This window comes from Paraburkholderia lebeckiae (assembly GCF_014201005.1).
GTDB classification, from domain to species: domain Bacteria; phylum Pseudomonadota; class Gammaproteobacteria; order Burkholderiales; family Burkholderiaceae; genus Paraburkholderia; species Paraburkholderia tuberum.
This window is the reverse complement of sequence record NZ_JACHDK010000033.1, coordinates 1-48,888: the sequence shown is the minus strand read 5'-3', so window position 1 is coordinate 48,888 and position 48,888 is coordinate 1. Positions and strand designations below refer to the sequence as shown.

General features: G+C 62.8%; 43 protein-coding genes and 2 pseudogenes. 6 read left to right on the top strand and 39 right to left on the bottom strand.

What is annotated here, in order from left to right; genetic code table 11:
- From HDG39_RS32215 to HDG39_RS32200, 4 genes and pseudogenes are all read left to right on the top strand, one after another.
- A partial coding sequence (locus tag HDG39_RS32215) for a polysaccharide biosynthesis tyrosine autokinase (RefSeq protein ID WP_184011995.1) occupies nt 1–2,004 on the top strand: 2,004 nt, incomplete at its 5' end.
- A 68-nt stretch (nt 2,005–2,072) separates the two neighbouring features.
- Nucleotides 2,073–3,311 (top strand): lipopolysaccharide biosynthesis protein, encoded by a 1,239-nt coding sequence (locus HDG39_RS32210; protein WP_184011993.1) that lies wholly within the window; start codon nt 2,073–2,075, stop codon nt 3,309–3,311.
- An 82-nt stretch (nt 3,312–3,393) separates the two neighbouring features.
- Nucleotides 3,394–4,542: a hypothetical protein gene (locus HDG39_RS32205; protein WP_184011991.1), complete on the top strand. Its 1,149-nt coding sequence runs from the start codon at nt 3,394–3,396 to the stop codon at nt 4,540–4,542.
- A gap of 8 nt (nt 4,543–4,550) precedes the next feature.
- Nucleotides 4,551–4,709, top strand: a pseudogene (locus HDG39_RS32200) (UTP--glucose-1-phosphate uridylyltransferase); the annotation flags it as partial.
- 238 nt (nt 4,710–4,947) lie between these two features.
- Here the strand turns inward: HDG39_RS32200 and HDG39_RS32195 are convergent.
- The 6 genes from HDG39_RS32195 to HDG39_RS32170 all read right to left on the bottom strand — a co-directional run bounded on the left by HDG39_RS32195 (nt 4,948) and on the right by HDG39_RS32170 (nt 9,674).
- A complete protein-coding gene (locus HDG39_RS32195; RefSeq protein ID WP_184011989.1) occupies nt 4,948–5,778 on the bottom strand; it encodes an ATP-binding cassette domain-containing protein in 831 nt (276 codons plus the stop codon).
- Entirely contained in the window at nt 5,778–6,782 is a 1,005-nt protein-coding gene (locus HDG39_RS32190) for an ABC transporter permease (RefSeq protein ID WP_184011987.1), read from the bottom strand. The genes HDG39_RS32195 and HDG39_RS32190 overlap by 1 nt, the downstream gene beginning before the upstream one ends.
- Entirely contained in the window at nt 6,782–7,891 is a 1,110-nt protein-coding gene (locus tag HDG39_RS32185; RefSeq protein WP_018422191.1) for a sugar ABC transporter substrate-binding protein, read from the bottom strand. Before HDG39_RS32185 ends, HDG39_RS32190 begins: the two co-directional genes overlap by 1 nt.
- Before the next feature lie 291 nt (nt 7,892–8,182).
- Nucleotides 8,183–8,809: a uracil-DNA glycosylase family protein gene (locus tag HDG39_RS32180; protein ID WP_184011985.1), complete on the bottom strand. Its 627-nt coding sequence runs from the start codon at nt 8,807–8,809 to the stop codon at nt 8,183–8,185.
- 44 nt (nt 8,810–8,853) lie between these two features.
- Nucleotides 8,854–9,402 carry a DUF488 domain-containing protein gene (locus HDG39_RS32175; RefSeq protein WP_184011983.1) on the bottom strand — a complete coding sequence of 183 codons (549 nt, stop codon included), beginning with the start codon at nt 9,400–9,402 and terminating at the stop codon, nt 8,854–8,856.
- A 35-nt stretch (nt 9,403–9,437) separates the two neighbouring features.
- Nucleotides 9,438–9,674: a hypothetical protein gene (locus HDG39_RS32170; protein ID WP_184011981.1), complete on the bottom strand. Its 237-nt coding sequence runs from the start codon at nt 9,672–9,674 to the stop codon at nt 9,438–9,440.
- A 423-nt stretch (nt 9,675–10,097) separates the two neighbouring features.
- On the opposite strand from HDG39_RS32170, the gene HDG39_RS32165 reads away from it, so the two are divergent.
- Nucleotides 10,098–11,006, top strand: coding sequence for an alpha/beta fold hydrolase (locus HDG39_RS32165; protein WP_184011979.1), 909 nt, complete (start codon nt 10,098–10,100; stop codon nt 11,004–11,006).
- Between the two features lie 451 nt (nt 11,007–11,457).
- Here HDG39_RS32165 and HDG39_RS32160 read toward each other — a convergent pair.
- From HDG39_RS32160 to HDG39_RS32000, 33 genes and pseudogenes are all read right to left on the bottom strand, one after another.
- Nucleotides 11,458–11,718, bottom strand: a pseudogene (locus HDG39_RS32160) (ABC transporter substrate-binding protein); the annotation flags it as partial.
- Nucleotides 11,719–11,751: 33 nt separating this feature from the next.
- A complete protein-coding gene (locus tag HDG39_RS32155; RefSeq protein WP_184011977.1) occupies nt 11,752–12,579 on the bottom strand; it encodes a MetQ/NlpA family lipoprotein in 828 nt (275 codons plus the stop codon).
- A 395-nt stretch (nt 12,580–12,974) separates the two neighbouring features.
- The gene (locus tag HDG39_RS32150) at nt 12,975–13,415 is read right to left on the bottom strand and encodes a MarR family winged helix-turn-helix transcriptional regulator (protein WP_018422184.1); all 441 of its coding nucleotides are present in this window, start codon (nt 13,413–13,415) and stop codon (nt 12,975–12,977) included.
- Between the two features lie 27 nt (nt 13,416–13,442).
- A complete protein-coding gene (locus tag HDG39_RS32145; protein ID WP_184011975.1) occupies nt 13,443–15,338 on the bottom strand; it encodes an FAD-binding monooxygenase in 1,896 nt (631 codons plus the stop codon).
- Nucleotides 15,339–15,550: 212 nt separating this feature from the next.
- On the bottom strand, nt 15,551–15,757 hold the full coding sequence (locus HDG39_RS32140; RefSeq protein WP_184011973.1) for a hypothetical protein: 207 nt from the start codon (nt 15,755–15,757) through the stop codon (nt 15,551–15,553).
- 355 nt (nt 15,758–16,112) lie between these two features.
- Nucleotides 16,113–16,481, bottom strand: coding sequence for a hypothetical protein (locus tag HDG39_RS32135; RefSeq protein ID WP_184011971.1), 369 nt, complete (start codon nt 16,479–16,481; stop codon nt 16,113–16,115).
- Nucleotides 16,482–16,495: 14 nt separating this feature from the next.
- The gene (locus HDG39_RS32130; RefSeq protein WP_184011969.1) at nt 16,496–17,032 is read right to left on the bottom strand and encodes a tetratricopeptide repeat protein; all 537 of its coding nucleotides are present in this window, start codon (nt 17,030–17,032) and stop codon (nt 16,496–16,498) included.
- A gap of 49 nt (nt 17,033–17,081) precedes the next feature.
- On the bottom strand, nt 17,082–17,861 hold the full coding sequence (locus tag HDG39_RS32125; RefSeq protein ID WP_184011967.1) for a sigma-70 family RNA polymerase sigma factor: 780 nt from the start codon (nt 17,859–17,861) through the stop codon (nt 17,082–17,084).
- A complete protein-coding gene (gene fliP / locus HDG39_RS32120; protein WP_260328420.1) occupies nt 17,858–18,661 on the bottom strand; it encodes a flagellar type III secretion system pore protein FliP in 804 nt (267 codons plus the stop codon). The genes HDG39_RS32125 and fliP overlap by 4 nt, the downstream gene beginning before the upstream one ends.
- Entirely contained in the window at nt 18,658–19,029 is a 372-nt protein-coding gene (locus tag HDG39_RS32115; RefSeq protein ID WP_184011965.1) for a flagellar biosynthetic protein FliO, read from the bottom strand. Before HDG39_RS32115 ends, fliP begins: the two co-directional genes overlap by 4 nt.
- Nucleotides 19,026–19,355, bottom strand: coding sequence for a flagellar motor switch protein FliN (gene fliN / locus HDG39_RS32110; protein ID WP_260328418.1), 330 nt, complete (start codon nt 19,353–19,355; stop codon nt 19,026–19,028). Before fliN ends, HDG39_RS32115 begins: the two co-directional genes overlap by 4 nt.
- A complete protein-coding gene (locus HDG39_RS32105) occupies nt 19,352–20,044 on the bottom strand; it encodes a FliM/FliN family flagellar motor C-terminal domain-containing protein (RefSeq protein ID WP_184011963.1) in 693 nt (230 codons plus the stop codon). Before HDG39_RS32105 ends, fliN begins: the two co-directional genes overlap by 4 nt.
- Nucleotides 20,045–20,178: 134 nt before the next feature.
- A complete protein-coding gene (locus HDG39_RS32100) occupies nt 20,179–21,372 on the bottom strand; it encodes a flagellar hook protein FlgE (protein WP_184011961.1) in 1,194 nt (397 codons plus the stop codon).
- Between the two features lie 12 nt (nt 21,373–21,384).
- Nucleotides 21,385–21,807: a flagellar hook assembly protein FlgD gene (locus tag HDG39_RS32095; protein ID WP_184011959.1), complete on the bottom strand. Its 423-nt coding sequence runs from the start codon at nt 21,805–21,807 to the stop codon at nt 21,385–21,387.
- A complete protein-coding gene (locus tag HDG39_RS32090) occupies nt 21,797–22,453 on the bottom strand; it encodes a hypothetical protein (protein ID WP_184011957.1) in 657 nt (218 codons plus the stop codon). The genes HDG39_RS32095 and HDG39_RS32090 overlap by 11 nt, the downstream gene beginning before the upstream one ends.
- A 113-nt stretch (nt 22,454–22,566) precedes the next feature.
- Nucleotides 22,567–23,019: a hypothetical protein gene (locus HDG39_RS32085; protein ID WP_184011955.1), complete on the bottom strand. Its 453-nt coding sequence runs from the start codon at nt 23,017–23,019 to the stop codon at nt 22,567–22,569.
- 10 nt (nt 23,020–23,029) lie between these two features.
- Nucleotides 23,030–24,358 (bottom strand): FliI/YscN family ATPase, encoded by a 1,329-nt coding sequence (locus HDG39_RS32080; RefSeq protein WP_184011953.1) that lies wholly within the window; start codon nt 24,356–24,358, stop codon nt 23,030–23,032.
- Nucleotides 24,351–25,064, bottom strand: coding sequence for a FliH/SctL family protein (locus HDG39_RS32075; RefSeq protein ID WP_184011951.1), 714 nt, complete (start codon nt 25,062–25,064; stop codon nt 24,351–24,353). Before HDG39_RS32075 ends, HDG39_RS32080 begins: the two co-directional genes overlap by 8 nt.
- Entirely contained in the window at nt 25,061–25,627 is a 567-nt protein-coding gene (locus HDG39_RS32070; RefSeq protein WP_184011949.1) for a hypothetical protein, read from the bottom strand. Before HDG39_RS32070 ends, HDG39_RS32075 begins: the two co-directional genes overlap by 4 nt.
- Nucleotides 25,614–27,158 (bottom strand): flagellar basal-body MS-ring/collar protein FliF, encoded by a 1,545-nt coding sequence (gene fliF, locus HDG39_RS32065; RefSeq protein WP_260328417.1) that lies wholly within the window; start codon nt 27,156–27,158, stop codon nt 25,614–25,616. The genes HDG39_RS32070 and fliF overlap by 14 nt, the downstream gene beginning before the upstream one ends.
- Nucleotides 27,159–27,171: 13 nt before the next feature.
- Nucleotides 27,172–27,507, bottom strand: a complete 336-nt coding sequence (gene fliE / locus HDG39_RS32060) for a flagellar hook-basal body complex protein FliE (protein WP_184011945.1) — start codon at nt 27,505–27,507, stop codon at nt 27,172–27,174.
- Nucleotides 27,507–27,980: a flagellar basal body rod protein FlgC gene (flgC, locus tag HDG39_RS32055; RefSeq protein ID WP_184011943.1), complete on the bottom strand. Its 474-nt coding sequence runs from the start codon at nt 27,978–27,980 to the stop codon at nt 27,507–27,509. Before flgC ends, fliE begins: the two co-directional genes overlap by 1 nt.
- A gap of 4 nt (nt 27,981–27,984) precedes the next feature.
- Nucleotides 27,985–28,350, bottom strand: a complete 366-nt coding sequence (locus HDG39_RS32050; protein WP_184011941.1) for a flagellar basal body rod protein FlgB — start codon at nt 28,348–28,350, stop codon at nt 27,985–27,987.
- Nucleotides 28,351–28,364: 14 nt separating this feature from the next.
- On the bottom strand, nt 28,365–29,507 hold the full coding sequence (locus tag HDG39_RS32045) for a flagellar basal body P-ring protein FlgI (RefSeq protein ID WP_260328416.1): 1,143 nt from the start codon (nt 29,505–29,507) through the stop codon (nt 28,365–28,367).
- Nucleotides 29,507–30,094, bottom strand: a complete 588-nt coding sequence (locus HDG39_RS32040) for a flagellar basal body L-ring protein FlgH (protein WP_184011937.1) — start codon at nt 30,092–30,094, stop codon at nt 29,507–29,509. Before HDG39_RS32040 ends, HDG39_RS32045 begins: the two co-directional genes overlap by 1 nt.
- A gap of 7 nt (nt 30,095–30,101) precedes the next feature.
- Nucleotides 30,102–30,803 (bottom strand): flagella basal body P-ring formation protein FlgA, encoded by a 702-nt coding sequence (locus tag HDG39_RS35735; RefSeq protein ID WP_221305941.1) that lies wholly within the window; start codon nt 30,801–30,803, stop codon nt 30,102–30,104.
- Between the two features lie 117 nt (nt 30,804–30,920).
- Nucleotides 30,921–31,694, bottom strand: coding sequence for a flagellar hook-basal body protein (locus HDG39_RS35730; RefSeq protein WP_184011933.1), 774 nt, complete (start codon nt 31,692–31,694; stop codon nt 30,921–30,923).
- A gap of 2 nt (nt 31,695–31,696) precedes the next feature.
- Nucleotides 31,697–32,419 carry a flagellar hook-basal body protein gene (locus HDG39_RS32025; protein WP_184011930.1) on the bottom strand — a complete coding sequence of 241 codons (723 nt, stop codon included), beginning with the start codon at nt 32,417–32,419 and terminating at the stop codon, nt 31,697–31,699.
- 47 nt (nt 32,420–32,466) lie between these two features.
- Nucleotides 32,467–34,569 (bottom strand): flagellar biosynthesis protein FlhA, encoded by a 2,103-nt coding sequence (locus HDG39_RS32020; RefSeq protein ID WP_184011928.1) that lies wholly within the window; start codon nt 34,567–34,569, stop codon nt 32,467–32,469.
- On the bottom strand, nt 34,566–35,636 hold the full coding sequence (locus tag HDG39_RS32015) for an EscU/YscU/HrcU family type III secretion system export apparatus switch protein (RefSeq protein ID WP_184011926.1): 1,071 nt from the start codon (nt 35,634–35,636) through the stop codon (nt 34,566–34,568). Before HDG39_RS32015 ends, HDG39_RS32020 begins: the two co-directional genes overlap by 4 nt.
- A 2-nt stretch (nt 35,637–35,638) precedes the next feature.
- Nucleotides 35,639–36,391, bottom strand: coding sequence for a flagellar biosynthetic protein FliR (locus tag HDG39_RS32010; RefSeq protein ID WP_184011924.1), 753 nt, complete (start codon nt 36,389–36,391; stop codon nt 35,639–35,641).
- Between the two features lie 4 nt (nt 36,392–36,395).
- The gene (locus HDG39_RS32005; protein WP_260321071.1) at nt 36,396–36,638 is read right to left on the bottom strand and encodes a flagellar biosynthetic protein FliQ; all 243 of its coding nucleotides are present in this window, start codon (nt 36,636–36,638) and stop codon (nt 36,396–36,398) included.
- Between the two features lie 234 nt (nt 36,639–36,872).
- Complete coding sequence (locus tag HDG39_RS32000) at nt 36,873–38,051, bottom strand: tetratricopeptide repeat protein (RefSeq protein WP_184011920.1); 1,179 nt, start codon at nt 38,049–38,051, stop codon at nt 36,873–36,875.
- A gap of 284 nt (nt 38,052–38,335) precedes the next feature.
- Between HDG39_RS32000 and HDG39_RS31995 the strand changes: the two genes are divergently transcribed.
- Nucleotides 38,336–48,888 (top strand): hypothetical protein (locus tag HDG39_RS31995; protein WP_184011918.1); only part of this gene is annotated, 10,553 nt, incomplete at its 3' end.

Genomic DNA, 48,888 nt, shown 5'->3' with positions numbered 1-48,888 from the left:
AAAACAGAGGCGACGGCTGAAATGGAAATCCTGCAGTCGAGAATGGTGGTCGGAAAAGCCGTCGACGATCTGCACCTCGATGTCAGCGCAAAGCCGAAGCGCTTTCCATTGATCGGAGACTGGTTGGGCCGGCAAGCCAGGAGTCTTGCCGAGCCAGGTATCTTTGGATTTGGCGGATATGCATGGGGCGATGAAGCGATCAAGGTGTCCAGCTTCGACGTCCCGGAAGCATTCGAAGGCGAGAAGTTCGTTCTGACCGTTCTGGACGGCGGGCGCTACCGGCTGGAGCAGTCGGATCTCAGCGAGCCGATCGAGGGCCGCGTGGGCAAAAAGCTCGACACGAAACTGCCCGATGGCGCGATCACGCTACAGGTCGATTCGCTGAAGGCAAAGCCGGGCACGCAATTCATTCTGGAGAGACAGTCGCGCGAAAAGACGGTGGAAAGCCTGCAAAACAGGCTGGCCGTCTCGCAGAAGGGTAAAGACAGCGGCATCATCGGCGCATCGCTGACGGGCTCTGAGCGGTTGCTGACGGCCAGCACGCTCGCCGAAATCGGCAATGCGTATGTTGAGCAGAATCTGAAGCGCAAGGCGGCGGAAGCCGAGAAGTCGCTTGAGTTCCTGAGCGAGCAACTGCCGCAACTCAAGAACGACCTGGAGCGCGCCGAGGGACGCTATAACGACATGCGCAACCGCATGGGCGTGTTCAATCTGAGTGAGCAGGGCAAGGCCTATCTGGATCAAAGCGTCGCCGCGCAGCGCAGCCTGCTGGAACTGAAGCAGAAGCGCGCGGAGATGGGCGCGATCTACGCGCCGGGGCACCCCGCGATCCAGGCGATCGATCAGCAGATCGGCATGCTGAGCAGCAGGATCGGAAGCTTGTCGCAGCAGGAACAGGCGTTGCCGGACCTGGAGCAGAATGCGGTGCGCCTGACGCGTGACATGAACGTGAACAACGAGCTTTACGTCGGCATGCTGAACAACATGCAACAGCTCAGACTGGTTCGCGCCGGCAAGGTTGGAACGGTGCGGTTGATCGATAACCCGGTGGTGCCGAAAGAGCCGATCAAGCCGAACAAGCTTGTGGTGATTGTCTATGCTGCGTTGGGCGGCCTGATTCTGGGCGTGGGTGCGGCGTTCGGGCGTACGGCGCTGTACCGGGGCGTGACTGACGCGCAGGAGATCGAGGAGCAAACGGGCCTGAACGTCTATGCGAGCGTGCCGCTGTCGCAGGCGAAAGTCGCGCGACCCGGCAAGACGCCGAAGCTGCCCACGGGCGAGAAGTTCCTGCTGGCGAGCGAGTTTCCGCGCGACCCGTCGATTGAAAGCCTGCGCCGACTCAGAACCGCGCTTCATTTTGCAATGCTTGAATCGGAATCGGGCGACAACCGCGTGCTGCTGACGGGGCCGACGGAGCAGGTGGGCAAGTCGTTCCTTTCGGCGAATCTGGCGGCGGTCGTATCGGCGGCCGGCAAGCGGGTGTTGTTGATCGACGCGGACCTGCGCAAAGGTCATCTCGAGCAATACTTTGGTCTCGACTCGACCCCCGGCCTGGCTGACTATCTGACGTCGGACGTGACGTCCGACCCGGTGATCATGCGTGACGTGCGCCCGGGCCTCGACTTCGTTGCGCGCGGAACGATACCGGAGAACCCGGCCGAGCTTCTGGTGAGCGAACGCATGCAGCAATTCCTCGCGAAGACGAGCCAATACGATATCGTGCTGATCGACACGCCGCCGGTGCTCGCCGTATCCGACGCGACCGCGCTTGCGGATAGCTGCGGCACCGTGCTGCTGGTGACCCGCTTCGAGACCACTTCCATTGCGCAGGTGCTGGAGGCCACCAAGCAGCTCAAGCAGGCGAATGCCCGGGTGAAGGGTGTGATCTTCAACGCGATCGACACGGATGTCTATCGCTATAGTCTGGGCGCGCGCGCCGGCCTCTATCGCAGTGCTTCCTATCTCGACGCACTGCCGGCCAGCGGAACGACGCAGAAAGGCTAGCCTTCAGACGACAACCATCGTCGTGTAGAGCGATGAAAAATTCACCCGGACTTCGACGTAGATAAATTGTGAATATCAAACATTCGATCGTAAGTATCGCTGGAGTCGTACTGAGCCAGGCGCTCAATTTCGTTTCGATTCTATTGATCGGGAAGTTCTGCGGGCCGACGGCTCTCGGGTACTTCAGCCAGCTCATGGCCGGTGGTCTTTTTATCGGGTCGGTGATCGGCTTGCGTCTGGAGGTTGCGTGCATGGCGGCGGACAAGGCCCAAGCCGTGCGCGCAATGACGAGTTCCAGTGCGGTCGCCATAGTGATCGGCGTGGCGCTCGTGGTGGCCACGGCAGCGGCCGGGCATACGGAATACATACCTGTTATCGGTCTGGCACTTGGCGTGTTCCTGCAACAGGCGTTGTGCGGAGCACTCACCACCGAAAGAAAGTACGCGCAAATCGCGACGATCCGGTTCTTCCCGAATGCCGCGTTCGCCGTCTACTTTGTCTGCATGATGATGGTTTCGAAAGGGGAGTGCACAGGCACCACCGTATTCAACATCTATAGCTGGATTTTTCTGGCCTCGACCGTTGTGCCTGCCGCGATCTGCCTTTACTCGGCGCGCCGGATGATCCCGTTGGCCTTCATCAGGTTCTCCGCGCTTCAGATCCAGTATGCAAAATTTGGTGTGCCGACCACTACGCTGAATTCATTCGTGATCTATGCGTCCGCCATTTTGATGCCGATGATCTTCGATCATCGTGACGCCGGCATCTTTGCGCTGGCGTATCGTGTGGGTTACTTTCCTGCGTCCCTCTTGTCGCAAAGTTTGGGCGCCGTTTTCCGCCGCGATCTGATCGATTATTTCGACGGCCACAGAAAAGACAGAGCGAATCCATCGAAACAGTTTTTTACTATGCTGACGTTTATCAGCATTTCTCTGGTGGCAGCGTGCTATGCAGGCCTTAGCCTCATTATCCACGTGAAGATGGGCGACGAATGGGAACCGTCGATGTCAGTGTACCTGATCTTTATTCCCTATTTCATCACGATGGCGATCTATGGCTCGATGGCTCAGGTATTCATTGTCGCGAACCGGCAGAAGATCGACTTGATGATTCAAACAGTCAATGCCGTATCGATTTTCCTGATCTTTGCGACGGCTCATTTCCTCGGCGTCGGATTCTTCCACTCGCTTCTTCTGCTCAGCGTCTGTGGAACGATCGTGGCAAGTGTGGGCACTTACCAGGCGCTCAAGATCGGCAAGGAGCCGAACGCTTATTTGAATCGCCAACCTAGTTTTGAAGCGCCGTGATCTCTGCGCTCAAAAATCAGCGACGTTGCAAGGCTAGCTCCTCCACCGCGAGGCGAGTCGCTCACTTGTTCAGGGAAAGAGAATGCGCATTGTAAAACTCCCCGGCATCATCGGCAGGAATGCGAGTCCAGGCGTTTCGGCCGCGGTCTGGTTCATTCTGTTCATCGCGCTTTATGCGATCTCCACGTTTCACGACAGCACGTTGCCGGCGCGTTTTCTGTTCGACGAACTGGTGATCTTCGACCGGATGAAGACCGTCACGGCTTTCAGGGCGTTTGGCGACTCATTTGACAATCTCGCGTGGCTGTTCAACTTTTTCGGTCTCCAGAATTTCTCGATTTCTTTGATAGGATTTCTCGCATCGACTATCGGCATGTTTGTCGCCATCTGGCGTTCCGGTGTCACTTCGCTAAAATCGGCCGAGTTCTTTCTGGTTGCCTTCTGGCTCGCCAATCAGACCGTCTACATCGGCGTTCCGTCGAAAGAACTCATCATTTCGGTTCTGGTTTTTCTGTTGCTGTTTTACAACTCGTCGCGTGCGATATTGGCTTTGTTTGTCGTCCTGGCAGCGCTGGTAGCCATGTACTTCAGATCGTACTGGGGTATCACACTGGCCGCAACCGTGTTTCTTTATTTCGCGCCAAACGGCTTCAAAAGGCCGGTTCCGTTGATCTTTTTCGCGCTGGCCATGTTTGTGGTGGTCGCCTTCGTGTTCCAGAAGGCCTATGGCGAATCACTGGATTTCGCAAGGCAGAACGCCAATGAGTGGCGGGACCCGGAGGAAGTGGGGTCGATGATCGTACAGTTCATTCCGGGCAGCGGTATGTTCATTGGCGTGGCGAACGTCGCCATCACGCTGGCGAGCTTCGTTTTGCCGGTGCGGTTGATTACGTCGGGTTCTCCGCTGCAAATGCTCGGCGGCGTTGGCGTGTTTTTCACTTTTGCGATTGTATTTGTGCGTTATCGCTCCGCGGCGGCGTTATTTCCAGTGGGCCGGTTCGAGACACTTTGTTTTTGTTTTCTGGTTAGTTTCCTGTCAACGCAAGCTATTTTCGAGCCGGACTACGGGTCGTTTCTGCGGCATCTTTCACCGGTTTCGCCGATGATCATGTTTCTCGTCCTGCGGCTCTCGTACGATGAACACATAACGGTATCGGCGCAGAGTGCGTCGCGAGTGAACGGCGGCGACCATCCCCAGCCCACATTGTCGAAGCATCGCAGCGCCTCCTGAATCGCAATGACGGTCCGCTGATTCAGTAGGCCGTCGATGAAGCGATTGTCGCCAGCATGACAGAAATGATCTTCGTGACGGGTCGAAGCAAGCGCGCCATTGAAAATCATTTCGAGAAATCGAATGAGATCGGCGCGGAGCTCGAGGCGCGCGGCAAAAAGGCGCTTTGGGGCCCGCGACCTGGAGACGGGCGGCTACAAGATCGAAAACATCGGGGCGAACTATCTGACGCGCATCGGTGGGCACGACGTGACGCTGCGCGCGGCGATCGACAACATCACTAATCGCGCTACTGGACGTTCCAGTACTCGGACTACATCGCGCCGGGCGATCCGCGCATGGTCAGTGTGAACGCGAAGATCGATTTCTGATTTGAGTTGCGCGGTGTCGCGGGCCGTGGCGGGCTCACTGCGCGCCGCCGGCGCGCATGGCCCGGTATTCCCGCTGCACGATGTCCATCAACTCCGCCACCGAAGTCAGCGCGCTCTGTTGCTCGTAGGTCACGCGGCCTCGCTGCATCAACATGATGCGATCCGCGATATCGAGCGTCTGCGCATAGTTGTGCATGATCATGATGATCGAGAGGCCGCCTTTTTCCTTCAAGCGCATCAGAAGGTCGATGATGAGTCCCGCCTCGCGCGCGCCCATCGCGGCGAGCGGTTCGTCGAGCAACAGGATTTTCGCGTTCGAATGCACGGCGCGCGCCACGGCGATCGCCTGGCGCTGGCCGCCCGAAAGACGCTCCACGGGCAAATCCACCGAAGGCACGTGCACGCCGATATCGTCGAGGCATTGCGCCGCGCGCTCGCGCATCCGTTTGTGGTCGAGCAGCCTGAACGGCCCGCGCCGCACGATTTCGCGGTTCAGGAACATGTTGTGGTAAATGCTCAGCGAATTCGCGAGCGCGAGATCCTGATACACGCATTCGATGCCGAGCGAACGCGCATGATCGACCGAGCGCAACAGCGTCTCCTCGCCGTCGATGTGGAGCGTGCCGCTCGTTTGCTGATGAAAGCCCGTGAGGATCTTCACGAGCGTGGACTTGCCCGCGCCGTTGTCGCCGAGTATGCCGAGGATCTCGCCCCTGCCGAGCGTGAGCGAGACGCCATCGAGCGCCGTCACCGCGCCGAAGCGTTTGACGAGGCTGTCGCCGCGCAGCGCGAGCGGGGCGTTCGGCGCGCTGCGCGCAGCGGCCGTGGCATTGGCGCCCGCGGAGGAGGTTTGCGATTGGTCCATCATCGTCCACCCTTGCGGCGAATGCGCCCGACGTGGATGTTGAAGATCATCGCCGCCAGAATCGCGGCGCCAAGAATGATGTTGAACGTAAACGCGTTGATACCGATCAGTGTAAAGCCGTCGTTCAGAATGCCGAGCACCGCTGCGCCGATGAGGCCGCCCACGATGGTGCCCGAGCCGCCCGTGAGCGGCGTGCCGCCGATCACGGCGGCGGCCACGGCAAGGAACATGATCTGGTTGCCGCCGGCCTGCGGGTCGATCGAGGTAATGCGAAAGGCTTCGAGCATGCCGGTGAAGCCCGCCAGCACCGCGGCGAGGACGAAGTTGCCGAGGCGCAGTCGCTTCACATGTATGCCGGCCTCGCTCGCGCCGAGCGGATTCGCACCCGCGGCCTGCGTATGCAGGCCCCAGCGCGTATGTCGCAACAGCACGTGCATCGCGGCCGCGATCACCAGGGTCCAGATGATCTCGCTGTAGCCCCACGCGCCCATGAACGCGGCGAAGGTGGGCGATCCCGGCGTGGCGGCGGGCGTGCCGCGCGAGATCGTGAGCGTGATACCGTTGATCAGAAAGAGCGTGCCGAGCGTCGTAACGAACGAGGGCAGCCGCAGCCAAACCGACACCGCCCCGTTCACGAAGCCGACGATTCCCGCGGCCAAGAGCCCCGCGATCACGGCGAGCCACATCGGCGCGCCCGCGTCATTCGCGAACACCATCATGAATGGCGCGAACGCGAACACCATGCCCGCCGACAGATCGATGTCGCCGCCGATCATCAACATGATTTCGCCGAACGCGATGATCGCCACCGGCGCGATGAACTGCGACAGGTTGACGAGGCTCGCGTTGGTGAGCAGGAAATCGTGGTTCGCGAATTCGAAGTAGGCGGCCAGCAGCACGGCCACGAGCAGGATGCGCAGCTCGGCTGCCCATTGAGACGCGAAGGAAACGCCCGCGCGCCGGGACGCGCGGACCGCTTTGCTGGTTTCGTTCACTGTATTCATCAGGACTTGATTGCGCCGGATCTCGGAACGATTTGCTCCTTGTCGGTCTTGCCTTCAAAGCGCGTCGAGGTATTCAGGTACGGCTCGACGTTATCCTTCGTCACGAATTTCAGGCCGGTGTTGATTTCGGCCGGGCCGACGAGGCCGCCGGAGCTGAGGAACACGAACGCCTGCATCACCGTATAGAAACCCTGGACGTAGGGCTGCTGATCGATGGTGAAGTCGAGGAAACCTTCGTGGATCAGCTGGATCGTGGTCGGCAGCAGGTCGAAGCCGCCGCCGTGCACGCCTTTGGACGGCAGGTTCGACTCTTTCATCACCTGCGCGACGCCCTGCGTGCTGCCCGCATCCACCGCGAACATGCCTTTCAGGTCCTGGTGGCCCAGGTAGAACGCCTTGATCTTCGACAGCTCCTCGTTGACGGTCGCGCCCGTGGCCACGGTCTGGATGTCGATCTTCTTGCCGGACTTCTTGATGGCGTCGCTCGCACCGTCCAGACGCGGCTGGATGTTGAGCTGCCCCGGCGTGGCGATGAACAGCCCGACCATGCCGCTGTCGATCAGACTGACGATGCGCTCGCCCATCTGGTAGCCCGACAGATACAGGTCCTGGCCGATATACGCGAGGCGCGGATTCTTCTTGCCGCGCGGCGCGTCGGCGTTGTACGCGAACACCGGAATTCCGGCGTCGAGCGCGGCCAGGATGGGCTTGTCGAAAGCGCTCGGATCGACGATCGGCACCGCGATGGCGTCGGCCTTCGCGGCAATCGCCGAGTTCACGGCGCGGACCATTTCGCCCGCGTCCGAAGTGGCCGAGCCGGTCCACTGATAATCCATGTTGAGCAGTGAGCAGGCATCCTGAATGCCGTACTGCGTGGGCACGAAGAACGGGTTGGTGGTGACGTGATTGACGAACACGATCCTCCACTTCTTGTGCGACGGAAAAGCCGTCTGCGCTGCCTGCGCGGTGCCGATCAGACCGCCCGCGCCGCCTAGCGCGCCCATCAGCGAAAGCGCCGCGCCGAGTCCCGCGCCCTGCATCAGCCCCCGCCGCGCCGTGCTGAAACCGTTGCCGCTGTTTTTCTGATCGTCATCCCGTTGCTGTGCCATCTGATCCTCCGGTTCTTGTCTTCATTGGTCGATGTGGTCGACGTTGCGTCGATTGCGTGCAGATGCTGGACGGCACCGGGAGTTCGCGGGGCAGCGCGAGAGTTTGGCGTGGGACGTGCAACCCCGATTCGGAAGCGCTCGATACGAGCCGTGCGGTACCGCAAAAATGTTAGTGCAGTGCGGTAGCGACTCCTAATCCATGTATACCCGTAACCGTTCCGAAGATTGGGACGCCGGGCCAGGATGCGTGTTTACCACGAGCGGCTGATCGCGCGGATGGGTGCGCGGCGCTCAAAGCTCGCCGCCCGCCAACACCGTCGCCACGTGCTGGCGCAACGTCGGCAGCACCGCGCCCTCGAACCAGGCATTGCGCTTGAACCACGCGATATTGCGCGGCGACGGATGCGGCAGCGGCATCACATGCGGTCCAAACTGGGCCCACCTGACGAGCGTTTCGGTCGAGGTCGGGCCAAACGCGTCGCCGAGGCCAAAGCGCTGCGCGTATTGTCCGATCAGCAGCGTTAACTTCACCGAACGCATTTGCGCGAGCAATTCGCGGTGCCAACGGCCGGCGCACTCGGGCCGAGGCGGCAGGTCGCCGCTCGCGCCGCGGCCCGGAAAACAGAAGCCTACGGGCACGATGGCGAATCTGGAGGCGTCGTAGAAGGTCGTGTCGTCGACGCCCAGCCATGTCCGCAGACGCGCGCCGCTCGCGTCGCTCCACGGCACCCCCGACGCATGCACGCGCGCGCCTGGCGCTTGCCCGATGATCAGAATGCGCGCCCGCGTGGACGCGGCGAGCACGGGGCGGGGCGCGTGCGGCAGCATGGGTGCGCACACCGTGCAGGCGCGGATGTCGCGAAGCAGCGTGTCGAGCGACGTGTCGAGTTTCGGCGGACGTTTGGTGGTAACAGCCATAAAGCGGTGGAGGTGACTGGTGCGCTGTCGTGTCGTGAGTCGGCTCAGTTCTGCGCCTGAGCCGGATAGATCAGCGTGCCGTCGGCGTGGGGCTCGGCGCCCGGCGTCATCGTGGCGGCGTTCGTGTGATGCGCGTCCATGATGTGCAGCACGGTTTCACCGTGCATCAGCAGATAGTCCGTAATGATACGCCGGTGGCAGCGCCACCAGACCGCTTCCGAGCACATGATCGCGCAGCGCTGCCGATGACCGAGCGTCAGAAGTTGCGCCAGTCCCTCGCGGAACGCGTCGCTCATTGCATAGTCGGCATAGTTGCGAAAGGCCGGATGCGTCCAGTACGCATTCGGCGACGGCGCGTCATCCTTGCGCTTGCTGCGGCGTCCGCCGAGCGCGGCGAGATGCATATAGTCGATATGTTCCGGTGCGAGCGAGGCGGGCAGCGTGTCGCGATTGAACTGCGGGTTGGTCCGCGAGCGCGGGATGCTGCGCACGTCGACGAGCAAGGCGATCTGCTCGCCTTTCAGTAAGTCGACGAATTCCTGCAACGGACGTGTCGAGTGGCCGATCGTGAAAAAAGGGCGTTTCGTTTTCATGCGTGTTTCGCCGGCGCTGATAGCGGCGACGATGCCTACAGATTTACAACGTGTGGCGCAGTAACGTCAACTGTGTCCCGATTCAGGCGCGAGTCAGTGGCCGGCGTGCTGTTCGTGCGACGCGAAAGCCGGCTCGCGACACCGATGCTCCCCATCGACCTGCTGCGCATGCCGGTGTTTTCATTGTCGATGGCGATGGCGATGGCGATGGCGATGGCGATGGCGATGGCGATGGCGATCTGCTCGTTCGCGGCGCAGACGATGGCGTACATCGTCCTGCCGTTCTACTTCCGAACTGAGCCTGATGCCAGATTGCCGAGTTCGACCCCTGCGCCCGGACGACCAAACATCGCGTGGACGTCGGCTTCCAGACGGCCTAGCGACCATTGCGGAACCGGTAGGTTTCGAGCTGTCCATGTGTCTGGCAATGTCCAGGTAATAGGCCTATAACGACAGCAGGGCTGCGCACTGCATGCGCCACGACTACGCGACGTGGGCCCGTTGCCAAAAGGCGACACACTAGCCCCTTTGCTCTCTCCTGCGCGGCCCGAGCTCGCGTCCTCCGGTCATAGAGTCCGGCGGCGAACCTTTACTGACGCTTCGCAAGGGCAGGCGTTCGTACGTGCGCAACGCCGTGTCTCGGCTCGGCTGCTGCACGCGGAGAGGCGTAACCACTGAATTCAGCGAGGCGTGCAATGAATCCCACTAAGCAGATAATTTTGATGACTCTTCTTTTGGCAGCGGCACTTTCATTTACCGCATGTAAAAGTCCGTCGGTCTATCCTCCTGAAAAGGTCGCTTCGGTTAATGGAACTCACCTCGCGTACACCGAAGCTGGGCAGGGCGAGACGGTCGTTTTCGTGCACGGAGCCTGGGCTGACACCAGAGCATGGACGGGACAGCGCGACGCAGTGTCGGCACACTACCGGTTTGTCGCGTACAGCATGCGATACCACACCCCCAACGAGTGGCAAGACAACGGCAGCCTTTACAGCATGCAAACACATACAGCCGACCTGGCGGCTTTTATCAAATCGCTCAACGTTGGCCCGGTTCACGTAGTCGGTCACTCTTTCGGAGGTCAGGTGGCAGCGCAACTCGCGATGGAGCACCCGGAACTGGTGAAATCGCTGGTCCTCGAGGAAGCATCCGTCTTTACGGTTTTAGATTCTCCGGCAGGAAAGGCGGCCGCAGGGGACTTTTTCAAGCCCGCGCCATTGGCAAAAGACGCATTGAAGATGGGCGATTCGTTGAAAGCTACCCAAGTCATGATGGATTCGGTGCTTGGAGATTCAAACGGTTGGGATAAACTGCCGCCCTCGTTCGTTGCCATGCTGAGTGATAACGCTAAGACGATGGGACCGTTTATGGCCGCGACGCCACCTGCAGTGGGTTGCGTCCAGGTTGGGACCATCAAAGCACCGACGCTTATCATCGAAGGGGACCACAGCATCGCGTTCTTTCGCGAAATCGACAATGTCCTCCTTCGTTGTATTGCCGGAAGCGAGCGGGTGATCATCACCGGCGCTGACCACCTGGTGCAGTTGCGTAATCCGACGGCAATGAACGACGCGTTGCTAGCGTTCCTGGGAAAGCATTCCTGACCCGCCGCCGATCGAATCCACCGTATCTGGGCGCCCAAGGCGGGACGTAACCTGGCGGCGCAGCCGGAAGACCATGAAGCTGCGCGCACATCCATATTGGCGTTATGGTCTATGCCTGCGGTCGAATTGAGCGCCGACTCCGTCGCGCGGGGCGTTCATCGTCATGCGCATGCAGATATGGTTGCCGGCTGACATGGATTTGCGACCCGAATTGTCGCGCACCTCACGTTGATCAACTGCGCAACCTGAGCGGGCCGCTGTTCGTTCCACTGCACGCTCGCTCCGTTCGCCGGTTTGATGTCAGATATCGATCGCCCTTCCACAAGCGTCCGCCCACTCTTCTCATGCCGCTTCATGGCCGAGCAGACGCTGAAGCTGTCCGAAACACAGACCGGTATTCTGATGACGCCGTGGCCGCTCGTGACCGCGTTGATCGCACCGGTCGCGGGCCGGCTGTCCGATCGGCGGGCGCGAGGAACACGAGCTTAACGTCGCCGTATTGCAGGCCGTGCTGACGCAGTAGTTTGACGAGAAAGTAGTGGACGTTGCTGCCTTTGTTGAGCGCGATCCGTTTGCCCTTCAGGTCCGCGACCGAGCGGATCGTCGATTGCGGCGGCACCAGCACCGCTTCCGAATGCGGCCGCTTGACGGTCGCCGCTACATAGGCCAACGGGGCGCCGGCGGCCTGTGCGAAGATCGGCGGTGCTTCGCCGCCGCTTGAGTCGTGCGTTGTTCGTGCGTCAGGTTAGTGCTGGGGCGCGCCGTCCCATGCCGGCAGCGTGGCGCCGTGATAAACGGTCAGGATCGCCGAGGCGACGTTGGTCTGCTGGTAGCTGTCGACGATCGTCTTGACCCACACTGCGTTCGCGTCTTTCGCGTTGACCGCGATGAAGTTGCGGTACGGGTTGCCCGGCACTTTTTCTTGCGCGATGCGTTCCTGCGGAATCTTGATGCCCGCTTTGATCGCCCAGTCGGTATTGACGACGGCAGCGTCGAGGTCGCCAATCGCGCGGCCGACGATGCCGGCGTCGAGCTCCTTGATCTGGATGTGCTTCGGATTCTCCGCGATGTCGCGCGCGGTCGGCAGCAGGCCGACGTCGGGGCGCAGCTTGATCAGTCCATTCGCCTGCAGCAGAAGCAACGCGCGGCCTTCATTGCTCGGATCGTTCGGCACGCCGATCGCCGCGTCCTGCGGCAGCGCCGCGACCGATTTCACCTTGCGCGAGTAGAGACCGATCGGCTGCACGTAGGTATAGCCGACCGGCACGATCTGATAGTGGCGCGCCGCGATCTGCGCGTCGAGATACGGCTTGTGCTGGAACGAATTCGCATCGAGGTCGTGTTCCGCGAGCGCTTCGTTCGGCTGCGTATAGTCGGAGAAGGTCGTGATCTTGACGGTGACGCCCTGCTTGGCGGCATTGGCCGCGACCGCACGCCACACGTCTTCGTCCTCGCCAGACATGATGCCGACTCGCACCGTTTGTCCCGCCGCGAGCGCCGGTTGCGCGCTGACGATGCCGCATGTAACGAGAACCGAGAGGAGTGCAGCCTTGAGCGCTTTTGTCGTAGCCATGTTTGAAAAGAGATCGAAGTGAAGGTCCGGAGATCGTAGAAGGGCGCTCGTTAGTGCACAAATAATATCGAGCGCTATCGTTATCGCGCTTGAGCGTAAGCGGCGGAACGACGTGCATGGCGCTTCTGGGAATAAGCTAAGTGCGATCGCCGCGCTGGAATGAAGCGAGCCGCAGCGGGGTTGGCGGACGCCGGATCGTGCGAATGTCCGCTGGCGCGGTTTTCGTTTCAGGTTGCGTGCCGGAACAAAGGTGCGGGCTCGCGTGCGTCGTCCGTCATTGTTCTGGAAAGGCACCCGGTTCTAACCAGGCGGCGGCGGGGAGGGGGCTATGGGAGCCGAAATGGAGGCGCTGTCTGGCAGACCGCGACGGCAGGCGGTCTTCCGGAGCAAGCGCATCAAGCCCGCGGCGGCAACAGTGCCGAAAGCAGCCGGCGCAACTGCGCCAATTCGCTCGCCGTCAGCCTTTCAGTGAGAATGCGCTCGACCTGCTCGACGCGCGGACGCAAGGCCGAGAGCTGCTTCTTACCGGCAGTGGTGAGAAACAGCACGTAACTGCGCTTGTCGACAGGATCGTCCGCGCGCTCGATCTGGCCATTGCGCACCATGCGTGCAACGAGATCGGCAATCGTCGAACGATCCACGTCGAGTTTGTCTCCGAGTTGCCGCTGACTGACGCCAGGCGTCTCGTGCAAGACCTCGAGCGCCGCGTACTGCACGCTCGTGATCTCCGCGGAAACCTCGCTCAGCCAGACCGCTGCATGGCGCTGTTGGGCACGGCGCACCAGGCTGCCAGTAAATTTGGGGAGCGCGCCGGCGTCTTCGGGTTTGATCGGCAATTTCGGAGGTTCGGGTTTCGTTGTGGTTTAACGCACGCGAAAGATGGGCCGAAAGAAGGCGTTCAACTCCGCATACGCATTCAATGGGAGAACATGGGCCACGTATTGATCGGGACGTACCACGACGAGTGCGCCTTGTTCGCGATCGATGCCGCGCTCGTCGAAGATATCAGTCGTCGCGTCGCTCGTAAATGCCTTTTCGTAGTCGATGAGGCCGTGGCGACCCTTGCGCGGCAGCAGGAGGGCGGGGACGTCTTCGAGGCGGACTTCGCGATGCGGCTGTTGCAACACCGCGCGCAGATCGAGAACGCTGTCCACGTCGGCGTCCTTCGGCGTGAAGAGCCTCAAAACGGAATCGGGCGACTTGTCGAGATGCTCGCACAGCGCATCCAGCGCACGACGCGACGCGTCCGCGAACGCGTACAGGCGCCAGCGGCCGTCCGCTTGCGCGGCATGCCCTAGATGGAACGGTTTTGCATCAGCGAGGCGAACGACAGGCGACGAGTGAAAGCGCGTACCGATCGCAAAGCCTTTGGCGAGCGCCTGATGCGTCGCTTCACCGGTCAGGGTGGCCGGCCGGTAGCGCGTTGCGACGCCAGCCGTGTAGCGGCCAGCGCGAACGAAGTACGCCTGAAGCTCCGCGGGATCGACGCCGCCCGCCTCGGGTCGGTTGGGGTCCTTCGGCGGCGCGGCCATCATCGCCGACCACTCTTTGTCGAAATCGATCAGTTCCTGCGCAATGGGCTGGCGCTCGTCCGAATACGTGCGCAACAGATCGGCGTTGCTGCGGCCCTCCAGCACCGCGCCGAGTTTCCAGCCGAGATTGAAGCCGTCCTGCATCGACACGTTCATGCCCTGGCCCGCTTTGGCGCTATGCGTATGACAGGCATCGCCCGCAATGAATACGCGCGGTTCGCGCGAGGTGCCGTCGGCGGCCATGGCGTCGTCGAAGCGGTCGGTGAGGCGCTGCCCGACCTCATAAACCGAGAACCACGCCACTTCTTTTACGTCGAGCGTATAGGGATGGAGGATGCGCTGCGCCGTCTCGATGATGCGATCGACCGTGATCTGCTTGATGCTGTCGCGATTCTCCGGGGTGACATCGCCGAGGTCGACGTAGAAGCGGACCAGATATCCGCCTTCACGCGGAATGATCAGCAGGTTGCCCCTGCTCGCGGACTGAATCGCCGCTTTCAGCCGGATGTCCGGAAAGTCGCTGACCGCCAGCGCATCCATCACGCCCCACGCATGGTTGGCCGCGTCACCGCGCAACGTTTGTCCGATGGCGGTGCGTACGCGGCTGCGAGCGCCGTCGCAACCGACGACATAGCGCGCACGCACGGACACGGTCTCGTCGAGCCGCGCGGGATCGGTATGGCGCAGCGTGACCAGCACCGGGTATTCGTGCGTATCGTCGCGCTGAACGTCGACCACTTCGAGGCCGTAGTCCGGTTCGATCCGTCGCGCGGAGCGGCGCATCACGTCGAGCAGATATTCCTGGACGCGGGCCTGATTGACGATGACGTGCGGAAATTCCGAAAGGCCTGTTTCGGTATCCTGAACTCGGCCGGTACGACTGATCGCGCCGCGGTCATTTGCATCGGGTCGCCAGAATACTGTTTCATTGACCCAATAGGCTTCTTGCAGCAGGCGGTCACTGAGGCCGAACGCATTGAACATCTCGACGGTACGGCACGCCACGCCATCGGCCTGTCCCATCTGCAACGGTCCGTCGCGACGCTCGACGACGCGCGTGCTGATCGACGGGAATCGCGACAGCTGCGCCGCCAGTACGAGTCCGGCAGGGCCGCTGCCGACGATCAGCACGTCGACCGTCTCGGGCATCTGCGCAGCATGCGCATTGTCGATGACCGGCTCGATCGTCGGATCGCCGACCCGGAAACCGTTGAGATGAAATTGCATGACCTCCTCCTCCGTTCAGTAGATATCTGCTGAGCGCGAATATACTCCGTACACCAACCATTTTGAAGTACTTCGTGAGAGGATGGATGTTTACCCTGGTTCGGAAGAGCTGGTGGATTGTCGGGAACGATGGTCGATGCGGGATCGACACCGCGTCATGGCCCGAGATGCGGCGCAACCGCATGCCGTCGTTTCCTTCGCGAACGTCTGATTCAATGGCCGTGCCAATGGCCCCCATGGCCACCCCAGTAGCCGCCAATGCCGATGCCGAGGTTCACGGACGGCGCGACGTAATACCCGGGAGCATAGCCATAGGCGGGCGCTGGCTCATAACCGTAGCCATAGCTGGGCGGCGGCGGGGCGACGACGCAGCCCGCCAGGCCGACTGCCACGATGATTGCAAAGAGTAGTCTGGTCATGATCGTTTTCCTCCAATCATTGAGGAGACGCAAGATTCGGTCCAGCCGTCTTCTGGCACCACGTCGACAGTACTCATTCGTCGGCGGCGAAGTAAAGCGGCAGCTTCGCCGGATAGACGAGGCTGTTCCGGTACGTGATGCGATGAACTGCGGAATTCTGGTTTCCGACGTATCTGCTGAAGACACGCGGTCTTTCGACAGCCCGGATGGGCATTATGGCGTCGGTGCCTCTCGTCGGCACGATTGCTTGCTGCATCTCAGGCTTTCTTTCCGATAAGTCGTTCCGCAATCGTCGCGAATTGCTCGTCGTCCTCGGCCATGGCACCCAGAAACTCAGCGTCAGCGACGCACGTCGTTAATCACGGAAGACCTCGCGCAGCACATGACGCGTGTCGAGCTGTTCGGACAGGCACTCGCTGACCCATTCGCTCATCTGCTGGAAAGAGGGATCGTTGGCCATTTCTTCGCCGAACTCGCGCAGCAACAGCAGGTCGACCACGGCACGAAAGAACTGCCGTTCGTCGTCGACCCCTTCCGCGCGTAACGTGTCGATCCGCGTTCGAATCGCATCAGGCAGACTTTCGGCAATCGGCGGCGGTCTGCCAGGCTGCATGGAAGATGCCCCCTTGCGGCCGGAGGCCGTCCGTTCGCCCCGCTGCTCCTTTTCCGCGAGTTGTTGCCGTAGCACCTGCATTGCCTGATTGAGCGTCGAAATGGGGTCCATGGCGCGGCCGCGAATCAGTGACGGGTCTGATTGTTCTGATAGCCCGACAGCAGCAGATGGTCGTGTTGCGCCGCGGAGCCTTCTTTCGCCTGATCCGCAGGCTCGGCCTCGGCAGTCAATGTCGCGATCAGTGCGCCGACATAGGCGTTGATCAACGGATACTGCCGATTGAGCTCCATGCCGCGATTGAGCTTGTCGAGCGCGTCATCGAACTGATCGTCGGCAAACCTCAGCAGCCCATCTTTGAGCACGCGCAGTGCGTCGTACTCAGCCAGGCGATCGAGTGGCAGCCAGGTTCGCGACGCCTGCGCAACGAGCCCGTTTTGCAGTTCGAGAAGCCCCAGCATGAAGCGGGCGACGTGAAGATCCGGCACGAGCGTCAACGCCTGAACGAAATCAGTACGCGCTTCGCCGTGTCGACCCTGGTTGGCGTACACCGAGCCGCGCAGGAACCACAGGCGTGCATCGAGCGGCCAGCCAGCGAGCGTCTCGTTCAGCACATCGAGCGCATGTTCATCGGTGCCCTGCATCGCGGAGAGGACGGACGACATGACGCCATCGTTGCAGTGCGTAGGGGAATCGTGTTCATGAGTCATAGTTCTAGCCAGTGATATGCAGATGCTCGGTATTGCCGAGCAGGTTGCGCAGATCGAGCAGCGCACCGCGATGCAACTGTGAGATGCGGCCCTTGGTTACGCCGAAAATGTCGGCGATTTGCTCGAAGCCCAGTCCATGAAAGTAATGGTAGCGGATAATCTTCTGCTCGCGCGGGGGTAATCGTGCGACGGCCGAATGCAGTTTCTCCGTTGTCTGCCTCCAGGCGATGGTTTGATAAGCGGTTGCATACGGCGCGGCCTGTGCGGCGGATTCCTCGACGATGCCGGTATCGTCGAGCATGAAGCCGATCGCGAGGCCCGCGGCGAGCGTCGCGAGAGCCTGGAACGTATCGGACTGCTTGCTCATGCGAGCGGGCGCTTCTAGTGATGCAACACGCTCGCGCCGTATCCGTTTGCGCAGCGCGATTTGTTCCTGCGCATCGCTCAGGCGCTGTACGCCGGTCAAAACGTTGCCTCTGAGGCGTGGGGTGCAGAAGGTGCGAAACGACACGCCGCGCCCGGATTCGAAGCGGTCGATAGCTTCGAGCAGACCGACGCAGGCAAGTTGCAGAAAGTCCTTGAACTCGACGTCGTCGCGGTGCCGGCCTGCGTATAGTTGCGCCGCGAGCGCCTGTGCGTAGGGCAGAAAGTGCGCGAATACGGCTTCGCGCGCTTGCGAACCGCTTTCGTCGCGTAGCGCTGCCCATAGGCTCTCCTCCAATGCGGACGCCGCGGCTTCACCATGGGTCTCGTCGGCATTCGCATACTCCGCCGGCAAGTTCATTTGAAGCTACCCAGCACGCCGCGCAACACGAGGCTCCAGCCGTCCACCAGCACGAACATCAGCACTTTGAGCGGCAATGAGATCGTTGCGGGCGGCACCATCAGCATACCGAGTGACAGCAGCACGCTCGACACGACGAGGTCGATCAGCAGGAACGGCAGCAGGATCACGAAGCCGATCTGAAACGCAACGCGTAATTCGTTGAGGATGAACGCGGGCGTCAACTGCAACAGGCTGACGTCGGCCGGCGTTTGCGGCAGTGCCAGTTGCGACATCTCGTACATCAGCCTTAGCTCATCCTCGCGCACCTGGCGCAGCATGAAATCGCGAATCGGCGCGGTACTGCTGTCGAGAGCGTGAGCGAGGTCGATCTGGCCGTGCATGAATGGCTGCAGCGCGTCGTGATTGATCACCTGCAGCGTCGGCAGCATGGCGAATGCCGTCAGGAACAGCGCGAGGCTGATCAGCACGGGTGTCGGCGGCGTTTCCGGCATGCCAAACGCGTGCCGGATCATCGACAGCACGATCGCGATGCGGATGAATGCCGTCATCGACACGATCAGTGCAGGGGCGACACTGAGTAGCGTGAGCAGCGTCGCAATGCGTACCGCTTCAGATACGCCCTTACTGTCCGCGATGACTCCGGATGCGGAACCGGAGAGCGACAGCATGCCTGCGTCACCGCTGTGCGCGATTGGCGCGATGGGCGCAGCGTCGACGAATCCGGCATACAGGCAGAAGACTCCTGGCAGCAGCGCGATCAGCCAGCGCCACGCGTGAAACCGACTTCGTTGCATCATGCTTCGCGCGCTCCGTCAGGTCGATCGCGCGCGTCCAGCAGCTTGACACCGGTTGCATCCGAGGCGAGCAGGACGACGCGGCTATCGTATTCGATCAGATGAAGCGTCGTGCGCGGGCCCAGACGCAGCGATGCGGCTGCGGTGATCCGCGGCGTGAGGCTCGACGACGAACCGCACGCGCCGACCCGATGGCTTCGCCGCAAAAGCAGAATCGCAACGATACCAAGCGCGATGCAACACACGAGTGTGATGCCGACGCGCATGACGTCGACCCCCGCAAGTGCGAGGCCGGTTGCCGATAACGCATGTTGGCCTGCGGTCGCGTCGCTTGCGCCTTGCAGCCATGAGGCCGGGGTTGAAACGGTCATGGGTGCGTCGAGATCTCAGTGATTCGAATGCCGAACTGCTCACCAAGCGCGACGATCTCGGCGCGCGCAACGCTCTTGTCGTTGAGCAACACGTCGACGGCATCGCCGAGATGACGATCGAGTTCGACCACAGCGCCGGATTGCAGCGCCAGCAGTTCCTTGATCGACATCTCGGCTGAGCCGAGGCGGATATCGACGGTGACCTTCACTTCTTCGAGCAGCGCCAGCTGCGGGCGTGTCGTGTTGCGGTCGTCGTAGACGGGTTCTTGTTCGGGAAGATCGACACGCATGACGAGCGGTCGGGTGGGTGGGGTACTCAGAGTCATGGGGTATCGGGCCCGGCTATCGAAGTGAGTTGAATGGATAATTTGCCGCCGTGTTGTCCAGGCGTGCCGGCGGCGATGGGGGGGAGTCGTCCGCAATCGGACTGCGCCAACAGCAACGGGATCGGCTCGGAAATCGTCTGGTCGAGTCGGATGACGTCTCCAACGGCGAGCGTGGCCAGTTGCGGCACGCTCAGTTCGCACTGCCCGAGCATCGCCCAGAGCGATACGCGGCTCGATTCGACGGCCGTGCTGCGACGCGTGGTGGCCGGTGAGTTCGCTCCATGAACCGTCGGCTTGCTGACGGGCAAACACGACCACAGCGCCGGCGCGCCGCAGACGAGCGTGAAGACGGTCTCGCCGCTCGTGTTCCGTATTCGGAAGCAGGCGCCGCCAAAACGAAGACGCGGTGTATCGGTGTTTCCTGTCGTACGGACGCGGGCTGCGGACTGTTGCCCTGGAGATAACGCCGCACCGATCGCATCGAGCAGTTCGTCGACTAGCTGCTTGCCGACGTCCGCGAGCAGGGGCGCGCGGGCGTCGTCGGTGAGGGCGAACGTCTTCGGCAGATCGAGCGTCTCGTTGACCAGCATGTCGATCTGCCGAGACTCGGTGAATAGCCAGACGTTGTCGCCGATTGACCACGACTCGCATTGGCCCGAAGGCGGCGCGCTGTCGAACGGATCGAGCAAGTCCACGGCTTCGACAGTGAGCTCGGGCGCGACCAGCCACGCCTGCCGCCATGGATCGATTGCGCGCGCAAACCACGCCGCGCCGGCTGCGAGATCGCGCGCGCCGAGCGGCCGCCAGCGGATTGGCACGACGCTCATCCCTGACCTCGCATCTGGAACAGCTGCATGATCATTTCGTTGGCGGTACTGATAACCTGCGACGACGCCTGAAAGCCGCGCTGAATCAGGATCAGTTGACCAAACTCCGTCGATAGATCGACGTTCGACGCCTCGGTCGCGCCCGCGAGCAGTTGGCCAACGCCCGCGCCATTGCTGGTGCGATATTGCGGCGGCGACGCGTGCGACGCATCGAATAGACCATTTCCCTGTTGCACCAGTTGCTGCGGATTGGCAAAGCTCGCGAGCGCGATCGTGCCGAGCTCATCGGTTTGTCCGTTCGAGTATTGCAGCACCAGTCGCCCATCGACGTCGACGTTCATCGACGACAACGTACCGGTCCCATAGCCGTCCTTGTCCGACACACGCAGGCTCGAGAAGCTGCCGGCGGAGAAGCCGGTGACGCCGGTCGAGAAATCGAGTGTGACGGTGAGCGGCGGCGCGTCGGCGGAAGTCAGCGTGAAGTCGATCCGGTCGCGTCCTGGCTCGGGAATACCACCGTTGAACTGCAGCGTGCCCTGCTGGACCGGTATGTTGTTTTCGTCGGAGACGGTCACCTGCCAGCGCCCGGGAACGATGCTCGAATCGGGCGCGAACGCGATTGTCAGCGTGTGCTTGCCGCCGTTTGCGTCAAAGACGTCGACGTCCGGAATCGAGAAGCTGGTCGAACCCGTCGACAGATTGTCGGAAAACCTGATCACCGTCGTCGCCTGCGGTGGGCTGATCTGTTTGCCGGCGAGCGAAATCGGACCGAGGCTGCCCGATGCGGTCAAGGCCGCGAGTTTCAATCCCGTCGCCTTGTCCTCGATAAAGCCGTCGTTGCCGACCGCGAACTGACCGGTGCGGGCGTAACGTGCGGTGTCACCGTCGAGCAGCGTCAGAAAGCCCTTGCCCTGAATTGCAAGATCGAGCTGGCCGTTACTCACGCGCAGATCACCCTGCGCGAAATTCAACGACGAGTAACCGTACTCGACGCCGCTGCCGAATTGCGTCGTGTTCATCGCGCCTGGTTCGCCCCGCGCGAACTGCTGGCCGTAATACAGATCGGCGAACCCCGGCGTCGAGGTCTTGAAGCCCGCGGTGTTCAGGTTCGCGACGTTATTGCTGATGGTTTGCAGGCCCTTCGCGTACGCCGTCAACCCGCTCATGCCGATGTAAATGCTTTCCAGCATGGAAACTCTCCTTTAAGAACCACTCGTCTGGCGCACTGCGACGATCTGCGAAATATTGGCGTTCGTCAGAAATTCGCCGCTCTCGGTTTCGATCGTCAATTGCGGCTGAGAATCCTTGAACGACACGCTCTTCACGATGCCGCTCAGCAGCGCCGTGTCGGTCTGCACGTCGACGTTGCGGCCGAGCAGGCCGAGCGTCTGCGTGGCTGACTGAACCGACAGCAGGTCGTCGATCTTGTCCGTGATCTGGCGTGTCTGTTCGAGCGACGTGAACTGCGCGAGCTGCGACACGAACTCGAAGTTGTCGACCGGCTTTAGCGGGTCCTGATAGGTGAGCTGCGTCAGGATGATCTGCAGCAGCGATTGCATGTCGAGACCGATCGAATCGATGCGGTTGCCGACGTCGCTGATCGAACTGATCGGATTAGTGGCCATGAGCGATGCCTTTCGATGTAGTCGGAATGTGTTCGACGCCGTTGAGGACGACTCGCACGGCGCGCGGTACGGCGCGGCGCAGCTCGTCGAGGGCGCGCTGGGCGCGGGCGTCGGGTTCGTCCGCGTTCGTGATCGCATGGTTGATGCGTAATGCGATCGACACGCCGGCTTCGCCAGTCATCACGGTCAGACGATAGGGCGTTTGCGCGCTCCCGGCGCTGGCGCCGCTCTCGGTATTAGCGGCCTTAGCGGCTCGTGAGGCGATCGATGCGGCGGACGAAGTGATACGAGCGGCCCGGTACGGTACGGCCTGTTCGCGCGACAGTGCGTCGTGAACAGTGCTGCCCGATGCTGAGAAAGACGAACTGGCGACCGTGATCGGCGACCTGGTGACGTGCCCGGCGTGAGCGCCATCGTGGTCAGGGAGCGCAGGCTCGGTGTCGCGCGCATGCGATTCGACATCGATGCGAGCGGATCTCGCCGATGCACAGCCGCGCGGCTCGCTCGCATGGTCAACGGACCTATCGCGAGCACAGCAGCGGGCGTCGAATGCCGGCGCGTGGTCGTAACGTTCCGCTGGCGTGCGTCGCTGTCGTGCGGGCGCAGGATTTTCGCTCATCGCGCCGGCCTTCGCGCCCGGCCACATGACTTTCTCCATCACCCGCAATACCTGATCGAACGCCGCATGCCTGGCGTCGGGCTTGGGCGAACTTGCTGTGGACATCGGCGCATTGCGCCACGTTGGAAATACAGTGAGCTTCATTGGCGCTCCTCCCGCGACAGATACATGTCCTCGATCCGGCTCGCACGCTGCTCGTCGCGCTGCAGTTCGAATTGCCGCTCGACCCTGGCGGCCACGCCGCAAGCATGCTCGGTTTGCTGTTCGTGGCGCGCCAGCACGGCGCGCTGTCGTTCGACACGGCTTGCGGTATCGCGCGTGTCCTGTTGCGCGTGCAGATGGGCGGCGCGAGCCGAGGCGAGCGCGCCTGCCCAATTAGCCGCGAGCGCAGGCGACAAGCCGTCCGGCGCCTGCAACGCATCGCGCCATTGCGCGACATGGGCGTCGAGGCTCTCGCAAAGCGATTGCTCGCGTGCGTGGCTGCGCTGATGGAGTTGAATGACTCGCACGGTATCCAGGCGCGCGCGTTCCAGTTGCAGTCGACGCAAGTCGGCGATCTCTCGTGCCGTTTCAAACTGGTGGCGTTTTTTCATGAATGACTCGTCATGCAACTTCCCGAAGCAAAGCAGCGAGCGCGTTGATGGTCGTCGCGCGCGGCGTCGTCGCATCAGGGGCCTGACGCAGAAAATCGATTAGCGCGGCGCGCTGTTGCAGCGCGCGATCGAGCGCCGGGTTGCTGCCCGGCGCGTAAAGCCCCGATTCGACGAGCGTGCGCGACGCTTCGTACGCTGCAAGCTGCGCGACGGCTTCGGCGGCGAGCCGCCGTTCGTTGGGCTCAGCGACGTACTGCATCACACGGCTAATGCTTCTCGGCACCTGAATCGCCGGGTAGTGACCCTGTTCGGCGAGTTCGCGCGTCAACACGATATGGCCGTCCAGCAGCGCGCGCATCGTCTCGGCCATCGGATCGTCGATGTCGTCGGTCTCGGTGAGCACGGTCATCAGCGCGGTGATCGCGCCACTGTTCCTGATGGCGCCGCACCGCTCGACGATTTTCGGCAGCGCGGCGAACACGCCCGGTGTGTACGCGCGAACGGTCGGCGGCTCGCCGGCCGCGAGGCCGATCTCGCGCAGCGCGAGCGCATAGCGCGTGACCGAATCGAGAAGCAGCAGCACGTGCGCGCCCTGCGCACGAAAATACTCGGCGAGCGACAGCGCCACCTGCACGCTGCGGGCGCGCATCACGGCAGGCTGGTCGGAGGTTGCGACCACCATCGTGGAGCGGGCGCGCGCGCTGTCGGACAGCGCACGCTGCCAGAACTCCTCCGCTTCGCGGCCCCGCTCGCCGACGAGGCACAGCACGCAGACGTCGGCTTCGACGTGGCGCGCGAGGCTCGCGAGCAGGGTCGTTTTGCCGACGCCGCTGCCCGCAAAAATGCCCACGCGCTGGCCGACGCCAAGCGTTAGCAGGCCGTCGAGCGCGCGAATGCCGGTCTCCAGCGGCTCGACCGGCGACAGGCGATCGAGCGGCGGCGTGCAGACGCCGGCGAGCGGCCATGAGGCGTCGTTCGCGGGAAGCGGTGCACCGCCGTCGAGCGGCCGGCCCAGGGGATCGACGACGCGTCCGAGCCAGCGCGGCCCAACGGGGATCGTTGCTCCCACTCGCATTGCGCACACCGGGTCGCCAACGCAGATCCCTGCCGTCGACGTGTACGGCGCCAGCGTGACGCGGCCCACCTCGACCTTGACGACTTCCGCCTCGCATTGCTGCGGACCCGGCGCGCCGAGTGAGCAGCGCGAGCCGAGCGGCACGCCGGGTCCGTCCGCTTCGACGAACGTCGGCATTACGCGCGTGATCGCGCCGACCCGGGTCGCCGGATCGACCTGACGCATTGCGACAAGATAGCGGTGAAGCGAGGGACGGTCAGTCATCGGCGCGAAGTTCGTCGAGCGTGCGATTGAAATGCGAGAGCTGCCGCGGCAGGCTCACGTCGAGGCGGCCGAGTGTCAGATCGATCAGGCACGTGCCGGCAGCCAATTGCGGATCGGCGTCGGCCGTCAGTGCGGTATCGCGCGTGAGCGTGGCGAATGCGTCGCGCAGCGCATCGGCGTCAGGAAAGTCTTTCGCGGACACGCGCACGCCGATCGCCGACCCCGCCGCGATCTGCGCGAGATGATGGCGCGCGGTTTGTACGACGAGCGCCGCACACGCAGTGGTGTCGCCGAGGGTTTTCCGCAGCGCGGCTTGTGCGACATCGAGCGCGAGGCTTTCGACTGCTTGCAGGCGGTCGCGCAACGCAGCGAGCGCCGCGTCGATACCGGCGACGAGTGCTTCGATCCGCTGCACGTGATCGAGCTTGACGCGCGCTACCCCCTTTTCGATGCCTTCTTCGATGCCTTGCTGATAGGCGGCGCGTTCCCGTTCCTCGAAGTCGCGGATTTGCTCGGCATGCGTTTGCGCGAGTTCCGCCAGCTCGCGTCTGAGTTCGTCGATCTGTGCGTCGGTTTGGAAAGCGTGCTGAACGTGCACCGGCACGTGTTCGGACGGCTCGGCGGCTACGGCAACTAGCGTGGTTCGACCGAGCGTCTTGCGTCCGCTGCCCAGCGTGACCTGCGCGGCTTTCAGCAGCAGACTCATGCGGACCGCCCCATCCAGCGGCGAAGCTTCTGGTGGAGCCGCAATGGTTCGACCTGCGGCGGCTTGCCGTCATCATCAGAGATATCGCCGAGTTGCGCGCTGGCTGTGAGCGCCGCAGCCTGCAACGCCTTACGCGCGCGCTCCGTGATGTCAGATGCACGACCATGTGGCGCGAGCATTGCGCGGCGCTCGGGCGGCAACGCAGCGATCACGGCCTCGCGGGTCGGTGCATTCACGCAAGACATCAACCGGCAAAGCAGTTCATGCGGCAAGGTCTTGGCGAAACGCGCAAGCCGTGATGCGGCGAGTCGCGCGTCTTCAGGCGAATGGCCGTCGCTGGCAATCGCAACGCGGTCATCTGTCGCCGGGGCCGTCATCGCCGCCACCAGATTTCCGGGTGCGGCGCGCGCCGCGTCAGCGAGCAGCGGTCGCAAGCGCGCGCGCTCGTCGTGCGAGAGCGCGCTCCAGATCGCCTCGATGTCGTCGATCGCAAGCCCGCTCAGATCGGCAACCGCGCGCCTCAGACGGCGTTCGCGCGATGCGTCGCGCTCAGGCGTGGTCATGCTGCTCTCCTTCTTCGGCGAGCAGCGCACGTAAGCGCAGCACGTAGGCTTCGCGCTGATGCAGACTCAAAGTACGTGACGGCGAGCGGCGGGAAGCACGACGCCGGCGCATCGCGAGCAACGCGCCAATGATGCCGACGAGCAACAGGGCAGAGCAAACGCCGGCGGCCGGATGACTGGCCATCCATTGCGCGAGGTGTTGGACCACAGCCTCCACGCGCCGTGCGTCGGCGTCGCGTGCGGCGGACTTTGCGACGGCCAATGCGACGGGTTCGGATGCGGCGCGAATCGTGGCGCCGGCCTCCAGATCAGCGCTCGCATCGGGCTCGACTGGTGCCGCAACGCCGGCGTTCGCGGGCGTCGTTTGCGCAATCACACTCGTCGCTACGTCGCCGGAGTGACGCACATAGATAGACAGCACATCACCGCGCGCCGCGTCGAAACCGATCGACGCGCCCAGCATCGCGTTTATGCGTGTCATATCGTCTTGCGGCAAGGCATAGTCGAGCACGATGCCGACTGATAGCCGGCGGATCGAACCGGGTTCCGACACGATCTGCTCGAGACTGCGATCGGTCTTTGTCCCCTCCACGGAGGGCATTGCGGGCAGCGGCGGCGTGCCAGCGGGCGGCAACGCATTTGCGTTTTTCGTTGACGGTAGCGGCGGCGTGGCGCTGGCCGCGCCGTCGGCGTTGACGATGGGCCGGGTGACACCCGACTCGCGCGTCGTGCGCGTCTGCGCGAAGTCAAGCGCCGCGTCGACGCTGACGCTCACATGACCGTCGCCGACCAGCGGCGCAATCTGCGTAAGGATCTTACGTTCGTAGCGTTGCTCGATCGCCTGCTTCAAAGTGAAATGCGGGTCGTCGGTCATCGCGTTTTCGCCGGCTTTCGTGCCCGCGACGCCGCCGCGTTGATCGAGCACAGTGACGTCGTTGGCGGACAGCTCGGGCACCGCTGCGGCCACGAGCCGCTGGATGCCGCGCACCGTTTCGGGAGCGAGCGCCTGGCCGTCGCGCATGAACAGCGCGACCGAGGCCTTGGGCCGCGCCGCATCGCGCCGGAACAGCGACGACTCGGGCAGCGTCAGATGCACGCGCGCGAGGTCGATCTCGTCGAGCGTCATGATCGTGCGCGCGAGTTCGCCTTGCAACGCGCGCTGATAGTTGACCTTCTGCGCGAACTCGGTGAGGCCGAGATCTGAGTTATTGAACAGCTCGAAGCCGACCGCGCCGTGCAGGCGCAGATCGCTGCTCATCAGCTTCAGACGCAGCGCGCGCGTATCGCCGGCGGGCACCAGAATCGCGGAGGTCTCGTCGTCGATCCGGTAGGGTACCTTCTGTTTGTCGAGTTCGGCCACGAGCGCGGAGGCGTCCTGCGGCTTCAGATCGCGGAACAGGACCTGATAGCCGGGCCGTGACAGGAAAAACGCGGCTGCCATCGCGCCGCACAGCAGCAGTGATAGCGCGCCGACCATCAAGAATTGCCGCTCGCGCGACGCATCGGCAAAAAACGACTTGAAGCGGGACATGCTGGCTTCCATTTCAGAGTTGCATCCGCATCAGTTCCTGGTAGCCCTCGACGAGGCGCGAGCGGATCTGCAACGCGAATTGCAGCGATATGCGGGCCTGTTCGAGCGCCATCATCACTTGATGCGGCGGCAGGTCCGCGCCGAGCGCGAAGTCGGCAATCGCTGCATTGGCGGTGCTGACCTGCGTGTCGACCGATTGCAGGCCATCGACGAGTAGAGCGCCGAAGCCGGGTTGAGTGGTCGCGCCGAGGCCTTGTTCCACTTGCGACGCGAGCGACGGCGCCAGGCCGGTTTGCCACGTCGGCGCGAGAAAGCCCGGTTCGAGCGCGGGGATTACGGCGATGCTCATCAGTGGCTCCCCATTTCGAGGGCACGCATATACATCGAGCGTGCCGCGTTGAACATCACCGTGTTGGCTTCGTACACGCGCAACGTCTGCACCATGAGCGCCATCTCGCCGGCATGATCGAGACCGGCGTAGGACACGAAGCCTTTCGCGTCCGCGTGCGGATGCGACGGGTCGTAGACGAGGCGCGGCGGCGCGTCGACCGTCTCGATGCCATAGGTCTGGACGCCCCCGAGCCCACGCGTGGTGGGAAGTCCCGCGGCGCTGTGCGCACCGGGCGTGCCGCCGTTGCCGAGCAGACTGGGGAAGTCCCCTGCGGCCAGGCGCGGCCCCGACACGAGCCGCAGCGGCTGATAAGACGCGCCGCTTGCCGTGCGCGTCGTGCCCGCATTGGCCAGATTCTGCGCAATGACTTCCATGCGTTGGCGCTCGACGTCGAGTCCGGAGCGCGCAATCGCGAAGATGGAATCGGTCATCGGTTCAGCCTCCGCCTATCGCGAGTTTCTCGATCTGCATCGTGCGATCGAGCATGCCGGCCAGCATCGCGTAACGTGCCGAGGTTTCAGATGCCGTAGCAATTTCGTCGTCGATTCGCACGGTATTCGAGGCGAGCGGCAGCGGCGCGTCGATGCGGGGCGCGACACCCGCGACACGCGCGAGCACGCTGGCCGGCGTGTCGCCGGGATGCAACGCGGCGGCGGCGCGCAAGGCATCCTCGAACGACACCCGCAGCGGCGTGAAATTCGCCGAGCCGGCGTTGGCCACGTTCTGCGCGGTGGCCGTTTGCCGTGCGAACAGCCCGTCGAGGGCCTTGCCGGCGATGGCGGCGACGAGGTTGATCGTCATAGCGGTTCCTCCTGTTATTGAACGATGATGTCGGCGTGCAACGCGCCCGCCGCCTTGATGGCTTCGAGAATCGCGATCACGTCGCGGGTGCTGACACGACTGCGCGAGAGCGCTTGCACGAGTTCGCCGACCGAGCCGTAGGGGAACGTTGCGGCGACGGTCTGGCCGGGTTCGTCGACGGAAAGATCGCTGTTGCCGATCACGAGGCTGCGCACGCCGCGGCCCGCAATGCCGATCTGCTCGGGTTGCGACGCCGAGTATTCGGTCGTGACCGTCACGCGAATGTCGCCGTGCGAAATCGTGATCGGCGAGACGTGCGTGTCGCCGCCGGCGACCACGGTGCCCGTGCGTTCGTTGATGACGACACGTGAGCCCTGATCGGGCACGACGCCGAGCGTCTCCACGCGCGCTACGAAACTGTTGAGCGCGCTGCCTTCACCGGGCGCGCGGATCTGGACGGTTTCCGCGTCGAGCGAGCGCGCGCTGCTGGCGCCGAACGCCTGGTTGATACGCTGTGCGATGCGCTCTGCCGTGGTCGCATCCGCGTTGCGAAGGACGAAGTTCAGATAGCCGCCCTGCGTGACGAGCTCGGCGCGCACCGGTACTTCGACGATCGCACCTTGCGGCACGGTACCGACCGTCGGATGATTTTTCTGGCGCAGATTGCCGTTGGCGTCGAAGCGGTAGCCGCCGACCGTTATCGGCCCTTGCGCGAGCGCGTACGTCTTGCGGTCGGGGCCGCGCAGCGGCGTCATGATCAGCGTGCCGCCCGACAGGCTGCGTGCATCGCCCATCGACGTGACGTTGATGTCGATCCGGTCGCCGATGTTGGCGGTCGGCGGCAGCGAGGCCGTAATCATGACCATGGCGACGTTGCGGCTCTGGATCTGGTCCTGGGTCAGATTCAGATCGAACTGCGACATCATGTTCATCATGGCCTGACGCGTGGCCTGATTGCGCGGCGTGTCGCCCGAGCCCGCGAGACCCGACACGATGCCGTAGCCGACGAGCATGTTGTCGCGCCAGCCGAGAAAGCGTCCGAGGTCTTTGAGGCGCACTTCATTTGCCGCGTGCGCTGGACCGCTGCCCGCGGCCATCGCGCATACGAGCAGCAGTACGGCCTGGATGAACCGCATCGTGCGAGAAGAGAGCCGCATTACCATAAGCCCAACCATGCGAGAAAGCGGGGAATGAGGCCGGGTCTCGACCGATCGGTGATGAAGCCTTCGCCGACGTAGTCGATCTTCGCGTCCGCGAGGCGGTTCGACTGCACTGTGTTGTTCGCGGCGATGTCGACCGGACGCACGCGGCCTTGCAGATGGATGCGCGTCTTTTCGCCGTTGACGTCGATGGCCTGTTCGCCGGCGACGATCAGGTCACCATTCGGCTCAGTCACCTCCACGCGCGCGCTGATCTGCGCGAGCAAACGGCCCGTGCGCTGGATCTGTCCGCGTCCGCCGTAGTTATCGCCGAGGCCGATCTGCGCAGCATTGCTGCCGGCCCACATTGTCGACACGTTGCCCTGCACAGCTACGTTCGTTTTGGTCGACGTGTCCGCAGTATTGCTTGCGGTCGAGTTCTCATAGACGAGGATCGTGACGATGTCGCCCGGGCGCGAGGCGCGGCGGTCCGAGGTCAGCGACTGGTAGGCGTCGCTGTGGAAGAGGTCGGCGGCGTGGGTGGGCGTGAGCGCGCACCAGGCGATGCCTATCGTTGCCAGCGTTGAACGGATCTTGGGTTGCATGACTGAGTTACTTCGACAGCGAGGTGGTAGCAGGAATGGCCACGATGTCGTGATCGCCTGTCGCGATCATGGTTACGCGGCCACGCGCGCTGTCCGTTAATGCGATGCCGGTTCGCCAGACGGTGACGGCACCCGTTCGTACGACGGCCACAACGCGTTCGCCGCGAATGACCTGGGCGAGACGTTGTGAGGGGATGCCGGTTATCACGTCGCCGGGCACGAGGTTTTGAGCCGCACGCGCGACGCGCGCTTTGCCGTCGTAGTGAACGCCGCGCATGACTAGCTTCTGCGGGCACGCGATACCGCGCACGCTATCGGACGTGATTGCATCGCCTTTCGCGAGATTACGAACGAGTTCGACGCAGCGTGCCGGCGGCGCAGAACGAGCGTCGCTCGGCGAACCGGACATGGCGCGAACAGGACGGCTGATGACGACGGCCGGTTGAGTGCCCCGCATGGAAAGCCACGGCGTGAGGGCCGGCATCTGACGGCGGGCCGCTTCGGCGAGACGACGCGGCTCTACCGCAACACTCGTAGCCGATTCGGACAATCTCGCGACGACGAGCTCGGCCGCCTGCTTTTGCAGGGCCACAGGCACAGGGCTCAGGTCGGCGACATCGCCGAATCGCACGACGTTGCCGTCGATGTCGGCGGCGGCGCGGAACTTCACCGCCGCGTCAGAGGCGTAGGCTGCCGCGCTCGCGACCACGGAGGCGAGCGCGATCGCAAACGCGTTGAACTGGCGACATCGGATGGGCGACATAAGATTGAACGCGCTCGTATTGAACATGGGCTGGCTGTATTTGACCGTGATTGCGAAGCTGGCTTACCGCTTCAATCCATTCGCAATCGCCATCAACTCATCGCCGGCCTGTACGAGTCGCGCATTCGACGCATACGCACGCTGATACAGCATCAGACTGACGAGCTCATCCGACAGCGACACGTTCGAGGCTTCGCTGAATCCTTGCGCCAACGTCCCAGTGTTGTCTTCGCCGGGACGCACGCGGCTGACAGTGATCCCGTCGTCCTGAATGCGATAGATTCCGTCGCCGGCCGATTGCAGCGCGCGCACGTCAGTCGGCATCACGAGTTCGATTTCGCCGAGATCAATCGGGTCGGTCTGGTTCGGCAGAACCGCCTGCACCTGGCCGGTCGCCGAAATGGTGATGCTGGAGGCGTCGCGCGGAACGGAAATCATCGTTTTGAGCGGCAGGCCGTTCGACGCAGTCAGATAACCGTCGGCCCCGACGTGCAGCGTGCCGCCGCGCCACAACGTGGCCGGTCCCGAGTCCGACGCCAGTTCGATGAAGCCGTCGCCCCGAATCGCGAGATCGAGCGCGCTGCCGGTCGGGCGCAACTCGCCCGCCGTGAAAACGTGCAGCGACGGGTCGGCCGCCACGCCCGCGGCGATGGTGACGGTTTCGTTGGCCGGGGCGCGGCTGAGTGGGGCGACCGCCGACGTCAGCAACTCGCTGAAGGACACCGTGCCGCGCTTGAACGCCGGTGTGTTCATGTTCGCGATGTTGTTCGCTGTGACGTCGACGGCTGTCTGCTGCGCGTTCAAGCCCATCGCGCCGATATAAAAAACGTTGTTCACGATTACATGTCTCCCAAACGCTGCAAAACGGCGCCGACCATGTCGTCGTACGCATGCACGAGCTTCTGGCCGGACTCGACGCGGCGCATTGCCTCCATCATCTGCATCATGTCGTTGCCGACCGCGACGTTCGACGATTCGATAAAGCCCTGCGCGATGTGCGGCTGTTCGGCGTCGACGGCCTGCGCGTCCGTGGCATGGAACAGGCCGTCCGCGCGGCGCTCGAGTTGGGTCGGATCCGTAAAAGTTGCGACGCGTATCACGGCCGAAGGCGTGCCGTCGTCAATCAGCGTGCCGTCGCTGGCGATCTGCCAGTTGCCCGAACGCAGGACCACGTCGCCGCCACCCGCGGCTTGCAACGCCCAACTCTGGGCCGTGACGAGACGTCCGTCGGCATCGCGCTGGAATGCGCCGAGCCGAGTGTAGGCCGGACCGCTCGCTGTCATTACCTCGAAGAAGCCGGGGCCGCTGATCGACAGATCGAGCGGATTGCCGGTGTGGACCAGCTTGCCGGCGGAGAAGTCGGTGGCGATGCCGGTTGGCGGCGGCGCGAGCATGGCAGACACAGGGACCGTCCCGCTGCGTCCGGCTGCGAGCACGTCGTCGAACGCGATCTGCCGCTTGTAGCCGGGCGTGGCCACATTCGCGAGGTTTTGCCCAGCGGTTTCGATCCGGCGCGTTTCGTGCGAGATCAGGCTGGCCGCGACAGTCATCATGTTATCCATCAGGAATCCGTTTCAATCTGGCAGGCAGGTGGGAAGCTGCTCGACACTCAGGCGGCGAGCGCTGCAGCGTTCGAGGGCTGCGCGGCGCGCGCGGGAGCCCGAGCCGCAGTTGCGTCGAGACTGACCATCGCGAACGATCTCAGGCTGATCGAGTGCGGAACCTCGTTCATCGACAGCACGGCGAGCCGTGGCGCAACACGATGCGTGAAGGTTTTCAGATGACGACGAATTTCCGGGCGGCACAGCAACGCAGGTTTGAGGTTCTGCCGCATCATCGCGTCGACCTGCGCGGCGAGCCGGGCGAGGAAGCTTTCGGCCAGGCGCGGATCGAGCACGAACGCGCCTGTGCCGTCAGCACCCTGCAGGTTCTGCACGATCGCGTTTTCGAGCGCGGGGTCGAGCGTCAGCACTGCAAGCGCATCGTGATCGCTCTGGATTGCCTGACAGATGCCGTGGCCGAGCCGCTGGCGCACACGCTCGCTCAACGCGGCAGGGTCTTTTTCATGCCGACCCGCGTCGACCAGCACTTCGACGATCAGGCCGATATTGCGGATCGCGACCTGCTCGGTCAGCAGATTCTGCAAGACGTGCTGCACGTCGCTGACGGCGAGCACGTTCGGCACGAGTTCCTCGACGAGGCCAGGTGTGCGTGAACGCACTCCTTCGAGCATCGCGACGACTTCGGTGCGCGACAGCAACGCGGGTACATTGGCCTTGATCACCTCGGTGACGTGTGTGATCAGCACGGTCAGCGGATCGACCGCGGTGTAACCGAGCGAGCGCGCGCGCGACAGGTCGGCCGTATCGATCCATACCGCGGGCAGCCCGAAGGCCGGATCGTGAGTGGCGATGCCGGGCACCTTCTCGCCCTTGTCCGACGAGTGAATGGCGAGTGTTTTTTCCGGATACAGCGTTGCCTGACCGAAGCGGTCTCCGAACAGCAGGATCCGGTAGTCGTTGGAGCCAAGCTGCGTGCCGTCGCGGAACACCACGGGCGGAATGGACACGCCCATCTCGCCCGCGTACTGTTTGCGAAACGCCGCGATGCGTTCGGCCAGCAAGCTTTGCGTCGGGATCCATGCGGCCGTCAGCGCGGCGCCGAACGACACTTCGACGGCCGGCAGATCGGTGGCCTGGGTGGCCGCGGCCGCGTCGCTGTCGTCTCCGTCCGTCGCGGCCTGGTTATCCGGCGCCGCACTTCGTTTGCGGCGCGCGATCCACCAGGCGCAACCCGCGATCGTTGCAAGGATCAGCACGGGCCATTTCGGCATGCCCGGCAGCGCGAGCAGGCCGGTCAGCGCGACGATGACGAGGATCTGTATCTTCGGGAATTGCACGAGCTGACGCAGCACCTCGTTGCCGAGCTCCCCGTCCGCAGACGAGCGCGTGACGATGATGCCGGTCGCGACGGAAATGATCAGCGCGGGCACCTGCGTGACGATGCCGTCGCCGATCGTCAGCAGCGTGAAGGTCTGCATTGCCTGGCTGAGCGGCATGCCCATCTGCGCGACGCCGACCGCCCAGCCGCCGAGAATGTCGATCAGCAGGATCATGATGCCGGCTACCGCATCGCCTTTGACGAACTTGCTCGCGCCATCCATCGAGCCGTAGAAGCCGGCTTCCTTTTCGAGCGCCTTGCGTCGGCGCTTCGCTTCGTCCTGATCGATGAGACCCATGCTGAGGTCGGCGTCGATACTCATCTGCTGGCCGGGCATCGCGTCGAGTACGAAGCGCGCGGCGACTTCCGACACGCGCTGCGCGCCGGTCGTGACCACCACGTATTGCACGACGATCAGGATGAAGAAGACGATCAGGCCGATGACGAAGTTACCCTGCACGACGAATGCGCCGATTGCCGCGATGACCTGGCCCGCTTCGGCGCCGGACAGGATCAGACGGGTCGCGGCGATGTTCAGCGACAAGCGGAACAGCGTCGCGATCAGCAGCAGGGAAGGGAACGTCGAGAACTCGACGGGTCGCGACACGTAAAACGTCATCAACAGGATCGTGAACGCGAATGCGAAATTGACGATGATGAACAGGTCGAGCGCCCCTGCCGGAATCGGTGTAAACAGCAGCAACAGGATCGCGACGACGGCGAAGACGAGCGCGAGGTCGGAATGATTGCGCAGGCGGGATCGAAGCGTCATGCGGACATCACCTGCGACGGCGCACGTCGCGCCTGCAAATAGATCGCCGCGGTATCGCGATACAGATCGCCCGGCACCTCGCGTTCGAGCACTGCCTTGAAATAGAGCGCGCGGGCGAAACGTGGCGACTCGATGACCGGCACGCCATAGATGAAGGCGAGCTTCTTCAGACGCAGTGCAAAATCGCCGGCCCCTTTGGCGACGACATGCGGCGCGGCCATCCGTGACGGATCGTATTTCAGACCGACCGCATAATGCGTCGGGTTCGCGACGATCACGTCCGCACTACGCACCGCCTTCATGCTGCGCGAACGCTGCAGCAATTCGCGCTGCAACTGGCGGCGCCGCTGCTTGATGCGCGGATCGCCTTCGCGCTGCTTCATTTCCTGCTTCTGCTCGTAGCGGCTCATACGCATCTTTCTCGCGAATGAGCGTCGCACCAGCACCTGGTCGAGCAACGCGAACACCGACGCGGCCGCGAGCAGCATGAAAAGCAGGTGGACGCCGCTAGCGAGCAGCGTCTGGGCAATGCGTACCGCGGACAGGTCCTCATGTGCGAGCGAGACGGCCGCATCGACGATCGTGAAACGGATGATCGCCACATAGACGACCATCTTGAAGCATGCCTTGGCGGCTTCGATCAGCGTCTGTATCGAGAAAACACGCCTGAGACCTTGCACCGGATTCAGCTTGCTGGTGTCCAGCCTGAGTGCGCCGGGGGCGAACAGGAAGCCGGTCTGCATCAGCGCTGACAGTAGCGCGCTACCCATCGCAATCGCAATCAGTGGCGCAACTGCCTGCGCGCCCTGCAGCAGCAGCGCCGCGCACGCGACCGGCATCGCACGGCCGCTTGCGTCGAGTGACGCGGCTTCGCTCAGCGCATGAGCGCCGAGCGAAGCGAGACGTGCCGCCATTTCTCCGCCCCACACTGACAGGTAGCCGGTACTCGCAAGCAGGCCGAGCACCATGCCGAGCTCCTGGCTGCGCGGCACCATACCCTTCTTGCGCGCCTGCTCGAGCTTGTAAGCAGTGGCCTGTTCCGATTTGTTCTGTTCCGTATCCGACATGACTAATCCAGGGACGGTACGAAAGCCAATGCGTGCGTCAGCAAACGCAATGTCGCAGGTGCGAGTAGACCCGCTGATAGCGCCATCATGACGGGCGTCGCGATGACTTTGATTTGCAGACCCAACATCAGTGCGTTCATTTGCGGCAACGCGCGGGAGAGAAAGGCGATCGAAACATCGATTAGAAACAGTGTGACCATTGCGGCCGCGATGACCGACAGACCCATGCCGAGCGCAATGCCGAAATAGCTGATCAGCGCATCGGGGGTGACGGCGACTCGCGCGTAGCCGACTGGTATGACGCTCGTTAGCGCAATCAAAAGCCGTACCAGCTCGAGATGACCGCCCGAAGCAAAAAACAGCAGGCCCGCGACGAGCGTGAGTATCGTGCCGAACAGCGGCGCCTGTGCACGCGAACCCGGATCGATCACCATCGCGAGACCGTAGCCGGCCTGGACGTCGAGCACGCGGCCAGCAAACGTTAGCGCGGCAAACGCGGCCTGGAACGCGAAGCAGATCGCGAGGCCCAGCATCAATTCGGCTGCAGCGGCGATGAGTAGCGCTGCGCCGTCCATGTAGACGTCGGGTGCAGCGCTATGTGCCAGACATGCGGCGAGCGCCAGCACGAAGCACACGCGGACCGGCGCGGGCACCTGCGTTTGTGAGAACGGCGGCGCAAGAACGAACACCGGGCCGATTCGCAACGAAAGAAGAAGAACGCCGAGCGTCCAGCTCGTGCTGGCTTCGATTGTCATTGTGTTAGCCCAGATCAGGAATGCTGCGGAAAAGCGACGCTGCGAAACCGGTCAGACGCGCGAGCATCCACGGGGCGAGCGAAACCGTCACGATGACGGCGACCGCGAGCTTCGGCACATAGCTCAGGCTCATTTCCTGCAGCTGCGTGACGACCTGAAAGACACTGATCAGCAGACCGACCACGAGCGTGGCAATAACAATTGGCCCCGCAATGAGGAAGCTGTTCCAGAACAGCTGCGTCATCATTTGGAGTGCCTGGTCTGCCGACATGGATGAGGTCCCGTGTTTAAGTGGGCCGCATTATGGGGAGTTTTCTTTCGAATTGGAAGCTGTGAAATTGAAAATAGTAAGGCAAACGAATCAAAAATGAATGTAATCAGAGAGGTAGATGCTTATATCAAAATAGTCGATCGTCATTTATTTTTAGGATAGCTTCTATTTCGCAGATGATCGACTATTCGCGAAAAATTAGGCGTTTGCCTATTCCAGTTCTTGTGACGATTTGTTAAGGGGAGGGGTCTTATTGCTCCGGCTCACCTTTCTCGCGATCGCTTTTGCAAGCGAATTGCCTTGTGGGTCCAAGGGCCGATTCAATGCCGCATCGAGGACTTGACTCGCTGTAGTTTGATCGCCTGCGGAGGTGCTGAGCAGACTCTTCGCAAGCGCGGCGGACAGACACTCGGGGTCCAGCCGCAACGCCACCTTCGTATGCGCACGCGCCTCGTCGAGTCTGCCTTCCCGCAGCGCCACGATGGCCAGTGCGCCTGGGGCTTCGGCAAAACCGCGATCTAGGTGAGCGCCTTGTTCGAAGCGCGACCGCGCCAGTTGTAGATCGCCATTGAGCAAATGGGCCCAGCCGGCCGCAATCCAGGAGCCCGCATGGGTGCGGAACGATTCGGATGCGGCGTCGATGTATTGCGCGGCCTGCGCGAAGCGGTGCTGCTCGAGTAGCACGAGCCCTGTGCCGAGAAGCGCGCGGCTGTGTGCCGGCTGGCTGCGCAGCGCCTCCTCGAATAGCGCCATAGCGTCGAACTCGCGGCCTTCGCCGAGTGCCAGCAAACCAGCTATGGCGAGACCGTCGGGAGAGCTCTTTGCAAGAGACGCGAACTGTTGCGCGCTGTCGGGATGTCCGGCATCGAACAAAGCAGCGGCGAGGAGTCCGCAGACTTCGATGCCGGTTTCCGGATGATCCGCATACCGCTTGCCAACTTCGATGACCTCGTCAAGGCGGCCTTGATGGTGAAGCGAACGCATTTGGAGCGTGATGGCTTGCGGAATCGTTGTCAGCACGCCTTCATCCAGCAGCGCTAGCGTTTCGTCGAAAGCGCCGAGCATGGCGTGCGCATAAGCTTTGTTATAGCGAATCGCGGGATGGCTTTCACCGTTCGGTAACGCGGCGAATGCCCGGAGCGCGTCCTCGAATTTGCCACGAGCCATGGCACACAGTCCACGCAGATGCATCGACTCAGGCGGCACCGCACCGAGCGCTTGCTGACGTGCGAGCAGTTCATCGCATCGTTCGAATTGCTGTGCGTCGTATGCGCACGCGGTGGCGTCTCCTAGCAACGACAGGTTGTTGGGGTCGGACTCAAGGAACGCAAGCAGCCGGGTCAGTCGGGCAGATGCCAAAGCAACGGCGTGTTCGGAAGTGGAGTTCATTTGGCGTCGGGTGTTCGCTGCGTCGGTGGACAAAGCCGAAAGTGAGGGATCGGAAGTGAGTAGCCCTTTTCTAGCATAGCAGTCTGGAATTGCTGCGGGATCCTTATTGCGAGATCAGGCCGGCAATCGCCGTCACAATTTATGCTTCATCGCACGCAAGGACGCACGAGATCCTGAGCGCCTGAGATTTTCGCTAAACAGTTCTAAAAATCTTCGGACAACTTGTTCGGAAGCGGTTCGGGAAACCAATCGCGCAAGGCTTAACGAACAAGTACGGGGCATAGATGGTAGCGATCGTCACGGGCAATGGTTTGGGGTTGCAGTCGTCGTCGGCATTGGGGCTTGGATCACTGGGCCAGATTGGTGACGCGGCATTGGGACAGACAGGCGAGCAGCTCTACGTGAATGCGGCGACCGGCAACCTCGTCATCCGCAGCCAGGACCTGATGCTGCTTGGCGAGGGCGTGAACGGAACGATTTACCGCGCCTATAACAGTCTCGGGCAGCTATCGGACGATAACTGGCGCCCTGGCGGCATGCGCATCGTCGATGGTCTCACGGGTATGCTGAACACGGCGGGCAGCACGGTCACGCGCACCGACTGGGATGCTTCCGCCGTGACCTACGTGTACGACGCCACACGCAATCTGTACGTCGCCAGCGGCGGCATCAGTACCGGTGCGCGCGCCACGCTTGCCTGGGACGCTTCGTCGGGCACCTGGAACTGGAGTGATGGAGCGAACCAGCTCACCGAGGTTTATGACGCCGCACAGGGTGGACGGCTCGCCGCGGGGCGCGACCGCGCCGGCAATACGGTCACCTACACGTACAACGCGGCGGGACTGCTCTCGCAGGTCTCGATGGCGAACGGAGAGGTCACGTACCTGGACTACAACGGCGCGAACCAGCTCACCGGGCTGCGCAGCGTGTACCGTGACGGCGGCGGCCAGGCGAGCGCGACCACCACACGTTATACCTATGACAGCCAGGGGCGGCTTGCGCAGGTGATTGTCGACCTGAGCCCGGACGATAGCAGTATCGTCGACGGCAACGTTTTCACTACTAGCTACACCTACGACGGCACGAGCGGCCGGGTAGCATCGATCGCGCAGTCCGACGGCTCGAAGGTGGCCTTCACCTACGTCCTCGTGGACGGCGGCTACCGGGTGGCGACGATCGCGCAGACGGACGATGCGGGCCGCCCGCAGGTCACGACACTCGCCTACAACGTCGCGACCGGGGTGACCACGCTCACCGATCCGCTGAACAACATCACGCAGTTCACATACGACACCGAAGGACGACTCACGAAGATTTCCTATCCACTGAACAATAGTACCGCGGGCTTTCGCCAGTTCACCTATGACGCGAGCGGCAACGTACTCAGTGTGCTGGTGTTCGACCACCCGGACCTCTCAGTCGACTATACGTACGACGCGCGCGGTAACGTGACCCAGGAGCGCAGGGGCGACGGCACGACCATCATCCGCACCTGGGGGGACCGGAACCAGCTGCTCACGCAGACCATCAGCCCGACCTATCAGCCGCTCACGACGCGGTACATCTACGATGATCTCGATCACCTGCGCTTCGTGGTAAGCCCCGAGGGGCGCGTGACCGAATACCGGTATAACGCGGTGGGCCAGCAGGTCTCAGTGATCGTGCACGGCGGTGGCTTCTATACGGGCACGGGAACTGGTGAAGCGGATCTGGCGGCCTGGGTCGATGGGCTGGCCGATAAAAGCCAGGGCACGCGCACGGATGTGGCCTACGACTTCCGGGGCAACGTGGCGAGCGTGACGCAGTATGCACGGCTGCTCACCGACGGCACCGGTGACCCGAATGTCGGGAACGGACTCTCACAGACGCGCTATGTGTACGACCCGTCCGGGAGGCTGCTGCAGCGCTACACAGGCACTATCGGCAGCCAGCAGGCCGAGCAGTTCACCTACGACGGACTCGGACGGCTACTGTCGGCCACGCGCCAGGACGGTGTCCTCACGCTGTATCGCTACGACGATACGCAACACCAGACGCTCGTCACGTTCAGCAACGGCCTCACGCGCATCTCGACATACGGCGCGTTGGGCTCGCTTATCAGTCAGACCGACACGCTGGCGGGCCAACTGCTGTCCAGCGAGCGCTTCGTGTACGACGCGCTGGGCAATCTGCGCATGATGACCGACGCGAACGGGGCGCTCACGTATTACCTGTACGACGCGGACGGGCGCCGCGTCGCGCAGATCGACCCGAACGGCATGCTGACTGAATACGGCTACACGAATTCGGGACTGCCCCGCACCACCACCCGCTATGCGACACCGGTGAGCGCTGCGGCGCTCGCGAAGCTGACGGACCCGAGCGGGCGGCCTGTCGAGACCACGCTCGTCAATGGCCGCCCCAGGCAGCTCGATCTGGACAATTCGGGGCTGCGGCCGGCGGCGAACAGCCTGGACCGCACCGACTGGCGGGTGTACGACGGCTTCGGCAAGCTCGTGCGGACGGTGGCTGCCGATGGCGCGACGGTAGTCTACGCGTATGACCTGCGCAACCCGCAGGGGCAGGTGATCAGCGAACTGCATTATGCGACGCTCGCCGATGTGGCCAACGCGCCGACGGGCAACCCGCCCGTGACGCCCGCTGCCAGCAGCGCGGACCGCAGGACGCGCTATTTCTATACGGCCGACGGGCTGATCGCCGCTCAACTGGACGCCGAGGGGTATCTGACGGAATACCGTTACAACGCGGCGGGCGAGCGTACCGAAACGATCCGCTACGCGACACCCACTCCGACCAGGTATCGCTCCTCCGGGACCCTCGCGGACCTACGACCCGCAGCGGACGCCCAGGACATTCACGCGTATTACCTGTATGACGCACGAGGGCTGCTCACCACGGAAATCGATGGCGAAGGGTACCTGACGAACTACACCTATGATGCGCTGGGCAACGTGGTGGAGCGCACGCGCGGCCTGCGCCTCATCACCACGCAGCTGGGCGGCCCGCAGCAGGTGGCGGTGAGCTTCCAGGCAAGTGGCACGGCCGGCTCGGTGGTCGAGGTGTGGATCGACGGCGTGAAGACCGGGGCCGTGACGCTCACGTCGTCGGGAAACGCAACCTATACGCTTAGCGCCGCGAACGTTGTGCCCATCGCGAACCACACGGTCGAATTCCGCAGCGCGTCGGGCGCGAACGTCATCGTACGGAACGCGACGCTCGGTGAACGCGCGTTTGCGGCTGAGGTGGGCAGTGCGAGCCTGATCGCCAACGGCGCGCAGACCAGCGCACGCTTCGTGGTGGACCGGGCAGCGATGGTGCTCGCGTGGGCGGTGTCGCCCGGCGAACTGGAGCGCACCACGTACGCCTACGACGCGATGGGACGGCTGACCGGACGCAGCCTGTATTCGGTGAGCGGCGACGTCACCACACGCTACACCTACGACCGCGAAGGCAACCTCAACGGCGAGACAGTGGATGACGGCACCGGCCCACGCGCCTCAACCTACCGCTACGACGCGCTGGGACGGCTTACGGGACAACTGACCGGCGAAGGCAGCGCGGCGCTGGCCGCGCTGGGCGCGAACTCCACTCAGGCCGCGGTCGACGCGGTGTGGAAGTCGTGGGGCGTCACTTACGCGTACGATCCAGCAGGGCGCCGCACATCGATGACCGATGCAAACGGCAACACGACGCTCTACTACTACGACGGCGGTGGGCGCCTGACGCACGTGGTCAACCCGATGGGCGAAGTCGTCGAGTACCGGTACGACACGTTCGGCGATGTGACGCAGACGCTTGTCTACGCGAGGCGCGTTGCGACTGGCACACTGGCTAGCCTTGCGGGCGGCGTGCTCACTGATGCGCTCAGGATAACGTTTGCCGAACTCGAGGACACGAACGCGAGCCGCACGACGTTCAGTTACAGTACGTCGGGACGCCTGCTGCAGAAGACGGACGCGCTGGGCTTCTCGACCGGCTATGAATACAACGCGTTCGGCGACCAGACCTCCGTGGTGCGCGATATCGCTGCGGGGGTGCGCGTGCTGAGCTCCTCCGCCTATGACAACCGTGGCAACCTGATCCAGCAGAGTGAGGACGTGGGCGGCCTGAACCTGCTCACCTCCGCGATCTACGACGCCTTCGGGCGCCTCACACAGTCCACCGACGCGAACGGCGTCGTGCGCAGCCAGCAGTACGACCGCAGCGGCAATACCGTGGTGGTCACGGATGGCACCGGCGCGCGTTCGGGTATGACCTATGACGCGTTCGGCAACGTCCTGACCCGTACCGATGCGAACGGCCATACGACGACGTGGTCGTATAGCGCTTTCAACCGCGAGGTTACGGTGACCACGCCCGAGGGAATCGTCACCGGCTCGTCGTTCAATGGATCAGGGCAACTTGTCACCCTGACCGACGGCAGGGGCAACGCGACACGCTACGCGTACGACCTGGACGGCAACCTCACAGGCGTCACCGATGCGACGGGTGCCACCGTCACGCGCAGCTACGATCATGCAGGAAACCTGATCGACACGGTGGATGCGCGCGGCACTCACACCACGTACAGCTATGATGCAGCCGACCGCGTGCTCACGCGCACGCTTGATCCGGCCGGTCTGAACCTCACCACCCGGTATGAATACGACGCGACGGGACAGACGACCCGCGTGACGGAGCCTTCAGGGGTCGTCACCGAAACCCGCTACGACGCGGGTGGCCATGCGGTCGGCGTGACCACCGATGTAGGTGGCCTGAACCTGCTGACAACCTTCACCTATGACGGCCTCGGCAATGTCCTTACCGTGACCGAAGGTGCGGGCAGCAGCAACCCGCGTGTCACGCAGAACGTATACGACAAGGCGGGGCGGTTGACCAGTACGGTCGTCGACCCGGCAGGACTCAGGCTCACAACGGGCTACGCATACGACGCCAATGGCGATGTCGTGTCCGTGACCGATGCGGCGGGGGGCGTGACACGCTACGTCTATGACGCGGAGGGCAGGCAGACGTGGTCGGTCGGGCCAACCGGGGCACTCGTCAGGAATGTCTACGACGCTGCAGGCCGGCTGGTATCGCGCACAGCCTTCGCGAACTCCCTGGGCGACTTGCCCGCCACAGTGTCCGAGGCCTACATCACGGGCCACCTGACACTTCAGCCACTGTGCGACCAGACCACGCAATATGTGTACGACGCGGACGGCCGCGTGCGCTACGTGATCAACGCGCTGAACTACGTCGCCGAGAACATCTACGACGCCAACGGCAATGTGATCAGCACGATCACCTATGCGAGCCCCGTCAATATAGCGGGTGCGCTTACCGCCGACGCCGTTGCCACAGCGCTGAGCGCGCAATCGGATCAGGCGCATGCGAGCGATCGCACGGCGCGCATGGTCTATGACGTGGCAAACCGGGTGACGGCCAGTATTGACGCGCTCGGCTTCGTCACGTCCAACCGTTACGACGCAGGCGGCAATCTCCTCGAACGCACGCAGTACCAGACGCCGTATGCGGGGGCCGGCATTCCAGACGCCTCGACGCTGGAGCTCTGGCTCGCCTCACCTGACGTCGGGAGGCCGTCCGGGGATCGCACGACCACGTGGATTTATGATGCCGCCGCCCGGCCGGCCTATGTGATCGATGCCGAAGGCTACGTCACGGAGCAACGTTACGATCCAGCGGGCCATCTGCTGACGACCATCCGCTACGCGGACAGATACGAAGCGGCGCGCAGCGCCAGCCAGAAACAGGCTGCCGCACTTCTGCCGCAAATCACTCCGCCTACGGCGGCCGAGACGGGATACGACTATGACAGCGCTGGACGTCTGACGAGCACGACGAATGCGGCAGGCGTCGTCACGCGCTATGAACTTGACGCGCTGGGACGCGCGGTGAACACGAGCGTCGCCGATGGTCTGCCCGAACAGAGCGTCACACATGCGGTATTCGACGCAGCTGGGCGCATGATCGAACAGACCCGCGCGTACGGTACGTCAGTCGCTGCGACATCACGTTACACGTATGACGGGATGGGACGTGTGACCGCAGAGACCGATCCACGGGGGGTGGAGCTTTCCGAGCGGGACACCGCCTGGGCGCTTGCCGAGCGCAAGGCGCGTGGCTATGTCGACGCGAATGGCGAGGCGCTCGAGGCAGCAGCGCTCAGCCCCAGCCAGCGGAGCAATCTGCAGGCGGCGTATCGCACGCGCTGTATCTACAACGCGAGGGGTGATCTACTGGTTACGGCCGATGCGCTCGGCTATATAACCAGTAACACCTATGACGCTTTCGGCAATAGGGTGACGGCGGCCGACCAGAACAGGAACATCACCCAGATCTCCTACGACGTGCTGAACCGCGCGGTGCGGGTCGTCTCGCCGACGGCGAGCATCGTGCTGACCGAATACGACGCGTTTGGCGATGCGGTCAAGGTGACGCAGGATACGAAGGCGGTCACCCGCATGGAGTACGACCGGCTCGGCCACCTGGTGAGGTCGACCGACGCCGAGGGCTACGGCGAAATCTACGCGTACGACGCATTTGGCAACCGCACCAGCTATACGAACAAGGTCGGCGGGCAGTTTTCTTATACGTATGATCGCCGTGGACTGATGCTGTCGGAAACACTACCGGTTACTTCGGGTGGCAAGGCGGTTGTCAACACGTTCGAATACGATGCGCGCGGCAATCGCATCGCGACGATCGAAGCGCAGGGGCTCAAAGAGGAGCGTGTTACGCGCTATGGGTATGACCTGCTTGACCGGCAGATCACGCTGACCGGCGTGTCGGTGTACCAGGCTGGCTTTCCTGCGAGCACGACCGAGACACGGGTCTATGACGCGCAAGGCAATCTCACATCGATTACCGACGCGAATGGACATACCACCACGTTGTACTACGACGTGGCGGGCCGAAAGACTGCGCAGGTCAGCCCGACCGGCACGCTGACGCTGTGGACGAACGATCCAGTAGGCAACGTGGTAGTTACCCAGGTCTACGCGGATCCGGTCGTCGCACCAACTGGATCGCAGGCCCCTGAGCCGGTCGATCCGAGCCGTGTGCGCGAAACGCGATACGTCTACGACGCGGATAACCGGCTCACTCAGTCCCGCGTGCAGAATGTAGCGACAGGCTATTTCGATCCGAGCGCGGGTGACGACGCGCGGGGCGAATACTTCATCACGTCTGGCAGCGAGCTGGTGACGACGTGGGAATACGATGGTTGCGGCCAGGTTACCGCGACCGTCGATCCGGCCGGCAACCGCACAACCTACTTCTATAACAAGGCCGGACAGAAGACGCTCGAAATCGACGCGAAGGGATTCGGCATCGCGTACACGGTGAATGCTCAAGGCAACGTCACGCAGGAAACGCGGTTTGCACTGCCGTTCCCGGACCCGGTTTCGGCGAGTGCCTCCGTCAATACCATCGTCAGCGCGTGGCCCCGCAGCGCCGACGATCGCATCACCAACTACACCTGGGACAACAACGGCCGGTTGCTGAGAGAGTCGCGCGTCGGCGTTGAGTTCGCGAAGGTCGACGCCAACGGCAAGCTCGTGCAGTCGACCGGTGACGCCACGTCGAACTATTCATACGACGGAGAGGGGCACCTGCTGCGCAAGGTCGACGCGAACGGCAGCCAGTACGACTTCACCTACGACGCGCTCGGACGTCTGACGGGCGAGATGCTGCCGCAGTTCGCCGACTATCAGAACCGGCAGGTGCGCGTCACCACGATATACGACTACGACGGCCTGAACAATGTCGTCAGGGAAACCCGCAAGGGTGAGTCGGACCAGGTGACCACGTACCTCTACGACGCGGGTGGTCGACTTCATTCGAAAGTCAACGCGCTGGGTGTGGCGACGAATTTTCGGTATGACGCCGTGGGCAATGTCACGAGCGTCTTCTATCTACGCAGCGATGTGGACGGGAACCAGCGGCTCGACTCCACCACAATCACCTATGACGCGGAAAACCGCGAAATTTCGCGCGTCACCCAAACGAGTGACGCAGCGACGGGTGCACAGGTGTCAACTGGTGCACTGATCGAGCAGCGCTACAACGCGTATGGCGAAGTGACCGGACGGCGTACGGGGGGCGGCGGCGCGAACGGTGAATGGCAGGAATATGCGGACTATGACAACGCCGGCCGGGTGGTGCGCACGAACTTTGATGACGGGGTGTCGCATCTGTTCATGTATGACCGCAATGGCAATGCGACGCTGAAGGTCGAGTCGATGGAGAGCGATCTGCGCTATCGCGTGATCACGACCGGGGACGATCTCGTCGCGCTGCTGCAGAGCGTCGACATGATGCAGACTTACACGCGGTATGACGCGCGCAACCAGGTGATTCAGATCCGGCAGCCGAAGACGTCGGGCGGGATACCGACCATCAGCTTTAGCCCGGTCGATATTCCGATCGATGGTGGGGTGTTCGCGAATACTGAATTGAGCATCTCGGGGTGGATCGATTCGTCAGCGCGGCCGGTGACGGCGCCGACGTTGCCGCTCGTCAACGGCGATGCGGGAATGCTGGATGCAGACGGAAAGGTTAGCGTGACAGGCTCCTGGTCTGTGAACAAATCTGAGGATAACGGCGATATCAGCGTGAGCAGCCTGGATTTTTCTTTGCCTGACTTTGCGCAGTTGTATGGTGCTTATAACGTTGAGGTTCGCGTGAGCTATACCGCCTCCGGATCCGAATGGCAGATCCGTGGTGGACAGGATCAGGCAGCGTTTGCGCAGCCATTCGGCAGGCCGTCGGGTACGGCTTGGTCAGCCGTGGTGCCGATGAATGCGACGCAGGTGAGCGTACCGGTCAACTGGCGTTCGGGTCAGCTTTGGTTAAATGGCTTTTTTGTCGATTCAAGCGTGACCTTTACATGGACCGCTGAAATCTACGTGACGCCGCTCAGCGCGGGATCGGGTCCAGTGCTCGCGGGTACGGTTTCGCAGTCGGCGCAGCTCATCAACTTCAGCAACGGCCAGGCCGTGATCGGAAACAGTGATGTGCTTGACGCCAGTGCTCCGCTGCAGGTCGCTTCAGGCTTGCTGAGTGTCGCGCGCAATTCGCTCCCGGAAGGAACTCTGGGCATGCTGTACTACCGTCGCGCGGGATCGACAGAAACATTTTTGCCGCTTCCAAAGAGTTCGAGCAGCCTCCCAAACTCGTTTACCGTCGACACCAGCGGACTGCCGGACGACGACTATGAGGTGATCTTCATTGCTGTCAGCGATGGTAGTTACGGCGAGGCGGGGTCGTTGCTTCGGCGCGATGGCTATAGGCTTCACATTTCGCATACCGACGGTCCGAAGATCGAATTAGCCGACCTTCCTGCGGCGTCGCCAAGCTCACGTCCCGGCTTTACCGTCGATGCGTCAGGAAACTATATCTGGGCAGCACCGCAGTCGCTGAATATCTTTGGCATACGAAGCACAGAAGGAAAGCTGGCGGACTATATCGTCGTGCGCCTGCGCGACCCGAACAATCCAGGTTGGCAGCTTGACTATCCGGTCTGGCGCAATCCGATCACCGGCGGGTTCCAGATCGACATGGCGTCGCTAGGCGGCGGAGTCTATGAGATATCGCTCGACCTGTTCGACTCGGCCGGTGCACAGATCGATGCACTGCGCGGCACGATCAATTTGCCGGGCAATGGCCAGTCGCCGTCGTTCGCGCTCGGCTACCTTGTGGACCTGAAATCGACTGTGGTGTTTCATAGCCAACCGGCCGGCACGGACCACATGGTCGTGTCGTGGGAGCAGGACGGCACCACGCAGTACACGACGTTGTCCGGCATGGCGGGCGACTTCCTGTGGGACACAACGAAAGCGGGATTGCAGCCTGACTCGGTCTATTCGATCAGGTTCACCGCTTACGACACGGCGGGCCGGCCGCTCTCGATGGGTCAGGGCGACATCAGGATCGGCGTCAACACGGATTCGGGCGTGACGCTGACGGGCAGCGCACTGCCGTCGATCTTCCAGTTTTCGCCGACGGACAGCAGCGGCGCGCCGCTTACGAACGTCGATACGATCACGCTGTACTACCGCGAATCGACAAAGCAGGATGATGACTATGATCGGCCGTTCAAAACGGCGATCCTCACTCGCGACGCCGCCGGTCGCTTCCTGTTCGACGCGGGCGATCTGCCGACGAACGTCGAGTACGAGTACCGCTACCTCGCAATGGATGCCACCGGCAACGTGTTGATGGAGCGGCAGAGCTACTTCCTCACCGGCACGCGCAATAACCCGGTCACCAATGTCGACATCGTCGGTGTGATCGAGGAACTGGCGAAGGACATGACGATCGACCGTCTGCAGCAGCACGACGCGTTCGGTGAGGTGTCGGCGGAGAGGGACGGGCGCGGCAACTGGACCTACTCGTCGTATAACACGATGGGTTCTCTCACGCTCAAACGCGAGCCGACTGTCATGGTCACGCTGGAGAACGGGGCGCAGATAGAGATGGCTCCGCTCACCACGTACTACTACGATCTGACCGGTAACCTCGTGGGCCTGAAGGATGCGAACGGTCATCTGAGCACCCAGCAGTGGAACTACGGTCTCGCGCAGCCGGCGGTGGCGCAGTCGTGGGATGCGATGGGGTATAGCAAGAACTTCTCGTATGACGCGGTGGGAAATCTGCGCGTGTCGACCGACGAGCTGGGACGACGCACCGATTACACGTACGACAGGGCCAACCAGCTGATCGAGATCGCCCGGCCGGTGTTAGCCAACGGGCAGCGCAGCATCGACCGCTATGAGTACGACAGTGCGGGTAACCGCATTGCCCACACGGACGCGTTGGGCGGACGCGAACGCAT

What these genes read in the sequence shown, in the direction of transcription:
- HDG39_RS32205 (WP_184011991.1), top strand. Translation starts at nt 3,394, where the DNA reads ATGCGCATTGTAAAACTCCCCGGCATCATCGGCAGGAATGCGAGTCCA.
- HDG39_RS32195 (WP_184011989.1), bottom strand. Translation starts at nt 5,778, where the DNA reads ATGGACCAATCGCAAACCTCCTCCGCGGGCGCCAATGCCACGGCCGCT.
- HDG39_RS32190 (WP_184011987.1), bottom strand. Translation starts at nt 6,782, where the DNA reads ATGAATACAGTGAACGAAACCAGCAAAGCGGTCCGCGCGTCCCGGCGC.
- HDG39_RS32185 (WP_018422191.1), bottom strand. Translation starts at nt 7,891, where the DNA reads ATGGCACAGCAACGGGATGACGATCAGAAAAACAGCGGCAACGGTTTC.
- HDG39_RS32180 (WP_184011985.1), bottom strand. Translation starts at nt 8,809, where the DNA reads ATGGCTGTTACCACCAAACGTCCGCCGAAACTCGACACGTCGCTCGAC.
- HDG39_RS32175 (WP_184011983.1), bottom strand. Translation starts at nt 9,402, where the DNA reads ATGAAAACGAAACGCCCTTTTTTCACGATCGGCCACTCGACACGTCCG.
- HDG39_RS32170 (WP_184011981.1), bottom strand. Translation starts at nt 9,674, where the DNA reads ATGTACGCCATCGTCTGCGCCGCGAACGAGCAGATCGCCATCGCCATC.
- HDG39_RS32165 (WP_184011979.1), top strand. Translation starts at nt 10,098, where the DNA reads ATGAATCCCACTAAGCAGATAATTTTGATGACTCTTCTTTTGGCAGCG.
- HDG39_RS32155 (WP_184011977.1), bottom strand. Translation starts at nt 12,579, where the DNA reads ATGGCTACGACAAAAGCGCTCAAGGCTGCACTCCTCTCGGTTCTCGTT.
- HDG39_RS32145 (WP_184011975.1), bottom strand. Translation starts at nt 15,338, where the DNA reads ATGCAATTTCATCTCAACGGTTTCCGGGTCGGCGATCCGACGATCGAG.
- HDG39_RS32140 (WP_184011973.1), bottom strand. Translation starts at nt 15,757, where the DNA reads ATGACCAGACTACTCTTTGCAATCATCGTGGCAGTCGGCCTGGCGGGC.
- HDG39_RS32135 (WP_184011971.1), bottom strand. Translation starts at nt 16,481, where the DNA reads ATGGACCCCATTTCGACGCTCAATCAGGCAATGCAGGTGCTACGGCAA.
- HDG39_RS32130 (WP_184011969.1), bottom strand. Translation starts at nt 17,032, where the DNA reads ATGTCGTCCGTCCTCTCCGCGATGCAGGGCACCGATGAACATGCGCTC.
- HDG39_RS32125 (WP_184011967.1), bottom strand. Translation starts at nt 17,861, where the DNA reads ATGAACTTGCCGGCGGAGTATGCGAATGCCGACGAGACCCATGGTGAA.
- fliP (WP_260328420.1), bottom strand. Translation starts at nt 18,661, where the DNA reads ATGATGCAACGAAGTCGGTTTCACGCGTGGCGCTGGCTGATCGCGCTG.
- HDG39_RS32115 (WP_184011965.1), bottom strand. Translation starts at nt 19,029, where the DNA reads ATGACCGTTTCAACCCCGGCCTCATGGCTGCAAGGCGCAAGCGACGCG.
- fliN (WP_260328418.1), bottom strand. Translation starts at nt 19,355, where the DNA reads ATGACTCTGAGTACCCCACCCACCCGACCGCTCGTCATGCGTGTCGAT.
- HDG39_RS32100 (WP_184011961.1), bottom strand. Translation starts at nt 21,372, where the DNA reads ATGCTGGAAAGCATTTACATCGGCATGAGCGGGTTGACGGCGTACGCG.
- HDG39_RS32095 (WP_184011959.1), bottom strand. Translation starts at nt 21,807, where the DNA reads ATGGCCACTAATCCGATCAGTTCGATCAGCGACGTCGGCAACCGCATC.
- HDG39_RS32090 (WP_184011957.1), bottom strand. Translation starts at nt 22,453, where the DNA reads ATGTGGCCGGGCGCGAAGGCCGGCGCGATGAGCGAAAATCCTGCGCCC.
- HDG39_RS32085 (WP_184011955.1), bottom strand. Translation starts at nt 23,019, where the DNA reads ATGAAAAAACGCCACCAGTTTGAAACGGCACGAGAGATCGCCGACTTG.
- HDG39_RS32080 (WP_184011953.1), bottom strand. Translation starts at nt 24,358, where the DNA reads ATGACTGACCGTCCCTCGCTTCACCGCTATCTTGTCGCAATGCGTCAG.
- HDG39_RS32075 (WP_184011951.1), bottom strand. Translation starts at nt 25,064, where the DNA reads ATGAGTCTGCTGCTGAAAGCCGCGCAGGTCACGCTGGGCAGCGGACGC.
- HDG39_RS32070 (WP_184011949.1), bottom strand. Translation starts at nt 25,627, where the DNA reads ATGACCACGCCTGAGCGCGACGCATCGCGCGAACGCCGTCTGAGGCGC.
- fliF (WP_260328417.1), bottom strand. Translation starts at nt 27,158, where the DNA reads ATGTCCCGCTTCAAGTCGTTTTTTGCCGATGCGTCGCGCGAGCGGCAA.
- fliE (WP_184011945.1), bottom strand. Translation starts at nt 27,507, where the DNA reads ATGAGCATCGCCGTAATCCCCGCGCTCGAACCGGGCTTTCTCGCGCCG.
- flgC (WP_184011943.1), bottom strand. Translation starts at nt 27,980, where the DNA reads ATGACCGATTCCATCTTCGCGATTGCGCGCTCCGGACTCGACGTCGAG.
- HDG39_RS32050 (WP_184011941.1), bottom strand. Translation starts at nt 28,350, where the DNA reads ATGACGATCAACCTCGTCGCCGCCATCGCCGGCAAGGCCCTCGACGGG.
- HDG39_RS32045 (WP_260328416.1), bottom strand. Translation starts at nt 29,507, where the DNA reads ATGCGGCTCTCTTCTCGCACGATGCGGTTCATCCAGGCCGTACTGCTG.
- HDG39_RS32040 (WP_184011937.1), bottom strand. Translation starts at nt 30,094, where the DNA reads ATGCAACCCAAGATCCGTTCAACGCTGGCAACGATAGGCATCGCCTGG.
- HDG39_RS32025 (WP_184011930.1), bottom strand. Translation starts at nt 32,419, where the DNA reads ATGGATAACATGATGACTGTCGCGGCCAGCCTGATCTCGCACGAAACG.
- HDG39_RS32020 (WP_184011928.1), bottom strand. Translation starts at nt 34,569, where the DNA reads ATGACGCTTCGATCCCGCCTGCGCAATCATTCCGACCTCGCGCTCGTC.
- HDG39_RS32015 (WP_184011926.1), bottom strand. Translation starts at nt 35,636, where the DNA reads ATGTCGGATACGGAACAGAACAAATCGGAACAGGCCACTGCTTACAAG.
- HDG39_RS32010 (WP_184011924.1), bottom strand. Translation starts at nt 36,391, where the DNA reads ATGACAATCGAAGCCAGCACGAGCTGGACGCTCGGCGTTCTTCTTCTT.
- HDG39_RS32005 (WP_260321071.1), bottom strand. Translation starts at nt 36,638, where the DNA reads ATGATGACGCAGCTGTTCTGGAACAGCTTCCTCATTGCGGGGCCAATT.
- HDG39_RS32000 (WP_184011920.1), bottom strand. Translation starts at nt 38,051, where the DNA reads ATGAACTCCACTTCCGAACACGCCGTTGCTTTGGCATCTGCCCGACTG.